We start from the raw sequence: 56,147 nt of genomic DNA on the forward strand, positions 1-56,147 counted from the left end.
CCGACCCCTCGCTGACGCCCTTGTTCGCCAGGTCACCGAGCTTGTCCATCCCGGCCATCTTGGCCGCGAGCATGCCGGCGCCGGCGCCGCCCGCCGTCGCGCCGACCATCGGCACGATGAACCGCATCAGCGCCGGCATCGCGAACAGTGCGAGCACCAACATCGTGAGTCCGGTGACCACGTTCATCACCATGTGGCCGATGTTGTCGGGGTTCAGGACCCCATCGCCTTCGGTGATGTACTTGAACGACAGATCGCCGTTGTTCGAGACCAACCGGATCGCCGTCGCGTAGATGATCGCCGCCACCGGCTTGTACAGGATGAAGGCGAGCAGCCACGAGACGATCCGTTTGAACCAGTTCCGGCCCATCTCGGTGTTCGTCGCGGCGGCGGCGATCGGCAGCACGCCGATCAGCAGGATCAGCATGGCGCTGCGGACGACCATCAGCACGATCTGGATCAGGCTCGCGATCACACACAGCAGGCCGATCGCGATCATGATGCCGATCAGCAGCGGTGAACCGGCGATGCCGGCGACCACGCCGAACCCGAGCACTGCCGACATCGTGGTGCCGAAGGCCGTCGCGTCACCGGATCCGATGTTCTGGCAGCCGTTGGCCCAGGAGCCGGTGGTGGATTTCGAATCCAGTGCGGTGCTGATGATGCAACTGGAGAACATGTCGCCGGCCGTGATCAGCGCCTGCGCGACGGCGATCGAGAACGCCGCGGCGACCGCGAGCGTGATCAGCGAGCGGAGGATGTCGCGGGCCGCCTCACCGCGTTGGCTCCAGGCCATCTGCAGGGCGCCGAAGATCAGCCCGATGGCGGCGATGAAGAGCGCGATGAACTCCGTGTGGCCCCAGATCCAGGCGACCGTGTCGTTGGACGGCTTGCCGCTGGTGTTCGGATCGCTGCCGTCGTTCCCGATCCCGATGGTCGGTACGTAGACCCAGAAGGTGGCGATCGTGCTCATGAGCGTGCCGACCGCCGAGGCGATCGCATCAAGGATTGGCTTGAACACGTGCGAGAGTATCCATTCCACGGCGGGGCCGAGGACAACCCCGAGAATGTCTTTCATGAGGTTGATCGCCCAGTCGAGGACGTTCAGCTGGATCATGTCAGGACGTCCTTGGCGAGACGAAGCGAAGGATGGCCGGCAGCGCGACGATGGCCACCAGCATCAGCGTGACGCCCATGATGATCTTGAGGATGTGTCCAGTGCCTTCCGAACCCATCAGACCGATCGCGGTGGCATAGATGATCGCCGCGACGGGTTTGTAGATGATGAACGACGCCAGCCAGGCGAGTGCGCGCTTGAACCACATCATCCCCATTTCGGTGTTCGTCGCGGCCGCGGTCAGCGGAAGCATCCCGACCAGCAGCACGAGCATGCCGTAACGGACGATCATGAGCGCCAGCTGGATGACAGCGGCGATCACCATCAGGATCCCGACGAGGATCACCAGTAACCAGCCGAACGGTTCGTCCAGCGTGTCGAGCAGGTTCTTCGCGTAGTTCTGGTCGTCCTTCTTCAGCGCCGCGTTGACGATCCAGGACGAGAAGCCGTCGGCAGCCGAGATCAGCGTGCTCGCGAAAACCGCCGCGGAACCCGTCACCACGACCAGGGTGATCAACGATTTGAGGATGTCGCGGGCCGGCTCACCCCGGTGCGAGATCGCCATCTGGACCGCACCGACGATGACCGCGAGCGCGGCGATGAACAGCGTGATGAATTGGATGTGTCCCTGGATCCACAGCGCCGGGGTGTTCTCCGCGATGTTCGGGGTCGGGATGTAGACCCAGAGCAGACCGATGGCCTTCATGACCGCGTCGACCGCGTCGATGACGACCTTGGCGATCGCGTCGAAGATGAAGTCGAAGACCTTGCCGAAGGCCCACTCGAGCGCGGTCTTCAGGCCTTCCTCGAAGCAGTCGTCCCAGTCCCAGGGCCACCCCGAACAGCCGAGAGCGATCATGCCGCACCACTGAACCGGACGTAGCCGCTGAGACTGGACAGGATGTCCGGCTCGAGCGAGCCGTTGAAGCTGCCGTCGTCCTGCAGTTCGACGTACCAGTCACCGCGGTACCACCGCATGGTGATCGGCATCGCGCCGTACGCCTTGCCGTTCAGGTCGGCGACGATCTGGATGATCGCCCGGGTCGCGTTCGTCGGGTAGTCGAGCACCTTGAAGGCGGCGAACTGGAGCCCGCCCGTCATGGCCGACGGCGTCGTGGTCGCCTTCCTGGCCTCGGCGATGGCGGCGTCCCGGCCCGGGCCGGGGTACACCCGGCTCCGTAGTGTGGCAACGCCGACCTCCGGGTTCTGGAGCTGGCCGAGCGCGACCATGGCGGCGAGCACCGCACCCGTCGGCGAGTGCGAGAAGCAGGAGCGCACACCGTTGGGGCTGGTGGTCGCGGGACCGTTCGCGGCCTGGATGGGAATCAGCATCTTTCCCTCGAACTGCCACGAGACCGCGACCGGGGCGGCGAGCCTGGGGATCGCCTGGTTCGGGTTCTTGTTGTGACAGCCGCCGTCGCGGCTGTTGGCCGGTGGCGGCGTGGGCACCGTGCCGGTCGGTAGCGCGGTCGGCGACGCGGGCGGCTGGTTCGTCTCTTCTTCGGTGGGCTGTCCGGTAGGAACGACCGTGCTCGGCGTCTGGCTGGGGTTGGCCGTCGGATTGTCCGAGCGGCTCCCCAGCATGAACCAGACGACCAGGCAGATCAGCACCGCTCCGACGACGATCGCCGACGCGATGAAGCCACGCTCCTCGAAGAACGTGCTCTTCTCGCCGTCGGAATCGTCGTCGGAGTCCGGGTCCTTGCTGAACAGTCCCACCTACGATCAGCCTCCGACCAGCTCTCCGCGCGCCCGGATCACTTCAGGGCGTCGACGAGGGCGGTCGCCGCACCGATGACGATGCAGGCCGCGAGGACCCAGCCGAGCCGGGCGGCGTGCTCGCCACCCTCGCCGCGACGCTGACCGATGGCCATCATGCCGCCGGCGATGATGATGCCGAGTGCACAGACCAGGTACGCGATCCACTTGACCCAGTCGAGAACCTTGTTCAGGCCCTTCGTCACCTCTACAGGCGGCGCCTCCAGGGGCAGCGAGTTCGGAAGCTCGGTAACCAGGTGGTGAAGCAACATCATTGTCTTGGTGCCTTTCAGTACGGGGCGGGGTAGTCCGCTGGGTTTGACGCGCGAAGTGCGTAAATGGATTCGAGTACTTCGAAAACCTCGTCTGGCGTGTTGTCAGGCGTCGGAGCCTCCCCTCTGCGCCACTCCTCGATCCACGGAATGTCCCAGACCCTCGGAACACCTCCGCCGACGATGTCGGCGAAGTCGTCGAGCACGCGGGGCAGCCGGCCAGGAGCGTCCGCGATCAGCACCAGGCCGAGCACGGCGACACCCTGGACGACACCCGAGGCCCACTCGATCGCGGCTCGCTGCGCGGCGCGCAGACCGGACCCGTGCGTCCGGGCAACCAGGATCACCGGCGTCGGCACCGGCGGCGGCGGGATCGGCCAACGGTGGTTGGACGCCCGGGTCCCCGGCAGCAGGACCGACATCGTGGTCTCGCCGGAGCCGCCGTGGACGCCGACCCACCACAGGGTGTCGGCGGCCGGAATCGCGAACTTGGGCAGGCGCTGATCCTCCGCGGGCGCCGGCACCCCGTGCTGGGGCGCCGACGGCCCCCGCGGAGTGATGTCCGGCTGAGGTCCGGGGCCCGGCGACGGCGGCTGCGGCCCCGGAGACTGCTCCCGTGTCCACGGGTTCTGCGTCATGGCCCCTCCTCTCGCGGTCCGTCACAGGCTGTTGCCCACCGTATTCTCTCGCTTTCCGGGTGTACTTGCGTGACCCATCCACAGGCGAGGATGTTTCTACCCCCTTGTCGGGGTCAGTCGAGCCGACAGGCCCGCGTGGTTTCTGCATGCCCGGAATCCCCGGTATGCCCTCATGCGGGGGACATGCTAGAACGAGGACGCCGGAAGCCGATGATCGAGGGAGACCTGTGGCGGGAATGAGAGGACATCGTGGCTGAGAAGATCCCTTCCTGGCCCAAGGTCACGATCCGGCTGTACGACGACCACAACGCCGAGGTGAAGATCGCCGGGCGTAGTCACCCGGTCAACCACCACGATCCGCGGCAGGCTGCGATCCAGCTCGTCAGCGAGCAGGCCGCGCAGCTGGGCCGTGCGGTGAAGGCGACCGCGGTCGAGGCCGACGGCGCTTCCTGGCCGTTGGTCATCCACCCGGACGGGCAGGTGGAGGCGATCGACACCGACCCCCGCAAGGGAAAGAAGCCGATCTGGCCGATCGTGCTCGCGATGGCCGTGGCCGTCGTCCTGATCGCCGGTACGACGCTGTACATCACCGTCTTCAGCAAGCTCGGCGAAAGCAAGCCGCAGGTGACCGAGTCGCCCAAGCTGCCCGAGCTCCCCGCCCCGAACGTGCGCCCTGACGAGTTCCCGCCCAGGACGCAGCCGAAGGGCTACTCGACGCACGCGGGCTGGACGGTCGACCTCGCCGAGGACAGCACGCCGGCGCTCAAGCCGGACGGCACCGAGGTCGCCATCCTGACGACCGACGGGAAGGTCGCCGTGTTCGATGCCAACGGCAAGGTGCTGTGGCAGGACAAGGTGCCCAAAGACGCCGAGAACCCGGTCTACACGACCATCGACGGGAAGCAGGTGCTGGCAATCGCGACGCCGAGCACCTTGTACTACTGGGCGGGCGGCGGCGCCGAGGCGAAGACGATCGAGTTGCCGGACAGCGCCAAGGTGCAGTTCTTCGGCAAGTCGCCGCTGGTCCTGCTCGGCGACGAGTCCGGGGCGATGGTGATCTCGGGCGGCGAACTCAAGACGGTCCCGGATCAGCCGCGCAGCTCCACGATCCTGCTCGCCGAAGGCGATCGCACGCTGATGGCGCAGTACCTCGGTCCGCTCTACTGGACGCAGCCGGGCAAGAAGATCGTCACCGTGAATCTGCAGCCGCCAGGTGGCGCGGGCCAGCTCATCCAGGTGGTCTCGGCGAGCCCGGACTACGTCCAGGCGCTGTGGACCAATGCCAAGAACCCGGCGGAGGAGTCGATCCCGGCGGTGCACTCGACCGCGAGCGGCAAGGTGGTCGCGAGCTGCGGAACGGTACGCAACGGCGACACCGACGGCTGGGACTGGGTCCCCGACCCGAACCGCAAGTTCGCTGCCTGGGGTGAGTGCCTCGTCAACCTCACGCTGACCAAGAACAACACCAGGCGGCTCCCGGGCTTCCAGCCCTTGTCGGTCAGCGGATCGATGCTCTACGGCACGATCAGCAGCAAGCCGTACGCCGTCTCGCCGAACTGGAACACCTACCCGATGAACGAGGGGACCACGCGGCCGTGGGGTGTCGTCGGCAAACGCGCGGTCATCGTGTACAACTCCGTTCTCTACGCATTGGATCCGGCGAAATGAACCGTCGAATGCGCCGCGCGGCGCGGGTCACGTCCGCACTGGTTGCCGTCGGCATCCTGCTGGCGCCTTCCCAGGCGCTCGCGGACACCATCGAGCCGGAGCCGGTCGACTGGCCCAAGGTCAAGCCGTCCAACGGACCGGTGGTCGAGCCCCAGCCCGTCGACTGGCCGACTCCCGCGAAGCCCTGACGCCGATACCGGCAACGACAAGGCCCGCGTCCCCCCGACCGGGGGAACGCGGGCCTTGAACGTCAGGCAGAGATCAGCCGGCCGCGACCTCGAGGCGGACCGTGGCGGCCACCTCCGGGTGCAGCTGGACGGCAACCTGGTGCTTGCCGGTGGTCTTGATCGGCGACGCGATCGCGATCGCGCGCTTCTCGACCAGCGGGCCGCCGGCTGACTTGATCGCCGTGGCGATGTCGGCCGGGGTGACCGAGCCGAACAGCCGGCCGGTGTCGCCGGCCTTGACGGCCAGGGTGACGGAGAGCTGCTCGAGCTGGTTCTTGACCTCGCTCGCGTGCTCCTTGCCCTGGATCGCCCGGGCGTCGCGCGCCCGCTTGATCGACTGGATCTGCTTCTCGGCGCCGCGGGTCCAGCCGATGGCCAGGCCGCGCGGGACCAGGTAGTTACGGCCGTAGCCGTCCTTCACCTCGACGATGTCGCCGGGAGCCCCGAGGCCCTCGACCTCCTGAGACAGGATGAGCTTCATGGTCCGCGCCTCCCTCAGCGAGCGGTGCTCGTGTACGGCAGCAGGGCCACCTCACGAGCGTTCTTGATAGCGGTCGCGACATCGCGCTGGTGCTGCACGCAGTTCCCGGTCACCCGGCGGGCGCGGATCTTGCCGCGGTCCGAGATGAACTTGCGCAGCAGCGCGGTGTCCTTGTAATCGACGTACGTCGCCTTGTCCTTGCAGAAGCCGCAGACCTTCTTCTTCGGCTTCCGAATGATCTTGGCCATTGTGGTGCTCTCTTCCTACTTCCAGAGCCCGGCACGGATGCCGGAATGGTCACTAACGGGATTGCGGGCCGATCAGAACGGGGGCTCCTCCATCGAGCCGCCGCCCTGGCTGGCCCAGGGGTCGTTCTGCGGGGCGGACTGGCCGCCACCGCCTTGTCCTGCACCTTGCGGGGTCGCCCAGGGGTCGTTCTGCGGGGCGCCGCCCTGGCCACCGCCCTGGCCACCTTGGTAGCCACCGCCCTGGTTGCCGCCACCTTGGTAGCCGCCGCCACCCTGGTTGCCGCCGCCACCGAAACCGCCACCGTCGGAACGTGACGTCTTCGAGATCTTCAGCGTCGCGTACCGCATGCTGGCGCCGATCTCTTCGACATCACACTCGAACACGGTGCGCTTGTTCCCGTCGCGATCGTCGTAGCTGCGCGCCTTCAGGCGCCCGTGCACGACGACCCGGGAACCGCGGGTCAGCGACTCGGCGACGTTCTCGGCGACCTGCCGCCACACGGCACACGAGATGAAGAGGGTCTCGCCGTCTTTCCACTCGTTGGTCTGCCGGTCCAGCGTCCGCGGAGTAGAGGCGATCGTGAAGTTCGCGACCGCGGCCCCGGACGGCGTGAACCGCAGCTCCGGATCACCTGTCAGGTTTCCGATCAGAGTGATGGGTGGTTCACCGGCCATGACAACTTCCTCCTGTACTGCAGACGATGGGTGGTGTGACGCCAGACCACCTGACGCCCGAGGTTCAGTGCTGGTCCGGCCGGATGACCTTGGTGCGCAGGATCGACTCGTTCAGCGTGAGCTGACGGTCGAGTTCCTTCACCACCGCCGGCTCGGCGGTCAGGTCGACGACGGCATAGATGCCTTCGGACTTCTTCTTCACGTCATAAGCGAGCTTGCGACGACCCCAGATGTCGAGCTTCTCGACCGTGCCACCTTCCTTGCGGACGATGTTCAGGTACTGGTCGATGGACGGCTCCACGGTGCGCTCATCGAGCTCCGGGTCGAGGATCACCATGACTTCATAACGACGCATGCGCGAACTCCACCTCCTTCGGACTTGGCGGCCACGGTCTCTCCGTGGCAGGAGGGCGATGCGGTCTGCTCCGCGCCGGCACTTGCCGCCGACGCCAAGCAACGAGCCCGGTCGATGGACCGGGCCACATCAGAGAGAATACCAGCGTTCGGACTGCCGACCGACCATATCCACAGGCCTGTTCCGGTGACTCTGCGTCACGACCGGGCGATCCGCGGAGCGGTACGCCGGAGCACGAGCAGCAGCAGCGGTACGGCGAGGACCACCGAGATCACCGTCAACAGCGGATATCCGCCGAGCGTGTAGAGCCAGGGTGAACTGGCGGCCGCCAGCGCCGAGATCGCCCAGATGGACGACTCGACCTTGCTCTCGAACGGCGTGCCGAGCAGCCGCGCACTGCCGCCCAGGTAGCACAGGTTCCACGCGTAGCCGAGCAGGAAGAGCGCCGGCGTGAAGGCCGCCCCGGACTGCGTGGTCAGGACGGCCGACCCGATCAGGAGCAGCAGACCGGCGACCATCACCGGTTGCGGACCGGTGCGGTCGATCCACCAGCCGGTCAGCGGCGACAGCGCGAACATTCCGAGCGTGTGCGCGGACAGCATCAGGCCCAGAAGTCCGAGTCCGTCGCCATGGTGATGAGTGTGCACCGGGACCGCCGACATGAGCGCGACCATCACCAGGTGCCCGGCGATCATCACGCCGGCGGCGAGGAGAACCGACGTACGGCGGGACTCTGCCGGACGGTCGAGCCGGGTCTGTGCCGGCTGCTCGGCGACGTGGACGGTCCGGATGTACGTCGAGGCGACCAGCGCGCCGAAGACAGCTGCCACCGCGAGCAGGAACGGCCCGGCGACCTGGGGCAGTCCGAACGCCGCCGCGAAGGACTGGGACGGCGCCAGCAGGAACGGCCCGCCCGCGGCGCCGGCCGTGCTCGCCCACACGACGGCGCTCATCGCAGACGCCCGCCGGGAGTCGGGCACTGCCTCGCCGGCGGCGTACCTGGACAAGAGGCTGGCGGCGTTCCCGGCGCCGAGCAGGAACATTCCGGCGAAGAGCAGTACGACCGGCGCGCCCACCGCGGCGACAACCGTCAACGCTCCCCCGGCGACGCCCACGCCGTACCCGAGCCGGAGGGCGTGCGCGCGTCCGAGCCGCGTGCTCCACCGGCCGACGGCGATAGCGCCTGCCGCGGTGCCCAGTACGCCGGCTGTGTTCGGGACGCCGGCCAGGCTGGAGCCGAGTTCGTCGGCGGTCAGGATGGTGCTGACCGCGCTCGCGGCGACCATCGCCGCGTTCATCAGCGCGGCAGCGAGAACCACAGGAACAAGCATGGCCAACACGTTAGAAAGGTGCCCGTTCTGGCTGAATACATGATGTAAAGCATTCGGTCTTGCGGACGACCGAGATGAAAGGTGTTCTGGCGACATGACCTTTCAGGAGCGGGAAATGGACTCCACCGACTGGCAGATCCTGACCGCGCTGCAGTCCGACGGCCGGCTGTCGTTCAACCAGCTCGGCAAGCGGGTCAACCTCTCGCCGCCCGCGGTGGCGGACCGGGTACGGCGCCTGGAGGAGGCCGGTGTGATCACCGGCTACCGCGCCGAGGTGGACCCGGCCAAGGCGGGCCAGCCGCTGTCCGCGTTCGTCCAGATGCGCTGCACGACGGGCCGCTGCCTGCTCAAGACAACCCGCGCCGAGGACTTCCCCGAGGTCCTGGAGATCCACAAGCTGAGCGGCAACTCCTGCTCGATGCTGCGCGTCCGCGTCACCTCGATGCGCCACCTCGAAGGCCTCTTCGAACGCCTCGGCGAACACGGCGAGATGAACACCCACATCGTCCTGTCCACAGAATTCGAGGGCCGCCCCGTCCAGCCGCCCACCCCCGAGGAACGCAAGGTCAGCCGCTCGGCCGGATGGGGCTCCGGAAGTGTCGGTGGACAGTTCTAGGGTGGTGGGTATGACTGTGAAGCTTGGTGCGCACGTGGACCAGGAGGACCCGTTGGCCGAGGCGGCCGATCGGGGGGCCGACCTGGTGCAGTTCTTCCTGGGGAATCCGCAGGACTACAAGGCGCCCAAGCTCGCGTACGCGGACGGCGAGGAGGCGCTGAAGGAGCGGGCCGCCGCCGCGGGCGTCGACCTCTACGTGCATGCGCCGTACCGGCTGAACGTGGCGAACACGAACAACCGGATCCGGATCCCGAGCCGCAAGCTGTTGCAGCAGACGCTGGACAAGGCGGCTGAGATCGACGTCAAGGGCGTGATCGTGCACGGTGGGCACGTCGGCGACGAGGACGATCCGGAGGCCGGGTTCGACAACTGGCGCAAGTGCATCGAGCGCGCCGAGCTGCCGGTGCCGCTGCTGATCGAGAACACGGCCGGCGGTGAGAACGCGATGGCCCGGCAGCTGGACCGGATCGCGCGGCTCTGGGAGGCGGTGCAGGCGTCGGGCAACGACCGGCTGGAGAACGTCGGGTTCTGCCTGGACACGTGCCACTTCCACGCGGCCGGCGAGGAGCTGCCGTCGATCGTCGAGCGGGTGCTGGCGATCACCGGGCGGATCGACCTGGTGCATGCGAACGGCTCCCGGGACGAGTTCGGCTCCGGAGCGGACCGGCACAGCAACTTCGAGGACGGGCACATCGACCCGGCCGACATCGTCGCGGTCGTGCAGGCCGCCGGCGCCCCGGTCGTCGTCGAGACCCCGAACGCCGACAACGGCCAGAAGGCCGACCTCGACTACCTGCGGGCGCACCTCACGTAGTCGAGCCCTTCGTCAGGCCGTGCAGCCAGTAGGTCACGGCCCACGGGAGCAGGATCGCGAGCGCGGCGGTGTTGTTGGACGGCACGAGCAGGCCGCAGATGACGACGATCGCGACGACGAGGGTGCTGGCCTGGAACAGGTCGGCGGAGCCGAGGACCTTGGTTCGCAGCGTGATGCGGTTCAGCGCGCAGGCGGCGTACGCGGCGATGAGGGCGAGCAGCCCCAGGATCGCCACTACCGCGCCGAGCCAGCCGAGAACGTTGTAACCGCCCTCGGCCTGGAGCATGCCGGACAGCAGGAACACACCGACCATGACGGTCAGCCAGGCGCTGGTCCACATCAGGCGGTCGACCGTGCTCCGGGCCTTCTCGGGATCCGGCTTCGGCTCGGCCTCCTCCTCGTCCACGGCCTGCTCGTCCACAGCCTTACCGTCCACAGCCTTCTCGTCCACAGCCTCCTCGGCGACCGGCTCGGAGTCGGCGGCCGCGGTGGGCTTGGGGTCAGGGTCTGGCTGCACCATGGCAGCGACGGTAGCGCAGAATGAGGTTATGCAGACCTGGGCGGAGCGGTTCCCCGACCTGTTCGCACCGGGCTACTGGGAATGGGGCGACCTCGACGTCCGGTACACCGTCGAGCAGCCGCCGGACGAGCTGATCAGCAACGTCCACGTCGTCGGCCGCACCACCGGCGGAATCGTTGTCTGCACCAACGATCTGGGCTGGCGCTTCCTGCCCGGCGGGACCCGCGAACCGGGCGAGACGATCGAGGAGCTCGTCCACCGCGAGCTGCTCGAGGAGGCCGGCGCACGGCTGACCGGTCCGCTCACCTGGCTGGGCGCCCATCGAGCTGATCACCGTCGCCCCGGACCGTACCGTCCGCACCTCCCGCACCCGGTCTCGTACTGGGCGAACTACGTCGCGGACGTCGTCATCGAGCAGGAGCCGACGAACCCCGAGGACGGCGAACAGGTCACCGACGTTCTGGTGCTGCCGCCGCACGAAGCGGCCGCGTACCTGGACGGGCAGCCCGAAGAGGTGGGCTCCATCGTCAGGCTGGCTCAGGCAATGCAGCTGGTTTAGGCGGTGCCTGACGGCTCCGCCCTGCGCGCCAAGGCAGCAGTACGGCGCTCAGCGTGCAGCAGATGCCCGCGACCCACAGGGCACCGCGCATCCCGACCACCGTCGCGAGCACGCCGCCGAGCGCCATGAACGCAGGCTGCACGCACCGCGAGCTGATCGACCACGACCCCACGACCCGGGCCATGAACCCGTCCTCGGTCACCTCCATGCGGTACGTCGCGAACGACGGGTTGAACGCGCCGGCTCCCACCAGCAGCGCCGTCTCCGCCACAGTGAGCAGCACGAACCCGCCCCACCCGTGCGGCGCCAGCGGGAAGAGGAGCAGCCACGGCGCCCGCAGTACGCCGAACACCAGCAGCATCCACTGCAGCCCGTATCGCCGGGTGAGCCGCGGCGCCATCCGCGCGCCGATGACCCCGCCGATGCAGGAGACACCGAGCATGACGCCGTAGCTCCACGCGGACAGCCCGAGGTCGCGCAACATGAAGACCGTCAGCAAGGGCGAGGTCATCATCACCGGTCCGCCGAACAACTGCGAGTTCCAGAACAGGATGCGCAGCCCGCGGTGGCGCAGGATGTACCGCCACCCTGCCGTGATGTCGCGCTTGCCCTCCCGCTTCATCGGCTCCGGCTCAGGCTGCTGGATCCGTCGGATACCGAGCGCCGAACCGAGGAACGAGACCGCATCGACCGCCAGCGTGACGGTCGCACCGACCAAACTGACCAGCACACCCCCGACCGCCGGACCGATGCTCAGCGAGACCCAGTTCGTCTGCTCGAACCGGCTGTTCGCCTCCGCCCGTCCCTCGGCCGGCACGAGCGCCTTCAGATGCGCGCCGCTCGCCGACTGGAACGCGATCGTCCCGGCCGCTTGAAGCACACCCGCGACACACAGGTGTGCATAAGTCAGTACGCCGAACGCCGCGGACACCGGCACCGAGACCAGGGCCGCGAACCGCACGAGATCGGACGCGATCATCACCGGTCGCTTTCGCCGCTGCTCGATGAAGTCGCCCATCGGCAACGCGAGTGCGGCGCCGGCCACCGCCGACAACGCGGCGAGCATCGAGACCTGGAAGGTGCTGGAGTCCAGGGCGAGTACGGCGACCAACGGCAGCGCGCCGAGCCCTACCGCCGATCCGAGGGCACTGACTGTGAACGCGACCCACAACCGACGGAAGTCCCGACCCAAAGACATCCCGCGATCGTAGAAGCCGTCACCGACACAAATTCATGCCGCCGTCGAACATGATCACTTCACCAGTCAGGTAAGCGTTGTGGACAACTGCCGAGATCAGGTCGGCGACATCCGCGGGCCGGGCGGCGCGACGCATCGGGCTCGAGGTTTTCCACAGCTCCTGGGCCTCGGTCCACGACTCGGTGAGCGGCGTGTCGACGAGTCCGGGTGCGACCGCGTTGACCCGTACGTCGGGTCCGAGCGCGGCAGCCAGCAGTTTCGTCACGTGATTGAGCGCGGCCTTCGAGGCGGCGTACGCGATCGAACTGCCCTTGGGGCGGACGCCCGCGTGGCTCGTCACGTTGACGATGCATCCGCCGTACTCGCGGAGCGTCGGGAGCGCCGCCGTACACAGCAGCCAGGGTGCGATCAGGTTGACGTCGAGCAGCTGTCGCCAGTCGGATGCGGTCAGCCCGTCGAGGTCCGCGTGCGGGACCGGCCAGCTGATGCCCGCGTTGTTCACGAGTACGTCGAGGCGCCCGTGCTCGGCCAGCACCTCAGGCACCAGCGCCTGAGCAGCAGCGTCGTCGGACAGATCTGCCTGGTGGTACGACCCGCCCAACTCCGCGGCCAAGGCTTCTCCGGTGGACCGGCTGGATCGCGAGTGCACCGCGACGGTCATCCCGTCCGCGGCCAACCGCCGTACGGTCGCGGCTCCGATGCCTGACGCGGATCCGGTCACCAAGGCAACCTTCATGCGCGGTACCGGAGGCCGTCCATCAGCAGGTCGAGCAAGCGGCCCGCTTGGTCACGGTCGTCGGCCGCGGCACCGCCGACGCCACCGATGCTGACCAGCAGGTCCCCGGCCGAGATGTCCGACCGGATCTGACCCGCCGCAGCGCCCGCGTCGAGTAGCGGCTGCACTGCACCGACGAGGAGCTCGAGACTCTGTGCGTACGGGTTCGCGCCGGAAGCGAAGACTGCTCGCAGCGCGTCGGCCATGCCGCGTTTGCGCGCCATGTAGTCGATGAATCGGTCCATCCACGCCCGCAGCGCTTGGTCCGGTGGCAGCTGCTTCAGCAGTTCCACGGATGCGTCGCAGACCGCGGCGAGCTCATTCCGGTACGCCGCCTCGATCAGCAGCTCGCGGGTCGGGAAGTGCCGGTAGAGGGTGCCGATGCCGACCCCGGCGTCCTTCGCGATCCCTTCCAGCGTCGCCTCCAGCCCGCACTTCGAGAACGCGCGCCCCGCAGCGGCGACGATCTGGTCCCGATTGCGCTGGGCGTCCGCACGCAACGGGCGCTCCCTGGTACCCATCTCCCCCTCCCTCCGTGGCCTCACAACCTAGCGGACTTGATAACCGGAGGCACCTCCGCTTAACTGGATTTACCGGAGGCTCCTCCGGTTAAAGCGTAGCTCGTAGAACAGGAATGACCTGATGAGCAGGATCACCACTCCTTTCACGCATGACTCCACCGCGGCCGAGGTCATCGCCGGCGTCGACCTGACAGGTCGCCGGGCCGTCGTCACCGGCGGCGCGTCCGGCATCGGCGTCGAGACCGCTCGTGCCCTGGCCACGGCCGGCGCCGAGGTCACCCTCGCCGTCCGGAACACCGCGGCCGGCGAACGCGTCGCCGCCCAGATCATCGAGAGCACCGGCAACAACCACGTCTTCGTCGCGCCGATCGAACTCGCCGACCGCGCCTCGGTGCGCGCCTTCGCCGCCACCTGGGCCGGCCCGTTGCACATCCTGGTGAACAACGCCGGCGTGATGGCCGAGCCGCTGAACCGGACGCCGGAAGGCTGGGAGCACCAGTTCGCGACCAACCACCTCGGCCACTTCGGCCTCGCGCTCGGCCTGCACAGCGCGCTCGCGGAGGCCGGCTCCGCGAGGATCGTGTCCGTCAGCTCCAGCGCGCATCACTCCTCGGACGTCGTGTTCGAGGACATCCACTTCGAGAACAGGCCGTACGACGAGTGGGCGTCGTACGGGCAGTCCAAGACGGCCAACATCCTGTTCGCCGTCGAGGCGGCCAAGCGCTGGGCGAGTGACGGCATCGTCGCCAACGCCTTGATGCCGGGCGGGATCCGGACCGCGTTGCAGCGGCACGTGTCTGAGGACGTGCAGAAGGAGTGGGACCGCTTCTTGTGGAAGACCGTCGAGCAGGGCGCGTCGACGTCGGTCCTGCTGGCCGCCTCGCCGCTCGTCGACGGCGTCACCGGCCGCTATTTCGAGGACAACAACGAGGCACTGCCGTTGACGGAAGGCGATCCGATGCACGGCGTCGCGGAGTACGCGCTCGATCCGGAGTCGGCCACTCGGTTGTGGGACCTGTCGGAGAAGCTGCTCGCACAGGTTTGATCAGAAACCGGCTCAGCTACGGATCACGTGGCTGGGCCGGTAACCTGACCCACCGTGAGTGACTTGAGCATTCGGACCATCTCCGCGGACGAGCACGCCGCCTACATCGCGGCGCAGCCGTCGGCGAGCTTCCTGCAGACCCCGGGCTGGGCTGCGGTGAAGAGCGAGTGGAAGGCGGAGTCACTCGGCTGGTACGAATCGGGAAACCCCGGCAACCTCGTCGGCGTCGGCCTGGTGCTGTACCGGCAGATGCCGAAGGTGAAGCGGTACCTGGCCTACCTGCCGGAAGGCCCGGTGATCGACTGGGACGCAATCGATCTCGGCAGCTACCTTCGCCCGCTGGCCGCGCATCTGCAGGAGCGCGGCGCGTTCGGCATCCGGATGGGTCCGCCGGTGGCGACCCGCCGCTGGACCGCGCAGACGATCAAGGACGCGATCGCGGGCGGTCAGCAGCCGCGCCTGGGTGACGTCCGCCCGGACGTGATCGAGCCGTCCGGCGCCACCGTCGCCGAGAAGCTCCGCAAGCTGGGGTGGAAGGCGCCTCGGATCGCGGAAGGGTTCGCGGCCGGGCAACCGCAGTACGTCTTCCAGGTGCCGCTGGCCGGCCGCACCCCGGACGACCTGCTCAAGGGCATGAACCAGCTCTGGCGGCGCAACATCAAGAAGGCCGACAAGGCCGGCGTCGAGGTGACGCAGGGCGGGACCGAGGACATCAAGGCGTTCCATCAGCTGTACGTCGAGACCGCCGAGCGCGACCACTTCACGCCGCGGCCGCTGCCGTACTTCGAGAAGATGTACGCCGCGATGGCCAACCAGCCGGCCGATTGCTGTGACTTCCGGATCTACAACGCCCATCACGAGGGCGACCTGGTCGCGTCGACGATCTGGGTCCGGGTCGGCGGTCATTCCTGGTACTCCTACGGTGCCAGCTCGACCGCCAAACGAGACGTGCGCGGATCGAACGCGATCCAGTGGCGCATGATGTCGGACGCGCTCGCGGCGGGTGCGTCCGTGTACGACCTACGGGGCATCACCGACACCTTGGACCCGAACGACCCGCATGTCGGGCTGATCCAGTTCAAGACCGGGACCGGCGGCGAGGCCGTCGAGTACGTCGGTGAGTGGGATCTGCCGTTGAACAAGGCGCTGTACACCGCATTCGACCTCTACATGAGACGGCGTTGACACCATGCCCCTAGTCCTGCACGTCGATTCCGATCGATGGCGTGATCACCTGCGTTCCACGTGGAACCCCGACATCGTCCCGGTCGCCAAGGGCAACGGGTACGGGTTCGGCAACCACCGGCTGTTCGCAGAAGCCCGCGCGCTCGGCGCCCGGACGGTCGCGGTCGGCACGTACTTCGAGGTTCCCGCGGATCCACGCGAGGACGTCATGGTCCTGTCGCCGTGGCGGCCGTTCCTCGAGGTGCCGCAGAGCAAGAACGTGATTCACACGGTCAGCCGGCTGGCCGACCTGGTCTCGATCCCGGCCGGCAGCCGGGTGCTGATCGAGGTGATGACCTCGATGCGCCGGCACGGCATCGGCGCCCGCGAGCTGCGGCACACGATGCTGCTGAACGCGCTCGACCGGATCCGGTTCGAGGGCTGGTCGCTGCACTTCCCGATGGGCGCCGGCGGTACGTCGGCCAACCTCCGCGAGGCTCAGCAACTGGCGAAGGCGGCGCTCGACGTCCGCAAGGGCCCGCTGTGGGTGTCGCACGTACCGGCGCAGAAGCTGGCCGACATCGGTCCGGACGTGAAGCTCCGGATGGGCACCGGGCTGTGGCTCGGCGACCGCGGCGCGCTGTCGGTCCGGGCGACCGTCCTCGACGTGCACTCGGTGCGCCGCGGCGAGCGCGTCGGTTACCGGCAGCGCCGGGTCAGCGGCGACGGGCACATCCTGATCGTCTCCGGCGGTACGGCGCACGGCGTCGGCCTGGAGGCACCGACCGCGGCGGCGAGCGTCCGGCAACGCGCGATCGCGATGGCCAAGGGCAGCCTCGACGCGGCCGGCATGGCGCTGTCACCGTTCACCATCGAAGGCAAGCAGCGCTGGTTCGCCGAGCCGCCGCACATGCAGGCCAGCATGCTGTTCCTTCCGTCGTCGGTGGCCCCGCCCGCGGTAGGCGACGAGGTCGACCTCGACGTCCGCTACACCACCACGACCTTCGACAAGGTGTCGATGGATTGACTTCAGGTCCACCTGAAGTTGCAGCGTGGACCGTATGAGTTTTCTGGAGCGGATCGAGGAGCGGCCCGGGGCGGCGGAGTTGCGTGCGGCGTCGTACCGGATGCTGGGGCTGAAACGTGGCGCGACCTGCGTCGATGTCGCGTGCGGGGCGGGTCATGCGGTGGCCGAGCTGGCGAAGAAGGGCCTGAAGGTGACCGGGGTCGACGCAGATCCCGACGCGATCGAGGCGGCCCGGGAGCGGGCGCCCGGGGCGATGTTTCACGTGGCACATTCCGACGAGCTGCCGCTCGAGGACGAGTCGATGGACGGCTACCGCGCGTTACGGCTGTTCCATCTGCTCGAGGATTCCGCTCCGACGGTGGCCGAGGCCTATCGGGTACTACGTCCCGGCGGGCGGATCGTGCTCGGCGGGCAGGACTACGGCTTCGTCCTGATCGACAGCTCCGACCAGGACCTGACCGACGTGATCCGCCTCGGCCTCGAGTCCCGCACGGTCTCCCCGCGCGCGACCCGCACCTTGCGAGACGTCCTCCTCGACACCGGCTTCACCGATGTCGAGGTCGCCGTACACACCGAAGTCGTCACCGACTACGAACAGATGGCTCCGCAGCTCAAGAGCGCCGCGGAAGCCGCCGTCGACAAGGCCTTGATCACTCGAGAAGATGCTGCCGGCTGGCTCAGGGAACAGGCCGGCCGCGGCCGCCGGGACCGCTTCCTCGCCGTGCTCCCGACGCTTCTTGTCGGCGGGCAGCGCTAACGTTCTGGAGATGAGCCATAAATACGCGTTGAAAGGCGTCGTACTGGACGCGCCCGACCCGCGAGCGCTCGGTGAGTTCTACAGCCGCGCGCTCGGCTGGGAGCTGAACGCTCACGACGACACGTGGGTCACGGCGACCGATCCCGACGGCACGACCGGCCTGTCGTTCCAGCTGGAGCCGAACTATCAGCCGCCCACGTGGCCGAGTCGGACCGGCGTCCAGCAGATGCAGCTACACCTGGACATCCAAGTGGACGACCTGGAGTCGGCGCACCAGCGGGCGATGGACGCCGGGGCGCGGCTGATGGAGTTCCAGCCACAGCCCGACGTCCGGGTGTACGCCGACCCCGTCGGTCACATCTTCTGCTTCTTCACCGATTGAGGTGACCCGTCCAGCGGACGGTCGGTAGCAGAGCGGCCGGGTCGACGCGGTCCTTGTTGGCGGACACGATGTCGAACATCGACTCGATCAGCGTGTCCGACAGCAGGTGCGGCTGCAGGCCCAGGCCGACCAGCCCGGTGTGCTTCACGTTGTAGTAGTGCTCGGCCTGCTCGACGCGCGGGTTCTCCAGGTGCTCGACCTGCACCGGCCCGGGGAAGCACTCCGCGACCAGGTCGGCGAGCTGCGACACCGAGTAGCTCTCGGTCATCTGGTTGAACACGCGGAACTCGCCCGCGTCCGCCGGATTCTCGACCGCGAGCCGGATGCACTCGACGGTGTCCCGGATGTCCAGGAACCCGCGGGTCTGCCCGCCGCTGCCGTAGACGGTCAGCGGCTCACCGAGTACTGCCTGGATGACGAACCGGTTGAGTACCGTGCCGAACACGGCGTCGTAGTCGAACCGCGTCGCCAGCCGCGCGTCCCGCACGGTCTGGTCGGTCTGCTGCCCGTACACCACGCCCTGGTTGAGGTCGGTGACACGCATCCCCCAGATCCGGCAGCCGAACTCGAGGTTGTGCGAGTCGTGCACTTTGCTGAGGTGGTAGAACGAGCCCGGCTTCTTCGGGTAGAGCATCCGGTCCTTACGGCCGTTGTGCTCGACCTCCAGCCAGCCTTCCTCGATGTCGATGTTCGGCGTCCCGTACTCACCCATCGTGCCGAGCTTCACCAGGTGGATGTCCGGGTTGGTCTCGGCGATGGCGTACATCAGGTTCAGCGTGCCGACCACGTTGTTGTGCTGGGTGTAGACAGCGTGTTCGCGGTCGATCATCGAGTACGGCGCGGCGCGCTGCTCGGCGAAGTGCACGATCGCGTCCGGCGCGAACTCCCGCACGACCCGGTAGACGAAGTCGGCGTCGAGCAGATCACCGACGTACGCCGGGATCCGTCGGCCGGAGACCTCTTCCCAGGCCGCGACCCGGCTTTCGAGATCCTCGATCGGGACCAGACTCTGGACGCCCAGCTCGCGGTCGTAACCACGCCGGGCCATGTTGTCGAGCACGGCCGTGTCATGGCCACGGTCGGACAGGTGCAGTGCAGTCGGCCACCCTAGGTAGCCGTCACCGCCCAGAACGAGTACGCGCACGGTTCGGCCGCCTTCCGTCGGGAAACGTCGTCACCACCCTTCCTATCCCGAGTACCCACTCCAGTAACGTGATCAGAGCCACCTATTCGCTGGTAATCGGCTGAGAATTTCCGGCGCACTGCCGCTGGCTGGTGCGGAGGTGCAGAATAGGCCGGGATGCGCGTACTCACCAAGGCCTATCTCTCCCGCAGCCGATTGTTGCTGTGGGCGAAGTACTCTGCGTCGTCCGTGATCGCCACCGTGGTCAGCCAGCTGGCGTTCGCTCTGTGCTACTGGTTCGGCACGGCAGCGATCGTCGCGAGCCTGGTCGCCTGGGTCTCCGGCGCGGTGCCGAACTACTTGCTCAACCGTCGGTGGACGTGGGGCCGCAGCGGGCAGAAGTTGCCGTACACAATCATCGTGGTCGGGTCGGCGGTCATGGCCGCGGTGGTCACGTCGGTGACCGATCACCTGGTCCAGCCGCTCGAGTCCCACGCGTGGCAGACGGTGCTGGTGACCGGGTCGTACCTCGCGACGTACGCGGTGCTGTTCATCGTGAAGTTCGTGCTTTTCGACCGGCTGGTGTTCGCCAAGACGGTTTCCGACCCCGTCGAAGTACGTACTCCCGTAGCCACGTAGTCGTCATCACCCGCCCGTAGTTCGCGCCGTACACGACCCCCGGGCCCTTCTTGCTGCTCCCGTCGCCACGGCGGCGCATCGTCATCGGCAGCTCGACCACGCGGGCGCCGAGCGCGAGCGCACCGAGCAGCAGCTCCGACGACTGGTACTGCGGTTCACGCAACGTCACCGCTGTCGCGAGTTCGGCCCGCATCGCGCGGAATCCGAACGACGTGTCGGTCAGCTTCTTGCGCGTCAGGATCGACGCGAGGACGGCGAACACCCGGACGCCGACCCAGCGCAGCCGGCTGTCCGCGTCCTCGGCCCCGAGGCGGCGCGACCCGGTGACGAAGTCGGCCCGGTCGAGCAGGATCGGCTCCAGGAGGGTCTCCAGCTCGTCGTTGTCGTACTGACCATCCGCGTCCGTGGTCACGACGTACCGCGCTCCGCCTTGTGCTGCCAGGTGATACCCGAGCCGGAGCGCCGCGCCCTGACCTCGGTTGCTCTGGGCAACACACACGTACGCCCCGTGTTCACGGGCGATTTCGGCGGTGTTGTCGGTCGCGCCGTCCACGACGACCAGGACGTCGACCTGGAGGCCGGCGCAGGTACGCGGCATGTCGGTGAGCACCTGGCCGATGCCGCCGGCCTCGTTGTACGCGGCGATGACCACTACGACCGGCGCGAAGTCCTTGTGCGTGAAGGCCTTTACGGCTTCGGAATCCACGGCGTCTGGGAAGTCCGCCATCGCAGGTCGTGCCTGGTCCTTGCCGAGCAGTGCCCGGAGACCTATGGCACCTGCGAGCGGGAAGAACACCAGTCCGGGCAGTTGGTAGCGCCAGGAGAACTCGAACGCAGCTGAGCCGAGCAGGAGGATCACACCGGCCGCTACGGGGAACAGTGTGGCCGACCGGAGCTCCTTAGCCCTTGCTACGGCAGCAAGAGCGATCAGCACGCACAGTGCGAGCAGTGTGCCGGAGGTATAGCCGCCGTGGAGCTGGTAGGCGCGCAGAATGACCGCAGGTGCGTGGGAGACGTGTGGCTCGGACCCTCCCCATTTCACTGCAGCCTCTGTGGTGTTGGGGTCTTTGAGGTTCGGGTAGGTCAGCTGGAACTGCCAGCGGTCCAGCGGTACGTCGTCAGGTGACGTGGTGCGTGTGGGCGCGAAACCTTTCGCGAAGTCCTTCAGCGCCGCCCACGTCACGTCCAGCGGCTGGTGCTTGATCACGAGGTGTGCGAACTCAGTCGCCAGTTGACGCTTCGTCGTACCGGGTGGAAGCGGACCGGGCCAGTTCGGGTCGCCGTAGTGGTTGTGGGCGTAGCTGTCCACGCCGAGGCGTTGGCCCAGCGGTTCCTTCGGGCAGAACAGCCGCGTGCCCTCGTCGAGTGGGAGCTTGTCGCAGTTGGCGACCGTAGCGGTCCGCCCGTACAGGACCTGGTTCTCGGCGCCGGTGAAACCCCAGCGGCCCGTTTCCGCATGGTAGTAGCCGGCGTACGCGGCGAAAACGACACCGAATCCTGCGACGGCGGCAGCGGTACGACGTACGCGCTGTTTGCCCACCACGATCAGGTAGAGCACGACTGCGATCAGCAGGACCAATCCGATCGCGCGCACCGTGAAGGCGGCGCCGACCAGTACGCCGACGACGGCCGCGCGCCGCCAGCCCGGCACACCCTTGCCGAGGAGGAGCCAGAGGATCGCCACCAGGATCACGTCGAACGTGGTCTCGGCCATGATGTTCTGCTCGATCTGCACCTGATACGCGTCGAGCAGGATCGGTGCGGCGGCGAACGCGGCCAACCAGCGGTAGACGGTGAGCCTGCGCGCCAGCGCGTAGATCGCGACACCGAGAAGCAGCCCGGCGAGGTGCTGCACGATCACGACGAAAGTCAGTCCGCCGATCGCCACCAGCGGGCCGAGCACGAAGTCGTACCCGATCGGGTTGAGCTGGTCAGGGCTCAGCTTGCCCATGTTGGTCAGGTACTGGACCGAGTCGGTGTAGATGATCGCGGGCCGGTACGCGACGGTCGCGAGAACACGCAGTACCAGACCTGCCAGCAGGAAGACGGCGAGCAGCCAGTGCGTCCGCACTGCTCTTTGAAGCTTGCTCACTGGGTTTTGAAGTACTGCCACGTCCGGGCCAGACCGTCTTCCAGCGAAACCGTCGGCTCGTAGCCGAGATCGTTGGTGATGTCCACGACCACGGCCGGCATCTCGCCCGCCGGCGCCTCGATGTGCTCGGCCGGCACCGGGCATCCGGTCACCGCACGCACCGCGTCGATCATCTCGAGCACCGACACCGACCGCCCGGATCCGATGATCGCGCGCCCGTCGTACTTGCTGTCGAGCGCGAGCAGTACGCCGTTCACCACGTCGTCGATGAAGACCAGATCCCGCCGCTGCTTCCCGTCGCCGTACACCCGCACGCCGCCACCGCTCAAGGCCGCCCGCATCATCCGCGGCACGAAGCTGTCCTTGTGCGACATCCCCGGCCCGTACACGTTGGTGAACCGCAGCGCCGCGGTCGCCATCCCGTAACTCCCCGAGTACGCCGACAGCAACATCTCACCCGCCGCCTTCGTCGCGCCGTACGGCGTCAACGGCCGCAGCGGAAGGTCCGCGGTAATGGTCGACGTACCGACATCCCCCACGACCGCATTGGTCGACGCCAGCACGAACCGGTCCACGCCACTACCGCGACTCAACTCCAGCAGCACCTGCGTGATCGTCACGTTCTGCGCAAAGGTCTGCATCGGCGCGTCCACCGACCGCAACACCGACGTCAACGCCGCCAGATGCACCACCGCGGTAGGCCGCGTCTCGAACGCCGCAATACACGTCTCCTGCTCCGCAAGATCCCCCGTCACCACATGCACCCCGCCATCCCACGAGGAATCCCCCGGCTCCCGATCCACCGCAGTAACCAACACCCCCCGCCCCCGCAAGGCCCTAACCAAACCCCGCCCCACAAACCCCGACGCCCCCGTGACCAACACACGCTCGTCCATACCCCTCAACCTACCCGCGCCCCCGCACTCCTCCCACCCCCTCACAACCCACGTCCCGGAACCCGCTCCCCGGGATACAACACTCCCCACAACCAAGCCAGAAACTCATCGTCGGTGCTCCAGTCGTCGTACGCCGTGGCATCACTGATGGCCCCAGCCCGCAGACCTTCGCGGTCACCGCGAACCAGTCTCTCCAGCTCGGCCTTGAAGGTTGCCAACTTCTCGCCACCACGACCGGTCCGCGCCATCTCGACCAGCTCATCGAAATTGTCATTGCGGACTTCTGGATGATAATACGTCTGAATTATTGTGAGAAATGTCGCGAACGGAACCGACGGATCCGTGAGCCAATATGATTTGGGCACAACCAGCAATCCTCTCAAGCATCACGATTCTGGTGGATCTGGGAAGAATGTACCAATCTCGAATTTCGATGCACCAAGGTTACGCTTGAACATCACCACGATGTCGCCGCCCTCGAATGTCTGAACCGGCTCCGCCTCAGGTTCGGGCACATCGCCCGAGTCGGCGCCGCTCGATCGAGCCAGCGCCCAGTCTTTGCGCTGGGCTTTGGCCTCCTCCCAGTCACCGCGGAGCCGGAACCCGATGCAGTACTTGTGACCGTCCACCCCGAGCAGATCTGAGATCGGTATTTCCAGGCGGGCCGGAACAGGTCCGCCCCAATCACTGCGAAGGGCTTCCTGAACGTCCGGATGCTCACTCAAGACTGCGGTTACTGCGGCGAAAACATAGGGATCCGCGACCGCTGTTGCATAGCGGCCACAGTAATGCATATTGCCGGAATCGAGCCCGTCAACTCCGTTCTCCCGCAGAGCCCGGTCCGGCTGGGCAGGGTCTTCGAATCGAGTGACTCTCGCCACCAGAGATTGCTGGTCCAGCGCTGGCCCGTGCCGACTATGTGCATGTCCGGTTCCTTGGTCCAGTGATGCGTAGACGCTTTGGACCGCAGGTTCGCAGTCGGCTGCTGGGGCGAGCCATGGGCTTGTTTCCTTGTTCACGGCTATGTAGGCGACTGCATTTTCCTCATCAACGCTCCGCTGGTCGGCGTGCTCCGTCTCGACGGTCGGTTCGGTAGTGGTCACGTCCGCCGGCGCCGGCCGGGGAAGGTTCAATCGAGCGGGCTCCCACCGCTCCAGCCGCCTGCCGACAGTCTCGCCATTTATCTCAGTCTCGAGAGTTACGGGCTTGAGCGGGGCCGGTACGTCGTCAGCCGGTGTCGGGTCGTCGCTTGTGGTGGTGCTGTCGCGATCCCTGTCGGGAGGAGTGGTCGCCTCCGCGGAATCCGATCCGTCGTCGGTTCGGTTCGCGCTGAGGTCAGCCGAGTCATCGGTTCTGTCCGCGGTGGAGTCGGCTGATCTGTCCGTCACCGGCTGGGCATCAAGGGCTGGCTCTTCAGTTGGTTCTTGCGCGGCCTCGTCCGCCTCGGCTTCCGTGATTTCGAGTTCGTCATCGGTTGAGGTGGGCTTCGCGTTGTCCGCTACATCTGGAGGCGTGTCAGCACTCGAAGGTTCTGGTTGCGTGGCTGCGGCGTTGGCCTTCACGACACCGTCGGTCTCGTCGTCGGGTCCCTCGCCCGGCTCACCATCGCTCGTACGGTCGGGTTCGGGCAGGGGGTTGCTGAGGTATTGCAGGCGGGACAGGGTGTCGTCGTGGTGCATGTGGGCGCGGAGTTCGGGAGGGTACGACGCGAACGGGTCCGGTTGAGCGTCGGTTGAGGGTGACTCGGCGGCTCGGTCCGGCGAGTGACGGTCGGTCTCCTGGCGCTCCTCGTGCTGGTCGGGCTCTCTGTGGTGGTCGGGCTCGCGGTGCTGGTCGGGCTCGCTGTGGTGGTCGGGCTCGCGGTGCTCATCATCGGGGCTGGGTGGTGGGCGGTCGTGCGGCTCGGCGTTGGGCTTGGGTGGGTCGGGTTGATCTGAGCGAAGATCGGGAGTGGGATCGAGGTCGTCTCGAGGCGCGGGGTTGTCGTGGTGTGGGGCGGTGCTGGCGGTGGGCTGGTCGGGGGTGGAGTTGTCGGCGCGGTGGCGGCGGCTATCCATGGTTGCCGGTGGCCTCGTCGAGAACTCGTACGGCGTGGGCGTACTTCTGGCGCAAGCGGTCTTGGGTAGCCGGATCTAGTTGGCTCTGGCGGGACGGGCTGCTGTTGTGTTCGATGTCGGCTCGCTTGACGAGGACGGCATCGGGGGTTCGGGTGAGGCGCGTCAGATACGTGTCGTGGGATTCGCCGGGCCGACGGGTGAGGGCGTCGACCATCTCCACGACGGGATCGGGCACGCCGAGGTCGCGGAGTTGGGCAAGCGTGCAGGCGGTGTCTTCCACGGTGTCGTGAAGGAGCGCCGCCATCTGCTGGTCTGTACGGGCGCCGTTCGCCCGCGCAATCGCCGCAGCGCCACGGACATGGTCGACGTACGGTTGCCCGCTCTTGTCGACCTGCTCCCGGTGAAGGGCCGCCGCGAGTTTGTCGGCAGTCTCGATGCTGTCGACCGGACCCGCGAGGTACGAGTATGCGTCCGCCCAACGCTTGAACAGCTGATCCAGCCGGTCATCCACAGACGCCAACGGAACGAATCGCTCGACGGTCTCCGCATAGTACGAGCGCTGCTTCGCGACCCGCGGATGCGTATGTAGGCGCTGCACGTTGCTGTACCGATCCGACAGCTTCAACAGCAACACCTTCCGAGGCGCCCGCGCGAGCTTCGCCAGGTATGCCGTCCGCACCTCGTCCTTCGACTCCCCCGCCCGGACCTCCGGAATCGTGACCGCGTCCACCAACCCCGCCGTACGCACCCCGAACCGCGCCACCAGATCGGCTCCCGTGCCCGCCGTGTCTTCCACAACGTCGTGCAGCAGCCCCGCCCTGAGCAGATCGACGTCCTTGACGTCGAGTCCGCTTGCCAGCACGTGCAGCACTTGAAGCAGATGCTGCCAGTAGGGTTCGCCGGCCGGTCTGGTCTGGCCTTCGTGCCAGCCGACCGCAGCATCGAACGCTACGGCTAATTCGTCAGCGGTCTGATCGGAGAGGAGCGCTCGCAGGTCGATCCCCGCAGCGCTCCAGTCGTCCCAACCCGGGAACATGCGCAGGTCAGCCATGGAGCACACGGTCTCGGTATCCGTCCCACCCGGGAAGATCGAGCGGAACTGGCTCATCGGCCGTGTCCGCGTCAGTCATGCCATCTGCTCCTTGTCTCGTCCTGGTCGAGGGCCGCTCCGCCGGGCCGCGGCGTAGTTCACGCATCCGGGGCGGCGGCGCTGAAGGGGGTGTCTGCGGTGGTGGCCAGGTCAAAGATGTAGTGGTGCCACGCGTCGGGGATGTGAAGACGGCCGGCAGCGGCGATAAGGCGGGACGTGCGATCTGACGCACCGGAGAGTTGGTCGATCGCGGTGGCCAGATGGCCATCGCCCCAGAGGAGCTCGGCGGCGGGCAGTCGGCTGCCGGCTCGAACGGCGTACCTCAACAGCTGCTCGTCGATGGTGGCGCCGTCCAGATCCAGACCGCGGGCGCGCCAGGAGGAGGTCATCGGATGCGGCCGGTCTCGACGACCCTGCCAGTGGTGCAGGGCCAGCGGTACGTCGGTGAAACGGTAGCGGCCGGCCTGCCAGTGGGTTTCCGCGGAGACTGGACATGCGGGCGCGCCCCCGGACAATGCGCGCGTGACTGTGCCCGCCAGGTGCTCTGCCAACGTGTCCGACGCGTAGTCCGCGCGGATCAGGTGCGATCGAGCCGTGACCGCCCGGGTGACCGCTTCGGCGACAACACATTCCCGGAGGCGAGCGGACGTGTTGTCCGGAATCGGCGGGCCAGCCAGCAGCACCGGCCTGGGTAGGCCCGCGACGTGCGCGACTGTTAGGAGCTCGACCCACACGGTCAGGTGCGGAGAGTCGGCAAGTAGCGCGGTGGCGTCGCCGATTGCGCGGATGCTGCAGGGAGCGTCTCGGCAGACGGCTCCACAGGTAGCGCTCCGACAGGCCGTGGTGGCAACGGTCGGTGGTAAAGCCAATCGTCTTTCGCGGGGTTCGCCGTGGGGGATTTGGAGGAGGATGGGGCGGTCCATGCCGTCGGTGAAGGTGGCGGCTTGGCCGGGTGGGAGGGAGACCACGGCTCGGGATTGGGGGGTGTCGAGGTTCATGGTGGCGCCGACGGTTTCGCGGTCGTCGGCGGCGGGGAGGCGGTGCAGGATCTTGAGGGCGGAGTTCTTGACGACGTCGGGGATGACCTTGCCGGGGATCTGCTCGGCGACGACGATGCCTTCGCCGTACGCCCGGATCTCGGCGAGCAGGCCGGCGAACATCTCGACCGCGTGACCGGCCGTTCCGCCAGAGTCGCCAGTGCTTGCCTTGAGCAACCGGTGGGCCTCTTCGACGACCGTGACGTGTCGCAGGCCGGAGGCCGGTCCGCGGCGGACGCGGAGGTGTTCGATCAGGCGGATCAGGACGACGCCCATGCAGAACGCCTTGTCCTGGTCGTCGCCGACGTCCTCGAGTTCGAGTACGACGTTCCGGCTGAGCAGGTCCGCGACGTCGAGCGGGTGGCCGCCGCCGAGGAACCGGCCGGGGGTCCCGAGCAGCAACGAGCTGAGGCGGACGTCGACGAAGCCGCGGACATCGGCGGCGAGTTCGGCGCCGTACCCGATGTCGTCGACCACCTGGCGTGCGCTGAGCTGCAGATCCGCGAGCGTCGGGTACTGCGGACCGCCGCGACTCAGTGTGAGGTCCCAGCCGTACGAGGTGTAGCACCGGGTCAGCGCCTGACTGAGGACCTGTGGAAATGGCTCGTTCGCCTCGAAGGCGGCCAGGAAAAGCGCGCGGACGAGGTCGAGGTGCGTCTGCAGCGGGAACCCGGCCTCCGGTTCCAGCGGATTCAGGCTCAGCGGTACGGCGTCCGGATCGCCGAGGCGGACGACCGCGACACTGGAGTCCGAACCCAGGCGTCCGGCCATCCCGGCGTACTCCGCCTTCGCGGGCTCGATCACCAGCCACGGTACGGCGGCCGCTGTCAGGCCCTCGAGCAGGTGGCGGATCGTTTGCGACTTGCCCGAACCGGTGGCGCCGGCAACGAACGCGTGCCGGTTCAACGTGTCCCGCGAAACCGTCATTGTCCCGACCGCGCGCCCCGACGCATCGATGACGTCGCCCAGCGGGATCCCGTCCGCCGGGGTCTCAGGCGTCAGGTCGAAACGCACCTGTTCGACCACGCGAACACCGGCGATCTCCCGCACCGGCGGCCGCGCGACGGCTGCAAGCAGCTCCCCTGTCGCCTCGAAAGCGCGACCCTCGGACTGAGTCGTCAAGCTGTACGGCGTGGCGTGCAGGTCAGCCGCCCCGGACAAGGTCTGCGCCACGAGCCTCGCACTGGCTTCATCCACTCCACCAGCGAGAATCTCCACCGACCACAAGCCACCCTGCGCCGCGGAGAAGTCCCGGTAGCGAGCGCGACTCCGCTCGAGCTCGAGCGCGTCCCGACCCGAGATCTTCTCCCGGTCCAGCCCGATCGTCATCCGCAGATGGAGGTCGTCGAGCAACTCGCCGCGCTCCTGCACACCAAGGGGCGAGGCCCGCACCAACCAGGCGAACGCCGGCAACGCCTCCGCTAGATCCTCTAGCGTCCCGGCCGGCTCGACCTCGGCCTCCGGAAGCGCAGTCAGTACGTCGTGCACGCCGTCCACACCCACCCAGCAAGGGAAATCGACCGCGTCCGCAGCGACTGCCCGCGCACCCACCGGGTAGGAAACGGCGCCGTCCACAGGCTCGATACCGACCCGAACCTCGATCGGCCCACCGGCCACCGCGCGAGTCCAGCAGCAGCTGAAGGAACGCCCCGCCGACGCCTGCAGCATCAGCGCAGGCAGCAACCCACGCCGAAGCGCCGTGAACCGTTGCGCCAGGTCCGTGTCCGGCCCCCCGGCCAACGGAACCGAGGTGACGCGCCACCGCGGAACACCTGCACCTGACGCAATCACGAAGCACCCAACCGCGGATCGCAATCGCCCAGCCGCGGACTCGCCGGATCGAGCGGGTCGACCATCACAAAAGCGGTCGGCGACAACCCCTGCAGCACCGTCGGCTCCACCGAGTACTCGTACGTGCGCTGATACCCGACCGACGTACTCTCCGTGGTCCCGCTCGACGCCGAGGTCGACGTCGACTCCGACCACGACGTACCGCCGGTCGTCGATGACGAGGACTGCTCGCCCGAGGTCTTGGACCCGGACCGATGCCGCCTGCTGAACAGCAGCCCGAACGTCGCCTGCCGGCTGTCCGACGTCTGTACGCCGACCGAATCGCTCGTCGACGAACTGTTGCCGCGCGTCGTGCTGTCCGACGTCGACGTGGACGTGTTCGTCCCGTGTGAATAGGTGAACTGACTCGCCACCAACCGGTGCTGCCGACCGATGAAGGTCGCGGCCTGCTCGGCCTCCTTCGCGTTCCCGAGGCGCATGAACAGTACGGCGTCCCCGCCGCCGAGGAGCTCCACCGCGCTGTCCCGCAGATGCGCGAACAGCAGCACGAGACGGATCCCGTTGCGTCGGCAGATGCTGTCGAACCGCTCGAGCTCCGGGCGGGCCACCGCATCAGCTCCGGCGATCACCACGATCCGCTCGCCCCGCCCCGACAGCTGGCCACGCTGGATCCGGACCATCGTGATCTGGAACAGCAGATGCCTGAGCAACGAGGCGGTCAGCTCCGGCTCGCGATGCGACAACTCGAACACCCGCAGCGAGACGTCGTCGTCCTCCCACCCGTCCATCGGCGCATCACCCGTGACCGCAGCCAGCCGCTGCACGCCCGCAGCCAGCCGGAACAGCCGAGCTTCCGCCGTACGCCGGGCAGCCTCGCTCAAGAGATCGGACAGCCTCGTGTACTCAGCCCGCGTCAACGAACCCCGCTGATCCGGCGTCAGCTGCCGCAGCAACACCTGGAACGCCAGGTGCAGTCTCGTGAAAGTGACCGGGGCGTCCGTCAGGCACTCGACGACCTGCTGCACCAGGGTCGCGTCGACACCCCGCGACTCGCTCTGCTCAGGCTCGGCCGCGCGCAAACCTTCTGCGACCACGACACCGATCTCATCAGCGCTCAAGCCGGTGAGGGGGTTCAGCGAGCGCGCCTCGTCCGGTACGACGGCCGACCGGATCGGCGCACCGTGATCCGAGGCCATGCGGTGCAGCGGCTCGATCACAGAGTCCTGCGTGAGGTCGAGAACCACGAGTCGCCCGCCGGCGCTCATCAGCGAGCTACCCATCGCGAGCAACGCCGCACGCCAGCCCGCGGCAGTCCCGCCGTACAGGTCGACGCGCTCCTTCGTCACCGGGCCGACCGGCACCCACGGGCGTACGGCGCTGACCTGCAGGGACTTGGTCTGCTCCCGGTCGCTCAGATCCTGTTGCCAGGCCTGTACGTCGCGCTCGAACCGGGCCATCGTGCTGACGCAGTGGGCCAACCACAGCTGATGCTCCTTGGCGGTAGCCCGTCGGAGCAGCTCCGGTCGTCCCCAGCACAACCAGCCGAGGCCGATCGCCACTACGGCAGGCACCAGCGCGATCAACGGGTCCACAACGACGCCGACCACACCGGTGGCTATAACGGCCGCGACCATCGTCCAGGTCAGGACGGGGCGCATCCGTACGGCGGCAGCACGCTTGGTCTCGAGCGCCGCAAGCTCCGTCGGCGGCGGTACGGCGGGAACGGGCGGGTCTTGCTGCTCGACGACCACGACCTCGCGCCCGCGGTACTCCCAGCCCCACTGCTCGGCCTCACGAGTCGCGACCATCGGCTCAGCCATGCGCCGCACCGTTCAGGCGGTCCAGGACCACACCACGCGCCAGATCCGCCAGGATCGCCTCGGCCTCCTGGACCGTTGCCGCTGCACGGCTGACCGTAGCGTCCCGTTCCGCATCGTCAGCTGTGGTGAACCGCCGACGACATCCGGCGCAGTGCGTCGCCGACAGGTCGGACCACGCTCCGCAGGACGAGCACCGTCGTGCCCGCAAGAGGCGCTCGGCTGTGGATAACCGTCGACGTTCCAGCAGTGCACGCTGCCAGCGCTCCTGCGCCTGCGGCAGGTACTCGACCAGTTGCCGGTCCGTGAAGCTCTTCCCGCCGCCGGCCAGCACCGCCGAGGTCAGCCTCGCTGCGGCATCCCGATGAACGCCGGTCGCCTTCCCCATCGGACCCACGGTCACCAGCAGCGGGAACCAGCCGAGCGTCTGCAGTCGCAGCGCGGCGTCGCCACGGTTCCAGCGCAGGGACATGGTGGACGTGTTGTCCGGATCCGCGGTCCAGCCGGCCGGGCGCAGCGCCACCTCGAACAGGGCTCGCTGCGGGGCGTCCAGCGCGGCATGGGGCAGGAGCAGGTGAGTGTGGTGCCGACGGACCAGCCCGGCACGTTCGACAGCCACTACGTCCTCCCGAGACCGTGCGGCCTCCCCAGCGGACCGCGCAAGGTAACTGTAGTTACCGCCTGTGCCTGTCGCAGCCCGATCGCGTTGCCACTTGTGGAAAACTCCGGCCCGATGCGGACCGAACGCGACGAGGTCTTGACCGCGCGTGATCGGCGGGAGACGATTCCGGCCGGGCGCGGGCTGACAACCTTGTCATCGGGGCCGCGTACCTACACCGGTGGACGGGGGCGTCCCGTCGCGCCGGCCGGATGTGCAAGGAGCGTCGATGAATCTCCGCCGCCCACTGGGGCTCGTCACGTCTCTCACGCTGGTTGTGACACTGTCTGTTGCCATGACGCCAGCGCATGCCGCGTCATCTGCTGCCTCGGAGCAGCCGGTGATCAGCGGTTCGTCGTACTTCACCTCGTTCGAGCCAGGCCAGCCACAGCCGGGGTACACCGACGCCGTCGAGACCGGCCCGGACGGGAAGCCACGCACCGACGGGGTGCGCGGCCCGACGCCGACCGGGATCGGCGGCAGCGAGATGGACAAGGTCACCAAGGTGACCGCGAACGGCGAGAACACCGGTGGCGGCGAGATCGCCACGAACGCCGCCGACGGTGACAAGTTCACCAAGTGGCTGGTGTTCCAGCCGACCGGCTGGCTGGTCTACCAGACCTCGGCCCCGGTGGTGATCAAGAAGTACGCGCTGACCTCGGCGAACGACGCGGACGGCCGCGACCCGCAGAACTGGACCGTCTCGGGTTCGAACGACGGCACCACGTGGACCACGCTGGACACCCAGACCGGTCAGAGCTTCGAGAACCGGTTCCAGACCAAGGAGTACAGCTTCGCCAACGACACGGCGTACATGTACTTCAAGCTGGACATCACGCTGAACCACGGTGAGAACATCGTCCAACTCGCCGACTGGTACCTGTCGAACGGCGCCCCGCTGCCGCCACCCGGCCCGGTCGCCGAGTCGCGCCTCGACTCCGGCCCGACCAGCGCCTACAACGCCCGCGCCCGCGTCGGCTTCACCGGCGTCAAGTCTTTCCGGTACGCCGGGCACCAGGACGCGGAGGGCCGTGGATACACGTGGAACAAGGTGTCCGACGTCGACCTGAAGGTGGGCAAGGACACCCGCCTCTCGTACAAGATCTTCCCCGAGCACGTCGAGGGCGATCTCAGCTACCCGAGCACGTACGCCGCGCTCGACCTGGCGTTCTCCGACGGCACCTATCTGAGCGACCTGAAGGCCAAGGACCACCACGGCTTCGAACTCAGCCCGCGCGGCCAGGGCGACTCCAAGGCGCTCTACACGAACCAGTGGAACAACATCGAGGCCGATCTCGGCAAGGTTGCCGCCGGCAAGACGATCACACGGATCCTGGTCGGGTACGACAAGCCGTCCGGACCGGCCGAGTTCCGCGGCTGGATCGACGACGTCCGGATCGCCGCGGCGATCAACCCGGACCGCGCGGCGCAGAAGACCGCGGCCAAGCACCCGTCGGACCTCGCACTGACCACCCGCGGCACGAACGCGACCGGCGGCTTCTCGCGGGGCAACAACTTCCCGGCCACCGCCGTACCGCACGGCTTCAACTTCTGGACGCCGGTGACGAACGCCGGGTCCACATCCTGGCTGTACGACTACGCCAAGGGCAACAACGAGGCGAACAAGCCGACCATGCAGGCCCTGTCGATCAGCCACGAGCCCAGCCCGTGGATGGGTGACCGGCAGACCTTCCAGGTGATGCCGTCGACCGCGGCGACCCCGACCGCGGATCGCAAGGCCCGCGCCTGGTCGTTCAGCCACGACAACGAGATCGCCCGTCCGTACTACTACGGCGTCACGTTCGACAACGGCAACGCGGCCGAGATCGCGCCGACCGACCACGCCGCGCTGCTGCGGTTCAGCTTCCCGGCCGGCAAGGCGTCGCTGATCTTCGACAACGTCAACAACAGCGGCGGCCTCACTCTCGACCCGGCGACCGGCGTGGTCACTGGGTACTCCGATATCAAGAGCGGACTGTCCACCGGCGCCGGCCGGTTGTTCGTGTACGGCGTCGTGGACCAGAAGGTTGTTGCTTCGGGCACACTGTCGAACGGGGGCGGGGCGAACGTCGGTGGATACTTCGGCTTCGATCCCACTGTCACCCAGGTGCAGCTGCGGATCGCGACCTCGCTGATCAGCACCGCACAGGCTCAGAAGAACCTCGGGCTGGAGCTCCCGGTGGGCTCGAAGTTCAGCAAGGTCAAGGACGCCGCGCAGGCCGCGTGGGACAAGAAGCTCAGCACGATCGAGGTCGAGGGCGCGACGGCCGACCAGCTGACCACGCTGTACTCGAACCTCTACCGGCTGTTCCTCTACCCGAACAACGGGTCCGAGAACACGGGATCCAAGGACAAGCCGGTCATCATGTACGCGTCGCCGACCTCGCCGAAGGTGGGCACCGACACCCCGACCACGACCGGCTCGAAAATCGTCGCCGGGCAGACGTACGTGAACAACGGATTCTGGGACACGTACCGCACGGTGTGGCCGGCGTACTCGCTGTTCGCGCAGGACGAGGCCGCGGATCTGGTCAACGGATTCGTGCAGCAGTACAAGGACGGCGGCTGGATCTCCCGCTGGTCCTCCCCCGGCTACGCGAACCTGATGGTCGGTACGTCGTCCGACGTCGCCTTCGCGGACGCGTACCTCAAGGGCATCAAGGGGATCGACGTCCAGCCGATGTACGACGCGGCGGTCAAGAACGCGTCCGTCGTACCGCCGTCGCAGAACGTCGGCCGCAAGGGCATGGACCTGTCCACGTTCAACGGCTACACGGCCAACACCACCGGTGAGGGCTTCAGCTGGTCGATGGACGGCTACATCAACGACTTCGGGATCGCGAACCTGTCGAAGGCGTTGTACGACAAGGCGAAGAAGAACGATCCGCGCAAGCAGGAGTACCTGGACAACTACAAGTACTTCCTGAACCGGGCCCGCAACTACGTCACGCTCTACGACCCGACGGTCGGCTTCTTCCAGGGCAAGGGCCCCGACGGTGTCTGGGGCAACTCCCCGAGCACCTTCGACCCGCGGGACTGGGGTCACGACTACACCGAGACGAACGCGTGGAACATGGCGTTCTCCACTCCGCAGGACGGGGCCGGCCTGGCCGCGATCTACGGCGGCAGGGACGGTCTGGCGAAGAAGCTCGACGAGTTCTTCAGTACGCCGGAAGACGCGCTGCACACCGGCGGGTACGGCGGCACGATCCACGAGATGCTCGAGGCGCGTGACGTCCGCATGGGGCAGTACGGCCACAGCAACCAGCCGTCGCACCACATCACCTACATGTACGACGTGGCGGGGCAGCCGTGGAAGACGCAGGCTCTCGTGCGTGAGGCGTTGTCGCGGTTGTACACCGGCTCGGAGATCGGGCAGGGGTACCCAGGTGACGAGGACAACGGCGAGATGTCGTCGTGGTACCTGTTCAGCTCTCTCGGCTTCTACCCGTTGCAGGTCGGTTCACCGTCGTACGCGATCGGCTCGCCGCTGTTCACCAAGGCGACGGTCCGACTGGCCGGCGGCAAGAAGCTGGTGATCAGCGCACCGCAGAACTCGTCGAAGAACGTCTACGTGAAGAGCGTTCGCGTCAACGGCAAGAACTGGACGTCGACAGCGTTGCCGCACGACCTGATCGCAGGAGGCGGCAAGATCGAGTTCGAGATGACCGACCAGCCGACCAAGTGGGGCAGCGGCCGCAACGACGCCCCGCCGTCGATCACCAAGCCGGGTGAGGACCCGACGACCTGGCGGGACTCGACCTCCGACACCGGCGCGGTGATCGGTGCGGGTGGCGCGGATGTCTCCGCTTTGATCGACAACGACTCGAAGACACAGGTCACGCTGACCGGCGCCCAGCCGACGGTCACGGTCGCCCTGCCACAGGGGCGTCCGGTCGGCATGTACACGCTGACAAGCGGTGCGACCGGCACAGCTCCGTCGGCGTGGACACTGGAGGGCTCGAACGACGGTACGACGTGGACGACAGTCGACCGCCGTACCGGGCAGAGCTGGGCGTGGACGTCGTACACGAGGTCCTTCAGCATCAGCTCGCCCAAGGCGTACACGCAGTACCGGCTGGTGCTCACGCCGGCGGCGGGGGCCGACGGCGTCACCCTGTCCGAGATCGAGCTGCTCGGCACGCTGAAGGGCGTCGAGACCGGTACCCACCCGAGCGACAAGCGCGTGGCCGAGACGAAGCCGAGCCCGACCCCGTCCCAGTCGATCGACCGCAACTACGGCTAGCACCTGAGCATGACGCGAGGGCGACGGCACCGGCCGTCGCCCTCGTGTGGTCCAGCCGGCGGAGCCTGCCCCTGAGAGGTTCCGCCGGCAGTACTTACTGCAAGTAAGGAGGGGTGGCGGTCCCCGCCCGGACTGCCACCCCTTCACCCCTATCGACGCTCGAACCCTCCCGAGGGTTGCCTCACCCCAGAACTGTCCACATGCCGGACAATGACAGGAACCAGACCAGGTTCACGACCAGCACTCCGGCTGTCGCTGCGACCGCGAAGACCCACCCGAGCCCGGCCCGCAGAGCCAGCACGGGCAGCGCCAGCGTCGTCGCCACGCCCCCGAGTTGAACGGCGAACAGCGCGCCACCGCTCTCCACGGCGCAACTCACCCCGGTCGGCGGGCACAGCGGCGCACCGACCTGACGCATCAGCGCGTACGCGACACCTGCCACCACGCCGACGAAGACCGCCTGCAGGGCGACCCTGCCGATTGTCCGGGCTTCCATGGGACCACGGTAGGTACGGGACGGGTCCAGCGCCTGAGCAGAACTACTCAGCCCGACCAGCGGCCGGTGAAGAAGGCGGCGGCCCAGATGGCGGCCAGGGGTATCGCCACAGCCAGGTAGAGGCGGCCGATCCACGGTCTGCGTCTGGCGAGGACCGCGAGGCCGATCCACAGCGGCCACATCAGCAGGGTGGCCCGGGTGAGTGAGTAGATCCAGAACGACGTACAGAACGCACCGATCGTGGCGGCGACCCAGGCCGCCTCGCCCCAGGACCGGCGCCAGAACAGCCAGGCGAGCAGGATCAGCCCGACGAACAGCGTGACCAGCTCGGCCCGGAACATCCAGGTCCAGTCGCTGCGGTCAGCCGGGAAGTGGCCCTTGCTCGCGGCCTCGAAAGTGTGCACGAGCGAGATCCAGGGCCAGGTGAACTCCCGCGCCCAGCCCTTCTCCTGCGCGTCCTGCCAGGCGAACCAGGAGCCGTGAATCTGCTTCAGGTACGCCATGAAACCGAGCACCGGTACGGCGGGCAGCGCCAGCCACGGCAGCGACAACCAGTCACGCTTCTTCGAGGTGACGAACTCGACGAGCAGCGCGAAGATCAGGAAGATCCCGGACACCCGCACCGTGGACGCCAGCGCGACGAAGACGGCGGCGCGGGCCCAGCGTCCCTGCCGCGCGGCCAGCCAGGCGGGGAACGCGAAGGCGCAGAACAGCGCCTCGGTGTACCCGGCGGCGAGGAACACTCCGACCGGGGCGCCGTACCAGATCATGGCGGCGTTCGGGCCGATGCCCTTCAGCTCCGGGAACTCGTACTGCGCCAGGCGCGCGAGGTACACGCCCGCCACGGCGCTGGCGACTGCCGACACCACGATGCCGGCGGCAACGTAGCCGATGCCGGTGTAGCTGACCAACCGGACCAGCAACGGGAAGCCCGGGAAGAAGGCAGCCAGCGGCGCACCGGACGGCTCACCGTGGTTGTAGCCGAACTCGGCGACCGCCTTCAGGTGCCAGACGTCCCACTGCAGCCAGGCCTTCCACACGTTCGGGTAGTCGCCGCCCCGGTTGAACAGGAGCGGCGCGGAGACCGACAGTACGAACAGCGCCACCCGGGTGACGAGCCACCACCCGAGCACCTCCCGAGTCAGCGGCGTCGGCATCCACCGCTGCCAGCCAACCCTGTCGACCCGGGCTCGCCGGGCACGCCCCGGCTTGGGCTCGCCGGCAACCGAGCGCTCAAACACGCCCCCACCGCCAGCCACCACAGTCCACCCGAGTCACGCCCCCATCGTCCCTCATCCAGGTTCCAGCGCGATCCGGCCGGTCGATCACCGCGAGCAGCCGGCCATCGAGTTGAGCCAGGACAGCTCCGTTACCCGGGCGTCTGCGGTGTGTCGGTGGGTTTGGGTTTCGTTGTTCCGCCCGTCGGCAGGGACGGGATGACCGGGGTCGTCGTCGTCCGCGTGGGTTTGGTCTTGGTCGGGGTGTTCGTCGGCTTGTCCGGCGTCGACGGGGGCGGGGTGCTCGGCGGCGGCGTACTCGGCGGCGGGGTGCTGGGCGGCGGCGTACTCGGCGGCGGAGTGTTCGGGGGCGGGGTGAACGTCGGGGTCGACGTGTCCTTGATCTGGTCCTTGTCCGGGTCCGCGAACTCGGCCTCGGGGACGCCGTCGAGGGCCGACTTCATGAACGCCAGCCAGGTCTTCAGCGGCCAGTTGCCACCGAAGAAGGCCGGGTCGTCGCTGTACGGGTCGAGGTCCGATTCACCGGTCGCACCGGCCCGGTACAGCACGGAGGTGGATTCCTGTGGCGTGTAGCCCGTCCACCACGAGGTCAGCGTCGCCGAGCCGTCCTTACAGCCGTCGCACGCCGCGTTCTCCTTGCGGTCCTCGACCGCGACACCACCGGCGGTGCCGGTCTTGCCGGCCACCGCGCGGTCCAGATCCTTGGCGCCGGTACCGGTGCCCTTCTTGACCACGTTCTGCAGGGCGTAGTTCACCAGGTTGGCGATCTCCGGCGTGAAGGCCTGCTTCTGCTGCTTCAGCACGCTCGCGTCCGACCACAGCACCTTGCCGTCCGGGCCGCGGACTTCCTTGATCACGTGCAGCGGCGTGTACTTGCCCTCGGCAGCGAACGTCGCGTAGGCGTTCGCCATGTCGACCGGCGAGGCGTACGCATCCGGGCCGAGCACCGTGGCCGGCGCCCCCCGGTCCTTCTCCAGCGTCTTCGACGCCGGGATGCCGGCCGCCTCGGCAGCGTCGACGACCTTGGCCGGGCCGTTCTCCATGGCGTTGTCGACCAGATCGTAGAAGGCGGTGTTGATCGACTGCTCGGTCGCCTTCATCAGCGTGACGTCGCCGTAGTCGGTACTGAGCTCGTTGCCGAACTTCTGGCCCTGGATCGTGATCGGGCTGTCGCCTTGGTAGACGTCCCAGAGAGACTTGCCGTCCTTCAGCGCCGCGGCCAGCGCGAACGGCTTGAACGACGAACCGGGTCGCGCCTTGGTCGTTGCCCAGTTCAACTGGCTCTTGAGGAAGTCCGGCCCGCCGTACATCGCCAGCAACTGGCCGGTGCCCGGCTGTACCGCAGCCATCCCGACATGCAGGCCGTTCTTCTTCTCAGGCAGCTCGTTCTGTGCGGCAGCCAGCATCTTCTTCTGCTGGTTGTAGTTGAAGGTGGTGGTCACCTTCAGGCCGCCGCCGGTGATCTCGTCCTCGTCGAACCCGCGCTGCGCCAGCTCCTTACGAGCCATGTCGAGCAGAAAGCCTTTCGGCCCCTTGTAGCGGTCGCTCTTCTTCTTCATCTGCGACAAGTCCGGCAGCCGGTTGGCGTACTGCTTCTCCTGGGCCTCGGTGATCGTGCCCATCTGCTGCATGCCGTCGAGAACGTAGTGGTACCGATCGATGATCCGCTTCTTGGTCCGCGGATCCGAGTCGGTGACGTCGAAGAGCGAAGGGTTGTTCAGCACGGTCGCGAGGAGCGCGGCCTGCTGGACGCTCAGCAGCTTCGGGTTCGGCTGCTTGAAGTAGACATCGCCGGCGGCGGCGATGCCGTAGGCGCCCTGGCCGAAGTAGATCGTGTTCAGGTAGCCCTCGAGCGTCTTGCTCTTGTCCTGCTGACGGCCGAGCTTGGTCGCGATGAACAGTTCCTTGAGCTTGCGGGAGACCGTCCGCTCCTGCGTCAGGTACATGATCTTCACGTACTGCTGCGTGATCGTCGAACCACCCTGCAACTGCTCACCGCGGGCGATGTTCACCGCCGCCCGGACCATGCCGCTCGGCGAGATCCCCGGGTTGGTCCAGAACGTCCGGTCCTCTGCCGCGATCACCGAGTCCTGGACGTGCTTCGGGATCTGCGCCAGCGGCACCGTGTGCCGGTTCTGCTCGAAGAACGAGCCGAGTGGCTGGTTGCCGTCGGAGTAGGTCACCGTCGTGGTGTTGGTGGCGAACTCCTTGTTCGGGTCCGGGATCTTGGTCGTCTGGTAGACGACGAAGAAGGCCGCGACCGAACCGATGATGCCGAGGAAGAGGAGTGCGGCGAGCCAGCCGAGCACCCGGAGCGCCCAGTGCTTCTTGCGCCGGGGCGGCGGGGCGGCCTTCCTACGAGCTTCACTCACTGTGCAATCCTCGACGATCTCGCTGAAGTCATTGCCCCACAGACTACGGTGGGTGTGGTAACGGGCCCGAATCCGCATCGGATGCTAGCAAGCAGATCCTGCCGGACCCAAAGTCGCTGCAATCGGTTACCCCGTGACGTGCGGTGCGAGCAATGTCACGGCGATCAACGCGGCCGGGAAGCAGGCCAGGAACATCGTGAAGGTATAGCCCATGATGTCGCGAGCCTTGAGGCCGAGGATGGCGAGCGTCGGCAGCATCCAGAACGGTTGCAGCAGGTTGGCGCTCGCCTCGCCGAGGTCGTACACGACGACCATCCAGCCCGCGTCGACCTTCAGTTCGTTGGCGGCCTGCAGCACGTACGGCGCCTCGATCACCCACTTGCTGCCGCCGCTCGGGACGAAGATGCCGAGGATGCACGAGTAGATCGCGACCAGCGGCGGGAACAGGAACTGGTTGCTCGCCTGCACCAGCCACCCGGCGAGTCGCGCGGAGATCCCGGTGTAGGCGATCATCCCGAAAATCCCGCCGTACAAGGGGAACTGGAGCAGTACGCCGGCCGCCGCGGGCGCACCGTCGCGCACCGCACGCGCCATCCGCCACGGCCGCCAGTGCAGCAGCATCGCGAGCAGGAACAGGATCAGGTTGACCGTGTTGAGGTCCAGCGCGTTGAAGAAGTTCTTCCCACTGAAGTAGCGGACCAGGTAGACCGCGCCGAGCAGGACGATCAGCAGACTGAACAGTGGCGAATGCTCGAGCCAATCGCCCGGCCTGCGGGCTTCTCCCCGTTGACCGTTGTACGCCGACCCGCGGCCGATGAGCGGTTTGAGTTCGATCCCGATCTGCTCCGCGGTCCGCGCATTGCCCTCGCCCGGCGCGATGAACCACGCCATCCCGACGCCGACGGCGTACACGATCAACGTCGCCACGATCGCCTGCCAGGTGAAGATCGTGTCGCTGAGCGGGATCAGACCGCTGGCGTGACCGCCGGCCTTGATCACCTCCTGCACCGGCGCCGGGCTGCTGCTCGCACTCGCCACCTGCAATGCCGCAGAGCCGGACAGCCCCTGTGCCCACACGGTCCCGAGCCCGAGGAACGCCATCGCACCGAGCGCGCGGTAGTCCGCCTTCGGCACGTTGCGCGCCACCTCGCGCGCCAGGATCGCCGCGAAGATCAGGCTGAAGGCCCAGTTCAGGTACGACGCCAGCATCGCGACCGCGGCGACGAACGCGACCGCGGTCCGCGAGCTCTTCGGGATCCGGGCCAGCCGCGTGATCAACCGCGCGACCGGTCCGCTGGTGGCGACGGCGTACCCGCCGATGATGATCATCGCCATCTGCAGGGTGAAGGTGATCAGCGACCAGAACCCGATGCCCCAGGCATCGATCATCCCGAAGCCCTTGGTCGCGGCCGGGTCGTCGGGACGCTTCAGCAGCGGCTCACCGGTGACGAGCCCGAACAGCAGCACCACGAACGTGCCGACCAGTACGAACGGGAACGCGTCCGGCAGCCACTTCTCGGTGAACGCGGTGAACCGCAGCGCCAGCCGGGCGAGCGCACCCTCGGCTTCCACATCGGACTTGGCGTGCTTCCCATGACTGTCGGTCATTGGGCCTCCCGGCCTGGACTGAGGAGTGGAGGGAGCGAAGCGACCGGAGCGACGAGGGAAGGCCGGGAGTTACAGCCCAATGACCCGCCGCGCCGGAGGCGCGGCATTGGTGCCGTCATTACCGTCCGCTCCCGGGCTACGACGCTGGGTGTCATTCGATTAACGCAGATCGGCGTCTGACGTAACAGGTTTCCTGGGCGTGCCGCTCGGCGAGGGTGACAAAGGCAGGGTTTGTCAAGAGTTGTCCACAGCCACTACCTCTGCTTACAGTGGCGGCACGATGTATCGAACCGATACATCAGGTCATGACAAACTAGACCGAGGGAGGTGGCTCATGGGAAACCGCAGTGGGGTCCTGGAGCTCGCCGTACTCGGTCTGCTGCACGAAGCGCCGATGCACGGTTACGAGCTCCGCAAGCGCGTCAACGCCCAGTTCGGCTGGGGACGCGTGCTGTCGTTCGGTTCGCTGTACCCGTGTCTGAAGGCGATGCTCCGCAACGGGCTGATCACGGCCGACCCCGGGACGCCGGAGTCGGGTCGCAGGCCCAAGATCGTGTACACGATCACCGCCGACGGCAAGGACTACTTCGCGCACGCGATGCACGAAGCCGGCCCGTCGGCCTGGGAGGACGACACGTTCGGCGTCCGCTTCTCGTTCTTCGGCCGGACCGATCCGGCCACCCGGTTGCGCATCCTCGAGGGCCGCAGGGCTCGGATGGAGGAGCGGCTGGCCAACTTCCGGGCGGCGATGAGCCGGACGGCGGAGCGGGTCGACGCCTACACCCTCGAGCTGCAACGGCACGGCCTGGAGTCGGCCGAGCGCGAGGTCCGCTGGCTGAACGAGCTGATCGACGGCGAGCGGCGGCAACAGCGGCCCCCTGACCAGCACTACCCGCCTACCCAAGGAGATTCCAGATGACCTCGATTCGCGTAGCGATCGTCGGCGTCGGCAACTGCGCAAGCTCGCTCGTCCAGGGCGTGCACTACTACCGTGACGCGAAGCCCGAGGAGCGCGTCCCGGGTCTGATGCACGTCGTGTTCGGTGACTACCACGTCCGGGACGTGGAGTTCGTGGCCGCGTTCGACGTCGACGGCAAGAAGGTCGGCCTGGACCTCGCCGACGCGATCGGCGCCAGCGAGAACAACACGATCAAGATCTGCGACGTGCCGCCGACCGGTGTCACCGTCCAGCGCGGTCACACCCTCGACGGTCTCGGCAAGTACTACCGCGAGACGATCACCGAGTCCGACGCGGCGCCGGTCGATGTCGTTCAGGCGTTGAAGGACGCGCAGGTCGACGTCCTGGTCTGCTACCTTCCGGTCGGCTCCGAGCAGGCGGCGAAGTTCTACGCCCAGTGCGCGATCGACGCGAAGGTCGCGTTCGTGAACGCGCTGCCGGTCTTCATCGCGGGCACCAAGGAATGGGCCGACAAGTTCACCGCGGCCGGCGTACCGATCGTCGGCGACGACATCAAGTCGCAGATCGGTGCCACCATCACGCACCGCGTGCTGGCCAAGCTGTTCGAGGACCGTGGCGTCACCGTCGACCGGACGTACCAGCTGAACGTCGGCGGCAACATGGACTTCAAGAACATGCTGGAGCGCGACCGGCTGGAGTCCAAGAAGATCAGCAAGACCCAGTCCGTCACCTCGCAGCTGGTCAACGACATCGACCCGCGCAACGTGCACATCGGCCCGTCGGACTACGTGGCCTGGCTGGACGACCGCAAGTGGGCGTTCATCCGGCTCGAGGGCCGCAACTTCGGCGACGTACCGCTGTCGCTGGAGTACAAGCTCGAGGTCTGGGACTCGCCGAACTCGGCCGGCATCATCATCGACGCCATCCGCGCCGTGAAGATCGCGAAGGACCGCGGCATCGGCGGCCCGATCCTGTCCGCGTCGTCGTACTTCATGAAGTCGCCGCCGGAGCAGTACGCCGACGACGTCTGCCGCGACCTGGTGGAGAAGTTCATCCGCGGCGAGGTCGAGCGCTGACCTAGGCAGCAAGACCCGCCCCGACACTCGTCCCTGGTGTCGGGGCGGCGTGCCATCATGACGCCGGATGACCGAGATCCGTGAGTACCGCGACACCGATGCCGCCAGCTGGCTGCACTGCCGCCTGCTGAGCTTCTTCGGCACCGAGTACTACGACGACGTCGTGACGCACCGCCCGGTCTTCGACAACCCGGCGCATCGACTCGTGGCCGTCGACGACGACACGGTGGTCGGGCTGATGGACGTCGAGATCTTCACGGACCGCGCCACCATCGACGTCCTCGCCGTACATCCCGATCACCAACGCCACGGCCTGGCCACGCAGTTGCTCGGGGCGGTTCTTCCTCGGCTTCAGGTCGACGTACTGGACGCGTGGACGCGCGGGGATGCGTCAGCCAACGGCTGGTACCAGCGGTCCGGGTTCACGGAGAACTTCCGTTATCTCCATGTCTACAAGTCCTCGCAGGACGACGCCGAGGGCTTCGAGGCGCCAGGCAAGCTGGTGACTGCTTTCATGCATGCACCGATCTCGGCTGAGGCGTCGATGCGTGCGCGGTTCTCCCGCGTGCACGTCTGCAGGCAGTACGTTCGATCGCTGTGAACATGCAGTTGTACGTCGGTTGCGCGCAGTGGACTCATGCCGCGTGGCCGCAGCCTTCCCGGGACAAGCTGCGTTCGTACGCCTCGTGGTGCAACGCGGTCGAGAGCAACACGACCTTCTACGCGACGCCGTCCGCATCGACGGTGGCTTCCTGGGCCGCGCAGACGCCGCCCGACTTCCGCTTCGTGGTGAAGTTGCCGCAGGTCATCACGCATGAGCGCCGGCTCAACAACGTCGACGCCGAACTCCGCGCGTTCCTCGCCGCGATCGAGCCGCTCGGCCCGCGCAACCACGCGGTCTGGATCCAGCTCCCGGCCGCATTCGCGCCGACCGACCTCGGCGCGCTTGCCGCGTTCCTCCACCAGGCACCCCGCGAACACCGGTACGCCGTGGAAGTCCGGCACCGCGACTTCTTCGACGATCCCCGCGCTGCCGGCAACCTGGAACGCGTGCTGGCGCGGGCGAACGCGGAGTGGATCCCGTTCGACACCGGCACACTCTTCGCCCGCCGCCCGACCAGCCTCGCCGAGCGCGACGCCTGGATGAAGAAGCCACGAGTCGCCCGCCGCACCCGCGCCCTGACCGGCCACCCGATCGTCCGCTACATCGGCCGTGACTCCGTGGACGAAACCGTCGCCGGCTGGACGTACCTCGTCGAACTGGTCATCAACTGGCTCTCCGAAGGCCGCTCCCCGACGATCTTCCTGCACACCCCGGACAACGTCGAAGCCCTCAACCTCGCCCGCCGCTTCCACGCAACCGTCACCGCGGCCGTCCCCACACTCGCATCCCTCCCCGACCCCCTCGACCCCGAACCACCAACACTCTTCTAACCTCCCGCCCAACCGCGACCCGGGCGTACTGCGGCAGGCAGGCGTTCCACGCGACAGCCGCACCGACCCGCCCGTCGCCGGCGTTCTGCAAACACGAGGGGATAACCCGTCGTCTGCGCGACTCCGAGCGGGCTGATGACTACCCACACATCGGATGGGGGTGCCGGTTATCCACAGTTTCAAAGTGGCCTGCAGATCTGGGGGGTGATCTCCGTATGTTCTCCGCCGACTTCACGACTCGGGAGGACATCTCATGGAGCATTCGACCGGTACGCCGACCAACGCAACCCCGCACCCACCACTCGACCCGCGACCGGCCACGCCACCGACCCAAGCCGCGGCGCAGGCCCAAGCTGCCGCGCAGGCGCGCGCTGAGCGGCGGGCTCGCGCCGATTGGCTGATCACCGAACTCGGCCGGCTTGCGGCGCAGGCCGAGGATCCGAACGATCGCGTGCGAATTCGCCGCACCGCCGACTCCCTCACCCGGCTCGCGACCGCGTTCCGCCCGTGACGACGACCGCGCTGGCCGCCCACCCGACCTCGATCACCGAGCTGTTCGCGCTGAGCGCAGAGACAGCTCGCGCGCTCGCCGGCGCCGAGCAATCCGCGTGGAACGGTCACATCATCGAGTCCTCCAGCGCCATGCTCGGCCTCGCCCACTGGGACGGCACCCTCTATCTCGACCGCGAGTCGATCGTCGACCCACTCCGACACCTCTACGAACACGCGGGCGCGACTCGTCCGACTCCGACACTCATCGCCTACCGCGAATCCTTGGCCACCTTGCTCCACGAGCACGCGCACTTCCTCGGCCCGACCGATGCCACCCAGGAAGCAGCCCGCGAAGCCTTCACGAAACTCGGCAGCCGCCAACTGGAAGAGGGTGTCACCGAAGCCTGGGCCCAGGACCATCTCGACGACTTCATCCACCAACTGGGTATCGATAAGGTTGCCCCAGGCATCGATTCCGTCCGCTCCAATGGCTATTACGCGGCCTTCGTCCCCGCCATCCGCGAGCTCACCAGCGAACTGGACACCCGCAACGGCTTCCCACCCGGCGAAACCCTGTCCCTTCTCAACCGCCAAACCGCCGCCGGCCAGTTCCCGCTCCTGGTCGACACCGTCTACAACTCGACTCGTCTTCCCGACCTGGAGCCACCCAGCGCCGATACCCGATCGCGCCTGGAGTCGATCCTCCGCTCCGGCCTCGCCCACCTAGAAACCTACGAACTCTCTCCCCCGGACCTGGCCACCACCAACTCCCTCGCCACTGCCAACCAAGTCCTTTCCCACCTCGACCACGAGAGCCACACCGCAGAAGCCACCTACAGCCAGTCCAACCCCTGCGTCCTTCCACCTCCTACACGCCGCATCCCGTCCCCTCACGAGTCAGCCCTCTCCGGAGTAACTCCCCCAAGCCCCGCCCGACCCTCATCCCCATTGTCATCAACTTCGCACCCTGCATCCAGAACCCACCCCCACCCCACCCACACCCGCAGATCACCACAGTCCGCGCAATCACTGGAAAGACACGGATAGCCGGCACACGGCACCACCCACCGCGGTCACACCACACACGACACCACCCAGCACAGCCACACCACACACGGCACCAGCCGGCGCGGCCACAGCACACATGGCACCAGCCGGCGCAGCACAGCACATGCGGCACCTGCCAGTGCGGTCACAAGTGCACGCGGCACCAACCGGTGCTGTCACGCGCACGCGGCGCCAACCGGTGCTGTCACGCGCACGCGGCGCCAACCGGTGCTGTCACGCGGACGCGGTGCCGGGCGCGGTGACCGGGGTGCCGGGCGCGGTGAGCGGGGTGACGCGTTTCGGGGATTCTGTTTCACTGGCATTCATGGGGTTGGACAGTCGCATCGTCTGTGGACCGGCGGGGCCGCTGACACAGATCTGGTCGGCGGAGTGCGACAGTCCGACTGCCTTCAGTTCGCTGGCATCGGTGACCGCAGGGATCGGCTTCGCGCGGATCAGAGGGACCTGGGCCGTACACCTCCGCGGTCCGGCGACGAAGGCAACGACCATGATGTGCTCGGCGGACTCGGAGTACTTCGGCGCCGACTTCCGGGTCGGCGCGTATCTGCCGATGTTCCCACCGGGGCGGTTGACGAACCTGCGTGACTCGGTGCTGCCGACGCTGCCGAACGGTCGCATCCTGCTGGACGGCCGGGCGTGGGAGATGCCGACGCCGCAGAACCTCGACGTGTTCATCGATCGGCTCCGGAAGGAGGGACTGCTGCAGGTCGACCCGATGATCGAAGAGCTGCGGTACGGCGGCCTACGGACGATGCCGGCGCGGACGGCGCAGAGCCGGTTCGTGCGAGCGGTCGGCCTACCGCTTCGCACGCTGGAACTCATCGAACGCGCCAGGCGCGCAGTCCGGATGCTGCGCGCGGGCCGGACGATCGCGGAAGTGGCGTTGGAGGCGGGCTACTACGACCAGCCCCACCTGACCCGATCGCTCCGGCGGTTCATCGGCCACACTCCCGCGGAGGTGGCGCGAGGCAATGTAATCCTGGGCCTGTGAGGCGCGGCTGCCAACAATGTGGGACGCTGTGGTGGTCGGCTCCCACAACACCAGGAGCTGCCGCAGTCCTCGGCTCCCACAACACCAGGAAGTGCTGCAGCCGTCGGCTCCCACAACACCGGGAGGTGCTGTAGTCGTCGGCTCCGGCGACGCGCGGGGGGTCGCACTGTAGTGGTCGGCTGCGACGCGGGCTTGCGCTGTAGTGGTCGGCTCCTGCGACGTGGGGGTTGCGCTTCGGTACAAGACGGGTGCTGGGGCGGGCCGGTAGCTTGCGTCGCCATGAGACTCATCGAATCGACGTACATCTCACTGGACGGCATGGTGACCGGCGATGCGTTCTGGGGCGCTCAGCAAGGTTTCCAGGGCGACGCTCACAACCAGCACGCCGCAACGTTGCTGAAGTCCGCCGATGCGTTGCTGCTCGGTCGGCAGACCTACGACGTCTTCTCCGCGTCGTGGCCCGAGCGGTCCGGCGAACTCGCCGACCTGATCAACCCACTCCCGAAGTACGTGGCGTCGAGCACACTGACCGAGGCGACCTGGAACACCGAGGTTCTGCACGGCGACGCCGTCGAGGCGGTCGGCGAACTCAAGAAGTCCCGCGAGGGGACGCTTCTGAAGTACGGCACAGGTACCTTCAGCCGCGCCCTGGTTGACGCAGGCCTGCTCGACGAACTCCGGCTCTGGGTCCATCCCTTCGTCGCCGGCTCCGGAGAACGCCTCCTCCCGGAAATCTCGCCAACCCAACTGGCCCTCGCCGGCGTGACGGATGTCGGCAACGGCGTCGTCATCCTGACCTACACCCCGAAGCACTAACGGGCGACATCAGGACGATCGCGCCGACTTGCCGGCCTCCGGGAGTACTGCATCGACCGCGGCATCGACCCGGCCTGGTGCGACCCGGCCAACTCGGAGCGAAAGGTGGAGGGCGCCCCGGCCGCCCCGTTCCGGCCGTGCGCGACCGGAAGGCAGGCTCCGCTGTTCGAACGCCCCCGGTCGTCAACCGCAGCTGGTGGCCGCCGGGTCGGCGCGTTGAGCGCGGGGCGCCGGTCGGCTCGTCCGCGAAGAACACCGACGGTCGGGTGATTCCGCACCTCGGGGCGCTCGGCGACCGGGATCGGCTCGTCCTCACCGGCGATCACGAGGTCGAAAGACGGCCTTCGCCAAGGCGGCCTTGGTGCCGAAGCCCTTGTAGATGCTCTCTCCGGTGAGACACCACCGCCGACGAGGTCGTGGGCGAAGTCGACCCGCGTGCGCGCCCACTGCGCGTTTCCGGCTCCGGACAGTTAGTTCTTCGACGCCCCACGGAGGATCGCTTGCCAGTTGCAGGCGCTGTGGCAGGCTGACTTGCGGGTTCTGACCCAACGTCGGCCAATGGGCATTCGAAGGAGCGAACTGATGAGTCTCGTCGAGGAAGCCACCGCGATCGCGCCCGGGCTGATCGAGCTGCGGCGGGCGCTGCACCAGGTTCCCGAGGTCGGCCTCGATCTGCCGAAGACTCAGGCCCTGGTGCTCGACGCATTGGCCGGGTTGCCGTTGGAGATCACCACCGGCAAGGAGCTGACTTCCGTGGTCGGCGTCCTGCGTGGCGGCCGGCCCGGGCCGACAGTGCTGCTGCGGGGCGACATGGATGCGTTGCCGGTGGTCGAGGAGACCGGGCTCGCGTACGCGTCCCAGAACGGGAACATGCACGCCTGCGGCCACGACCTGCACACCACCGGGCTGGTCGGAGCGGCGCAGTTGCTGAGTGCGCATCGCGACGAGCTGAGCGGGAACGTGATCTTCATGTTCCAGCCGGGCGAGGAAGGCCTCGGCGGCGCCGGGTACATGCTGCGGGAGGGATTACTGAACGCCACCGGCGACAAGCCGATCGCGGCGTACGCGTTGCACGTCTGGTCGCAGGCGGCGAAGGGGACGTTCCAGCTCCGTCCGGGCACGATCATGGCCAGTTCGAACCAGTTGCACATCACGGTGCACGGCAAGGGCGGCCACGGGTCGACGCCGGACCGGACGATCGACCCGGTGCCGGTGGTCGCGGAGCTGGTGCTCGCGTTGCAGACCTACGCGACGCGGCGGGTGAACGTGTTCGATCCGGTGGTGATCACGGTGACGCAACTCGAGGCGGGCGTCGCGATCAACGTCATCCCGAACACGGCCCGGCTCGGTGCGACCGTGCGGACGCTGTCGGACGCGATGCTGGAGCAACTGACCCGCGAGCTACCGGCCCTGGCGGAGCGGATCGCGGCGGCCCACGGATGCACGGTCGACGCGCGGCTCGACCCGCAGTACCCGGTGACGGTGAACGACGCCGGCCGTACGGCGGAGACGGCGGACCTCCTCACCGACCTTTTCGGCGCGGAGCGGGTGCAGCAGCTGGACAACCCGTTGATGGGCGCCGAGGACTTCTCGATGGTGCTGCGGGAGGTGCCGGGCACGTTCGTGATGGTCGGCGCCCGGCCGGACGACGTCTCGGAAGAGGAGGCGCCCTCGAATCATTCCAGCGTCGTCCGGTTCGACGACGCAGTCCTCGGCGACCAGGCCGCCGCCCTGGCCCAGTTGGCCGCTAGGCACCTGATTCCGGCCTGAAACGAGGGCCCGCCAGGTGGGTGTTGACTCGGTTGAGGAGTGCGAACAACTGGTCACGCTCCTCGCGGGTCAGCGGCGCCGTGATGTGCGCGTTCACGCCGGCGAGCACCTGATCCAGCTCGGCAAGCCGCCGTACGCCGCTGTCCGTGATCGTGATGACATTGCGCCGTTTGTCGGCGGGGTCCGGCGTACGGCGGATCCAGCCGCCGTCGGCGAGCTCGTTCAGAACTGCGACGAGATCGCTCTTGTACACGCGAGCCCGGCCGGCGAGCGCGGACTGACTCGCGGGACCGAACTCGGCGAGCGCGGCGAGCACCACGAAGTGGTCCTTGTGCGCCCCGACAGCCCGCAGAGCGTCGCTGGAGGCGCGGGCGGTCTGGGCCGCCGTCAGCCCGACCAGCCGTGACAGCTGCGCCTTGATGCGCTCCGGCGTCTCCGCGCCACGGTCGAAACGCAGTTCGTCGCCCTCCTCCATGGCGCCCAGCATACGCCTTGCGTTAGTCGGACTAACGATCTATGTTCATTGGTATCGCCAACGTTAGTCCAACTAACTATTCAAGGAGCCCAGCTATGACCGCCACCGAAACACTGATCCGCGAGCTCGCCGACCGCAGCGAACTGGCCGACCTGGTCTCGCGCCACAGCCTGTGGATCGACGAGCACCGGTACGACGAGAGCGACCGCCTCTTCACCGAGGACGTTGTCGTCAAGTCCCGCGGTGGCCAGGCCGTCGGCATCGAGGCGATCGTCGACATGGTGCGGGCGCGTCACGACGACTACGCCCGCACGCTGCACAACAAGTCGAATCTCGTGATCGAGGTCAGCGGCGAGACCGCGACCGTGCGGGCGCACGACATCGCGGTGTACGTCCTCGACGACAAGACGGAGGCGATCGCGGCCGCCGTACATCACTACGGCGCGCGCCGGACCGAGAACGGCTGGCGCTTCGACCGGCTCGAGGTCAGCCCGGTCGCACTGACCGCGGCACTCGACCGCGAACTCTAGAACGGGCCTGTGGCTGGTCGGTCCGCCAGAGGCCGACCAGCCACAGGGTTCAGGAGGGCGAAACTCCGAGGGTGTAGGCGCCGCGACTGCCGTACGTCGAGTAGCCCGTGTTCAGCGGGTCGCCGCAGCCCACGTTGTCGATCCGCAGGTAATACCTACCCGGCTGCATGCTGCCGCTAACACACGGCTCGCGGGAGAAGAGTTTGCTGTTGGCATCGAGCTACGCGGTCTTGTCGGTGGCAGGGATCTGGCGCAACTGGTCCGTCGGCAGGCCGTTGTGCGCGGCAACCTCGGCACCAAAAGACCCCGGGGCCGTCGGTCTCGGTGGGATCGGCGGCCCCGGGGTGGTCGAGAGAGATGTCAGCCGGCGGTCACGCGGACGGTGTAGGCGCCGCGGCTGCCGTACGTCGAGTAGCCGGTGTTCAGTGGGCTGCCGTACCCGGTGTTCTCGATCCGGAGGTAGTAGCGGCCGGCCGCGACCTGGCGGCTGAGGCTCGCGCTCAGCCCGGTCGGGGTGGCCGAGTTGGACTGCCCGGCGGCCGGGTCCGCGGTGGCGATGACGCCACCCGACGAGTTCAGCAACTGGAGCTTGATGTCCAGGTCCGCGCCGGACGCGGCGGCGGAGGCCGCGAAGTTGAAGGTGCCGGCCGCGAGGTCGATCCGGAAGGTGTCGACGTCGGAGTCGTTGGCGTACACACCCTTCACGCTCGTCCCGAGCGTCAACGCGGTCGCATCCGAGGTGCCGTTGCCGTGGTCGTCGCCCCGCAGCGCCAGCCCGTTCTGGCCGATCACCGCGAAGTCGTCTTCCTTGTTGTTCGCCCCGGTGTACTCGCCCTTGCTCCACTGACTGATCGCCTTCGAGTACCCGACGCCCATGATCGGCGCCCAGGCCCCGTGGCCCGCGTAGTACCCGACGGACGCAGTGCCGTCGTGCGAGAGGCCGACGTTGTGGCCCGCCTCGTGCGACGCGGCTTCGGCGATGTTCTTCGCACCGGTCCCCACACCCTTGGTGAAGACCAGCGCGGGCTGGTAATACGAGTGGTTGCTGGTGTTGTCGTACACCCCGACGTACGCGACCCCGCCGCAACCGCAGCCGGACTGGTACCAGGTGGTCGGGTCGATCAGCACACGCGTCCCGTACTGCTGGTCAGACGCACCTGACCGCGTGATCGCATCCGCGGTCGGCTGCTGCGTCGTCACGTCCACGTCGAACGGCGCGTAGTCCTCCGCGACGCGAGCCCAGACATCGCGTACGACGTCCTGCTCCGCCGTACTCCAGTTACTGGTGTTCCCGTCGGTGTCGTACGGCGTGACGTTCACGGTGGACGGCTTCCCGTTGGTGTTCCACGCCGTACCGGTGATCGTGTGGCCGTCGAAGTCGAGGTAGATGACGCGGTTCGACCCGGGCTTGCTGTGCAACTCGAAGGCCGGACCGGTCGCGGTGGCGACCGCCTGCGTGGCCCAGCGGGGTGACGCCGCGGCTCCGGACTTCCGCTCGGCGGCGGTGGCGACCGGCTCGCGGTAGAACAGCTTGCCGCCGCGGTCGAGCCAGGCGGTGCGGTCAGTCGCCAGGATCTGCCGCAGCTGGTCTGTGGACAACTTGTTCTGGTCGGCGATCTCGGCGAGCCGGGACTGGACTCGGCCGAGTGCGGCCTTGCCCTGCAGTTCCTGGCCGAGCAGTTGGTCGATGGGGAGCGGAGCGGGCTGCTGGGCGTCGGCCTGATTACCGACGACAACGGCCAGGGCTCCGAAGATGACGGCGCCGGTACAGGCAAGGCCTGCGATCCGGCGGAACTGGGGGCGGGGGCGGTTTGGCATGGGGGCGGGGAACTCCTCAGGTACTCCGGCGTGCCTCACTTGACATATTCACGAGCGGTGTACGCGAACGCACTGTGCGTAGCCTGCCCGAAAGCACGCATCGCTGTATAGATTCGTCTCGGGAATTAACGTCGACTTGGGAGGGTCCCGATGCGCTTCATGATGATTTTCAAGGCCAGCGAAGAGTCCGAGGCCGGACAGCCGCCGAGCGAGGAGGGCCTGACCGCGATGGGCCTGGTGATGGCCGAGATGGCGGAGAAGGGCGTCCTGCTCGCAGGCGACGGACTACTGCCGAGCTCGCACGGTTTCCGGCTGCAGCTGGACGACGGGAAGCGCCGGGTGGTCGACGGTCCGTTCACCGAGACCAAGGAGCTGATCGCCGGGTTCTGCCTGATCGAGGTCGCGTCCCGCGAGGAGGCGGCCGAGTGGGGCTGGCGCTGTATCGCGGCGGACGCCCGCGGCTCCGGCGACCCCCAGAACTCCGGACTGCTGGAGATCCGCCCGGTCCCCACCGCCGACTTCTTCGGTGACAACTACACGGACGAGGCCCGGGACCGCAACGAACACACGTTCCAGAAGGCCGCCGAGAACCTTCAGAAGAGCAACACCTGACGGATCGACGCGCCGGCGGCCAGGTCGTCGAAGGCCTGATTGAGGTCGTCGAGCCCGATCGTCGCGGTCAGCAGCCGGTCGACGGGTAGGCGGCCGGCTCGGTACAGGGCGACGTACCGCGGGATGTCGCGGGAGGGCACGGACGAGCCGAGGTACGAGCCCTTCACCGTGCGCTCCTCCGCGACCAGGCTGACCGCGGGCACGCTGAACGCCTGCGACGGATGCGGCAGTCCGACGGTCACCGTGGTCCCGCCGCGGCGCGTGGCGGCGTACGCCTGCTCGAGCACCTTCGCGCTCCCGACCGTCTCGAACGCGTAATCGGCGCCGCCGGCCGTCGCTTCACGTACCTGTTCGACCGCGTCAGGGGAACGCGCGTCGACAACCGCGGTGGCACCCAACTCCTGGGCGAGAGCGAGCTTCGACGGTACGACGTCCACGACGACGATCGGATGCGCTCCGACGAGAACGGCACCGAGCAGCGCGGACAGGCCGACACCGCCGAGGCCGAAGACCACCGCGCTGCGTCCGGCCCTGACCTGTGCCGTGTTCACGACCGCGCCGACGCCGGTCATCACGGCGCAACCGAAGAGCGCCGCGATCTCTGGTGGGAGCGACGGATCGATCTTCACGGCCGAATGTGCGGAGATCACGGCATGATCCGCAAACCCGGAAACGCCCAAATGGTGATGCAGACCGGTCAGGCGGCGGGCGCCGTTGAGCAGGGTGCCGGCGGAGTTCGCGGCGGCGCCAGGCTCACACAGCGCGGCGCGACCCTCGGAGCAGGGGGCGCAGGTGCCGCAGGACGGTACGAAGGCGCACACCACCACGTCGCCAGGCGCGAATCCCGGGGCCTCGGACAGCACGACCTCGCCGGTGGCCTCGTGGCCGAGGAGCATCGGCATGACGCGCGGCCGCGACCCGTCGATCACCGAGAGGTCCGAGTGGCACAACCCGGCCGCGCGGATCCGGACCAGCAACTCCCCCGGACCCGGTGGCGCGAGCTCCAGCTCTTCCACCTGCAGCGGCCGAGACTCGGCGTACGGCGCCGGCAGGCCCATCTCCCGCAGTACGGCACCGCGCACGATCATCGCGTGATCCCTTCGAGTGCCGCGCGGATCTCGTCCGGCACCGGGACCGGGACGCGGTCCTTCCGCCCGACGAAGACGTGCACGAAGCGGCCGGTCGCGGCCGGTTCGTCCGAGCCCTCACGGAACAAGGCGATCTCGTAGCGCACGCTGGAGTTGCCCAGCTGCCCGCACCGCAACCCGGCGTCGACGACACCCGGGAACTCGAGCGGTTGCTTGAACGTGCACTGCGAGTCCACGCACAACCCGATCACGTCGCCGCGATGGATGTCGAGCCCACCGACGCGGATCAGGAAGTCGTTGATCACCGTGTCGAAGAAGCTGTAGTACTCGACGTTGTTGACGTGCCCGTACACGTCGTTGTCCTTCCACCGCAGCGTGATCGCCAGGTGGTGCGGATACGCGCTGCGGATCACGGCTTGCGGCCGACACCCACCCACAGACTGCACATGATGTCGGTGAACTCGCCCTTGTCGACGAGACGCTGGGTCTCCTCGTCGGGGTACCAGCGGAACGGCGACACGACGCCGGGCTCGACCAGCTCGGTGCCCTCGAAGAACTGGGTGACTTCTTCCTTGCTGCGAACCTGCGCCTCGCCACCGTCGGCCTGGTACACCACCATCGCCCGCTCCCACAGCTCCGGCGCGAAGTCGGGCGTGCAGTGCGAGAAGATCAGCAGCGATCCGGACGCGAGCGGCTCGACCAGCTGACGGACCAGGTCGTACGGCTTCAGGTGGTCCGGCAGGTAGTGGAAGACGCCGACGATGCTGAGCGCGACCGGCTTGCTGAAGTCGATCAGCTCCTTGACCTCGTCGGACTGCAGGATCGCCTGCGGGTCGGTGACGTCGGCCTCGAGGTACGCCGTCCTGCCTTCCGGCTTGCTCACCAGCAGCGCGCGGGAGTGCGCCAGCACGATCGGGTCGTTGTCGGCGTACACGACGTGGGCCGACGGGACGATCTCCTGGACGATCTCGTGCAGGTTCGGGCTGGTCGGGATGCCGGTGCCGATGTCGAGGAACTGAGTGATGCCCTGCTCGGCGGCGTACTTCGCCGCGCGGTGCATCCACATCCGGTTCGACAGGGCGGCGGTGCGGAAGCCCGGGAACGCCTGCAGCAGGTGCTCGGCGGCCTGCCGGTCGATCGCGAAGTTGTCCTTCCCGCCGAGGAAGTAGTCGTACACCCGGGCGCCGTGCGGCCGGTCGAGCTTCAACTGCTCGTACATCCGCGGGTCGACGTCGGCATCCTGCGATTCAGTCATGAAATTCCCATCCGCGCTGCGGCCCAGAACTGAGGAGACATCGTAACGGGTCCACAACGGACTGTGACACCCGGCAGAACGACACTACCGCTCCTGACCGTCCATGCCATCAGCTCGGGCGCGTCCTCCGACCGGCCTTTACAGAGGATTGAATTCCTCCCTCCGTCCTGCCGTGGTGGACTGTTTGCATGGGCGAGGTGATTGCGGGGCGGCAGACGGCGGCGTACGACGGGGAGGTGGTCGTGTTCCTGATCGGGATGCGGGTCAACTCGCTGATCAAGGTGCGCGAGTGGATGCCGGTATTCCGCGCGATGGGGCCGATGCTGCGGGAGTTGATGAAGGACAAGGAGGGCGGGCTGCTCGAATTCCGGACGCTGCCGACGTGGCGTGGGGTCACGCTGATCCAGTACTGGGAGTCGGTGGAGAAACTCCAGGCCTTCGCGAACGACACCGGTCGGACACACCGACCCGCCTGGGTCGAGTACTTCCGCAACT

At 67.6% G+C, this 56,147-nt stretch carries 57 protein-coding genes (2 of these 57 running past the window's edge); 25 read left to right on the forward strand and 32 right to left on the reverse strand.

Annotated elements, in window-relative coordinates; genetic code table 11:
* The 5 genes in view from EV137_RS16620 to EV137_RS16640 are tightly spaced (at most 38 nt apart) and all read right to left on the reverse strand, a layout consistent with a single transcriptional unit that may run on beyond the window.
* On the reverse strand, positions 1-1,117 hold the 5' portion of the coding sequence (locus tag EV137_RS16620; RefSeq protein WP_202871019.1) for a TrbL/VirB6 family protein. Its footprint begins 533 nt before the window's first position; 1,117 of the gene's 1,650 nt are visible here — the first part of the coding sequence; its start codon is at positions 1,115-1,117; its stop codon lies off the left edge, out of view.
* A 1-nt stretch (position 1,118) separates the two neighbouring features.
* The gene (locus EV137_RS16625; protein ID WP_133784009.1) at positions 1,119-1,976 is read right to left on the reverse strand and encodes a TrbL/VirB6 family protein; all 858 of its coding nucleotides are present in this window, start codon (positions 1,974-1,976) and stop codon (positions 1,119-1,121) included.
* Positions 1,973-2,836, reverse strand: coding sequence for a PT domain-containing protein (locus tag EV137_RS16630; protein ID WP_134011600.1), 864 nt, complete (start codon positions 2,834-2,836; stop codon positions 1,973-1,975). The genes EV137_RS16625 and EV137_RS16630 overlap by 4 nt, the downstream gene beginning before the upstream one ends.
* Before the next feature lie 38 nt (positions 2,837-2,874).
* Positions 2,875-3,150 (reverse strand): TrbC/VirB2 family protein, encoded by a 276-nt coding sequence (locus EV137_RS16635; protein ID WP_133784005.1) that lies wholly within the window; start codon positions 3,148-3,150, stop codon positions 2,875-2,877.
* A 14-nt stretch (positions 3,151-3,164) separates the two neighbouring features.
* Positions 3,165-3,785 (reverse strand): DUF6668 family protein, encoded by a 621-nt coding sequence (locus tag EV137_RS16640; RefSeq protein WP_134011598.1) that lies wholly within the window; start codon positions 3,783-3,785, stop codon positions 3,165-3,167.
* A 249-nt stretch (positions 3,786-4,034) separates the two neighbouring features.
* Here EV137_RS16640 and EV137_RS16645 point away from each other — a divergent pair, with 249 nt between their 5' ends.
* Entirely contained in the window at positions 4,035-5,453 is a 1,419-nt protein-coding gene (locus EV137_RS16645; protein WP_134129907.1) for a hypothetical protein, read from the forward strand.
* Positions 5,450-5,641 carry a hypothetical protein gene (locus tag EV137_RS16650; protein WP_134011594.1) on the forward strand — a complete coding sequence of 64 codons (192 nt, stop codon included), beginning with the start codon at positions 5,450-5,452 and terminating at the stop codon, positions 5,639-5,641. The genes EV137_RS16645 and EV137_RS16650 overlap by 4 nt, the downstream gene beginning before the upstream one ends.
* 73 nt (positions 5,642-5,714) lie before the next feature.
* Here EV137_RS16650 and rplI read toward each other — a convergent pair whose 3' ends face one another.
* The 5 genes from rplI to EV137_RS16675 all read right to left on the reverse strand — a co-directional run bounded on the left by rplI (position 5,715) and on the right by EV137_RS16675 (position 8,770).
* A complete protein-coding gene (gene rplI, locus EV137_RS16655; RefSeq protein ID WP_133784000.1) occupies positions 5,715-6,161 on the reverse strand; it encodes a 50S ribosomal protein L9 in 447 nt (148 codons plus the stop codon).
* Positions 6,162-6,175: 14 nt separating this feature from the next.
* Entirely contained in the window at positions 6,176-6,409 is a 234-nt protein-coding gene (rpsR, locus tag EV137_RS16660; protein WP_012924539.1) for a 30S ribosomal protein S18, read from the reverse strand.
* A gap of 72 nt (positions 6,410-6,481) precedes the next feature.
* Positions 6,482-7,084: a single-stranded DNA-binding protein gene (locus tag EV137_RS16665; RefSeq protein ID WP_134011592.1), complete on the reverse strand. Its 603-nt coding sequence runs from the start codon at positions 7,082-7,084 to the stop codon at positions 6,482-6,484.
* 64 nt (positions 7,085-7,148) lie between these two features.
* Complete coding sequence (gene rpsF / locus EV137_RS16670; RefSeq protein WP_130386399.1) at positions 7,149-7,439, reverse strand: 30S ribosomal protein S6; 291 nt, start codon at positions 7,437-7,439, stop codon at positions 7,149-7,151.
* 197 nt (positions 7,440-7,636) lie between these two features.
* Entirely contained in the window at positions 7,637-8,770 is a 1,134-nt protein-coding gene (locus EV137_RS16675; protein WP_134129908.1) for an MFS transporter, read from the reverse strand.
* A 94-nt stretch (positions 8,771-8,864) separates the two neighbouring features.
* Between EV137_RS16675 and EV137_RS16680 the strand changes: the two genes are divergently transcribed.
* Both EV137_RS16680 and EV137_RS16685 read left to right on the forward strand, forming a co-directional pair.
* Positions 8,865-9,386, forward strand: coding sequence for an Lrp/AsnC family transcriptional regulator (locus EV137_RS16680; RefSeq protein WP_134011588.1), 522 nt, complete (start codon positions 8,865-8,867; stop codon positions 9,384-9,386).
* Positions 9,387-9,396: 10 nt separating this feature from the next.
* A complete protein-coding gene (locus EV137_RS16685; RefSeq protein ID WP_133783994.1) occupies positions 9,397-10,200 on the forward strand; it encodes a deoxyribonuclease IV in 804 nt (267 codons plus the stop codon).
* On the opposite strand, the gene EV137_RS16690 is transcribed toward EV137_RS16685, so the two are convergent.
* A complete protein-coding gene (locus EV137_RS16690; RefSeq protein WP_134129909.1) occupies positions 10,193-10,720 on the reverse strand; it encodes a hypothetical protein in 528 nt (175 codons plus the stop codon). The two genes, EV137_RS16685 and EV137_RS16690, sit on opposite strands and share 8 nt — an antisense overlap.
* Positions 10,721-10,748: 28 nt before the next feature.
* On the opposite strand from EV137_RS16690, the gene EV137_RS16695 reads away from it, so the two are divergent.
* The gene (locus tag EV137_RS16695) at positions 10,749-11,279 is read left to right on the forward strand and encodes an NUDIX hydrolase (protein WP_134011584.1); all 531 of its coding nucleotides are present in this window, start codon (positions 10,749-10,751) and stop codon (positions 11,277-11,279) included.
* Here the strand turns inward: EV137_RS16695 and EV137_RS16700 are convergent.
* From EV137_RS16700 to EV137_RS16710, 3 genes are read right to left on the reverse strand one after another with little or no spacing between them, the layout of a single operon-like run.
* Positions 11,248-12,477 carry an MFS transporter gene (locus EV137_RS16700; protein WP_134129910.1) on the reverse strand — a complete coding sequence of 410 codons (1,230 nt, stop codon included), beginning with the start codon at positions 12,475-12,477 and terminating at the stop codon, positions 11,248-11,250. The two genes, EV137_RS16695 and EV137_RS16700, sit on opposite strands and share 32 nt — an antisense overlap.
* A gap of 19 nt (positions 12,478-12,496) precedes the next feature.
* Complete coding sequence (locus tag EV137_RS16705; protein WP_134129911.1) at positions 12,497-13,213, reverse strand: SDR family NAD(P)-dependent oxidoreductase; 717 nt, start codon at positions 13,211-13,213, stop codon at positions 12,497-12,499.
* The gene (locus tag EV137_RS16710; RefSeq protein WP_134129912.1) at positions 13,210-13,773 is read right to left on the reverse strand and encodes a TetR/AcrR family transcriptional regulator; all 564 of its coding nucleotides are present in this window, start codon (positions 13,771-13,773) and stop codon (positions 13,210-13,212) included. The genes EV137_RS16705 and EV137_RS16710 overlap by 4 nt, the downstream gene beginning before the upstream one ends.
* 121 nt (positions 13,774-13,894) lie before the next feature.
* Between EV137_RS16710 and EV137_RS16715 the strand changes: the two genes are divergently transcribed.
* Genes EV137_RS16715 through EV137_RS16735 form a run of 5 tightly spaced genes read left to right on the forward strand, consistent with a single transcriptional unit; the run spans position 13,895 to position 18,148 of the window.
* Positions 13,895-14,818: an SDR family NAD(P)-dependent oxidoreductase gene (locus tag EV137_RS16715; protein ID WP_202871020.1), complete on the forward strand. Its 924-nt coding sequence runs from the start codon at positions 13,895-13,897 to the stop codon at positions 14,816-14,818.
* 54 nt (positions 14,819-14,872) lie between these two features.
* Positions 14,873-16,003, forward strand: coding sequence for a lipid II:glycine glycyltransferase FemX (locus EV137_RS16720; RefSeq protein ID WP_133783982.1), 1,131 nt, complete (start codon positions 14,873-14,875; stop codon positions 16,001-16,003).
* A 4-nt stretch (positions 16,004-16,007) separates the two neighbouring features.
* Positions 16,008-17,009 carry an alanine racemase gene (locus EV137_RS16725; protein ID WP_134129913.1) on the forward strand — a complete coding sequence of 334 codons (1,002 nt, stop codon included), beginning with the start codon at positions 16,008-16,010 and terminating at the stop codon, positions 17,007-17,009.
* Between the two features lie 34 nt (positions 17,010-17,043).
* Positions 17,044-17,766, forward strand: coding sequence for a methyltransferase domain-containing protein (locus tag EV137_RS16730; protein WP_238175371.1), 723 nt, complete (start codon positions 17,044-17,046; stop codon positions 17,764-17,766).
* 10 nt (positions 17,767-17,776) lie between these two features.
* Positions 17,777-18,148, forward strand: coding sequence for a VOC family protein (locus EV137_RS16735; protein WP_134129915.1), 372 nt, complete (start codon positions 17,777-17,779; stop codon positions 18,146-18,148).
* Here EV137_RS16735 and EV137_RS16740 read toward each other — a convergent pair.
* Entirely contained in the window at positions 18,138-19,292 is a 1,155-nt protein-coding gene (locus EV137_RS16740) for an NAD-dependent epimerase/dehydratase family protein (RefSeq protein WP_134129916.1), read from the reverse strand. The genes EV137_RS16735 and EV137_RS16740 overlap by 11 nt on opposite strands.
* A gap of 156 nt (positions 19,293-19,448) precedes the next feature.
* Here EV137_RS16740 and EV137_RS16745 point away from each other — a divergent pair, with 156 nt between their 5' ends.
* Entirely contained in the window at positions 19,449-19,910 is a 462-nt protein-coding gene (locus EV137_RS16745) for a GtrA family protein (RefSeq protein WP_134129917.1), read from the forward strand.
* On the opposite strand, the gene EV137_RS16750 is transcribed toward EV137_RS16745, so the two are convergent.
* From EV137_RS16750 to EV137_RS16765, 4 genes are read right to left on the reverse strand one after another with little or no spacing between them, the layout of a single operon-like run.
* Positions 19,822-21,981, reverse strand: a complete 2,160-nt coding sequence (locus EV137_RS16750; protein ID WP_238175372.1) for a glycosyltransferase — start codon at positions 21,979-21,981, stop codon at positions 19,822-19,824. The two genes, EV137_RS16745 and EV137_RS16750, sit on opposite strands and share 89 nt — an antisense overlap.
* A 17-nt stretch (positions 21,982-21,998) precedes the next feature.
* The gene (locus EV137_RS16755; protein ID WP_166679908.1) at positions 21,999-22,898 is read right to left on the reverse strand and encodes an NAD-dependent epimerase/dehydratase family protein; all 900 of its coding nucleotides are present in this window, start codon (positions 22,896-22,898) and stop codon (positions 21,999-22,001) included.
* Between the two features lie 41 nt (positions 22,899-22,939).
* Complete coding sequence (locus EV137_RS16760) at positions 22,940-23,281, reverse strand: hypothetical protein (RefSeq protein ID WP_134129919.1); 342 nt, start codon at positions 23,279-23,281, stop codon at positions 22,940-22,942.
* Positions 23,282-23,284: 3 nt separating this feature from the next.
* Complete coding sequence (locus EV137_RS16765) at positions 23,285-24,577, reverse strand: hypothetical protein (RefSeq protein WP_134129920.1); 1,293 nt, start codon at positions 24,575-24,577, stop codon at positions 23,285-23,287.
* Between the two features lie 84 nt (positions 24,578-24,661).
* On the opposite strand from EV137_RS16765, the gene EV137_RS40570 reads away from it, so the two are divergent.
* Positions 24,662-24,835 carry a hypothetical protein gene (locus tag EV137_RS40570; protein ID WP_166679909.1) on the forward strand — a complete coding sequence of 58 codons (174 nt, stop codon included), beginning with the start codon at positions 24,662-24,664 and terminating at the stop codon, positions 24,833-24,835.
* Positions 24,836-24,947: 112 nt separating this feature from the next.
* On the opposite strand, the gene EV137_RS41045 is transcribed toward EV137_RS40570, so the two are convergent.
* The 4 genes from EV137_RS41045 to EV137_RS16785 all read right to left on the reverse strand — a co-directional run bounded on the left by EV137_RS41045 (position 24,948) and on the right by EV137_RS16785 (position 31,309).
* Positions 24,948-26,006: an HD domain-containing protein gene (locus tag EV137_RS41045; protein ID WP_202871021.1), complete on the reverse strand. Its 1,059-nt coding sequence runs from the start codon at positions 26,004-26,006 to the stop codon at positions 24,948-24,950.
* A gap of 137 nt (positions 26,007-26,143) precedes the next feature.
* Positions 26,144-28,699 (reverse strand): ATP-binding protein, encoded by a 2,556-nt coding sequence (locus EV137_RS16775; protein ID WP_238175373.1) that lies wholly within the window; start codon positions 28,697-28,699, stop codon positions 26,144-26,146.
* Positions 28,700-28,869: 170 nt separating this feature from the next.
* Entirely contained in the window at positions 28,870-30,693 is a 1,824-nt protein-coding gene (locus EV137_RS16780) for a hypothetical protein (RefSeq protein ID WP_134129923.1), read from the reverse strand.
* On the reverse strand, positions 30,686-31,309 hold the full coding sequence (locus EV137_RS16785; protein ID WP_134129924.1) for a hypothetical protein: 624 nt from the start codon (positions 31,307-31,309) through the stop codon (positions 30,686-30,688). Before EV137_RS16785 ends, EV137_RS16780 begins: the two co-directional genes overlap by 8 nt.
* A gap of 334 nt (positions 31,310-31,643) precedes the next feature.
* Between EV137_RS16785 and EV137_RS16790 the strand changes: the two genes are divergently transcribed.
* A complete protein-coding gene (locus tag EV137_RS16790) occupies positions 31,644-35,594 on the forward strand; it encodes a GH92 family glycosyl hydrolase (RefSeq protein ID WP_238175374.1) in 3,951 nt (1,316 codons plus the stop codon).
* Between the two features lie 181 nt (positions 35,595-35,775).
* Here EV137_RS16790 and EV137_RS16795 read toward each other — a convergent pair whose 3' ends face one another.
* The 4 genes from EV137_RS16795 to EV137_RS16810 all read right to left on the reverse strand — a co-directional run bounded on the left by EV137_RS16795 (position 35,776) and on the right by EV137_RS16810 (position 41,308).
* The gene (locus EV137_RS16795; RefSeq protein ID WP_134129926.1) at positions 35,776-36,090 is read right to left on the reverse strand and encodes a hypothetical protein; all 315 of its coding nucleotides are present in this window, start codon (positions 36,088-36,090) and stop codon (positions 35,776-35,778) included.
* 47 nt (positions 36,091-36,137) lie between these two features.
* Entirely contained in the window at positions 36,138-37,331 is a 1,194-nt protein-coding gene (locus tag EV137_RS16800) for a mannosyltransferase family protein (RefSeq protein WP_238175375.1), read from the reverse strand.
* Positions 37,332-37,459: 128 nt separating this feature from the next.
* Positions 37,460-39,700, reverse strand: a complete 2,241-nt coding sequence (locus EV137_RS16805; RefSeq protein WP_238175376.1) for a transglycosylase domain-containing protein — start codon at positions 39,698-39,700, stop codon at positions 37,460-37,462.
* A gap of 126 nt (positions 39,701-39,826) precedes the next feature.
* Complete coding sequence (locus EV137_RS16810) at positions 39,827-41,308, reverse strand: short-chain fatty acid transporter (RefSeq protein ID WP_134129927.1); 1,482 nt, start codon at positions 41,306-41,308, stop codon at positions 39,827-39,829.
* Between the two features lie 334 nt (positions 41,309-41,642).
* On the opposite strand from EV137_RS16810, the gene EV137_RS16815 reads away from it, so the two are divergent.
* The 9 genes from EV137_RS16815 (at position 41,643) to EV137_RS16855 (ending at position 49,874) form a co-directional block, all read left to right on the forward strand.
* On the forward strand, positions 41,643-42,227 hold the full coding sequence (locus tag EV137_RS16815; RefSeq protein WP_130386421.1) for a PadR family transcriptional regulator: 585 nt from the start codon (positions 41,643-41,645) through the stop codon (positions 42,225-42,227).
* Positions 42,224-43,303, forward strand: a complete 1,080-nt coding sequence (locus EV137_RS16820; RefSeq protein ID WP_133783942.1) for an inositol-3-phosphate synthase — start codon at positions 42,224-42,226, stop codon at positions 43,301-43,303. The genes EV137_RS16815 and EV137_RS16820 overlap by 4 nt, the downstream gene beginning before the upstream one ends.
* 67 nt (positions 43,304-43,370) lie before the next feature.
* Positions 43,371-43,904, forward strand: a complete 534-nt coding sequence (locus tag EV137_RS16825) for a GNAT family N-acetyltransferase (RefSeq protein ID WP_134129928.1) — start codon at positions 43,371-43,373, stop codon at positions 43,902-43,904.
* 2 nt (positions 43,905-43,906) lie between these two features.
* Positions 43,907-44,737 carry a DUF72 domain-containing protein gene (locus EV137_RS16830; protein WP_134130823.1) on the forward strand — a complete coding sequence of 277 codons (831 nt, stop codon included), beginning with the start codon at positions 43,907-43,909 and terminating at the stop codon, positions 44,735-44,737.
* Between the two features lie 253 nt (positions 44,738-44,990).
* Positions 44,991-45,248, forward strand: coding sequence for a hypothetical protein (locus EV137_RS16835; protein ID WP_134129929.1), 258 nt, complete (start codon positions 44,991-44,993; stop codon positions 45,246-45,248).
* Complete coding sequence (locus EV137_RS16840) at positions 45,245-46,276, forward strand: hypothetical protein (RefSeq protein WP_134129930.1); 1,032 nt, start codon at positions 45,245-45,247, stop codon at positions 46,274-46,276. Before EV137_RS16835 ends, EV137_RS16840 begins: the two co-directional genes overlap by 4 nt.
* A 325-nt stretch (positions 46,277-46,601) precedes the next feature.
* On the forward strand, positions 46,602-47,288 hold the full coding sequence (locus tag EV137_RS16845; protein WP_166679910.1) for a helix-turn-helix domain-containing protein: 687 nt from the start codon (positions 46,602-46,604) through the stop codon (positions 47,286-47,288).
* Between the two features lie 279 nt (positions 47,289-47,567).
* Positions 47,568-48,104: a dihydrofolate reductase family protein gene (locus EV137_RS16850; RefSeq protein ID WP_134129932.1), complete on the forward strand. Its 537-nt coding sequence runs from the start codon at positions 47,568-47,570 to the stop codon at positions 48,102-48,104.
* Positions 48,105-48,686: 582 nt separating this feature from the next.
* On the forward strand, positions 48,687-49,874 hold the full coding sequence (locus EV137_RS16855) for a M20 metallopeptidase family protein (protein ID WP_133996380.1): 1,188 nt from the start codon (positions 48,687-48,689) through the stop codon (positions 49,872-49,874).
* Here the strand turns inward: EV137_RS16855 and EV137_RS16860 are convergent.
* Entirely contained in the window at positions 49,852-50,349 is a 498-nt protein-coding gene (locus EV137_RS16860; protein ID WP_134129933.1) for a MarR family winged helix-turn-helix transcriptional regulator, read from the reverse strand. The two genes, EV137_RS16855 and EV137_RS16860, sit on opposite strands and share 23 nt — an antisense overlap.
* Positions 50,350-50,444: 95 nt before the next feature.
* Between EV137_RS16860 and EV137_RS16865 the strand changes: the two genes are divergently transcribed.
* Positions 50,445-50,879 carry a nuclear transport factor 2 family protein gene (locus tag EV137_RS16865; RefSeq protein WP_134129934.1) on the forward strand — a complete coding sequence of 145 codons (435 nt, stop codon included), beginning with the start codon at positions 50,445-50,447 and terminating at the stop codon, positions 50,877-50,879.
* 360 nt (positions 50,880-51,239) lie between these two features.
* On the opposite strand, the gene EV137_RS16870 is transcribed toward EV137_RS16865, so the two are convergent.
* Entirely contained in the window at positions 51,240-52,697 is a 1,458-nt protein-coding gene (locus EV137_RS16870) for a pre-peptidase C-terminal domain-containing protein (RefSeq protein WP_134129935.1), read from the reverse strand.
* 150 nt (positions 52,698-52,847) lie between these two features.
* On the opposite strand from EV137_RS16870, the gene EV137_RS16875 reads away from it, so the two are divergent.
* Positions 52,848-53,309: a YciI family protein gene (locus EV137_RS16875; RefSeq protein ID WP_133996392.1), complete on the forward strand. Its 462-nt coding sequence runs from the start codon at positions 52,848-52,850 to the stop codon at positions 53,307-53,309.
* On the opposite strand, the gene EV137_RS16880 is transcribed toward EV137_RS16875, so the two are convergent.
* The 3 genes from EV137_RS16880 to EV137_RS16890 are packed head-to-tail and all read right to left on the reverse strand — an operon-like array spanning position 53,291 to position 55,652.
* Entirely contained in the window at positions 53,291-54,397 is a 1,107-nt protein-coding gene (locus EV137_RS16880; RefSeq protein ID WP_134129936.1) for a zinc-dependent alcohol dehydrogenase family protein, read from the reverse strand. The genes EV137_RS16875 and EV137_RS16880 overlap by 19 nt on opposite strands.
* Positions 54,394-54,810 (reverse strand): acyl-CoA thioesterase, encoded by a 417-nt coding sequence (locus EV137_RS16885; RefSeq protein WP_134129937.1) that lies wholly within the window; start codon positions 54,808-54,810, stop codon positions 54,394-54,396. Before EV137_RS16885 ends, EV137_RS16880 begins: the two co-directional genes overlap by 4 nt.
* Positions 54,807-55,652: an SAM-dependent methyltransferase gene (locus tag EV137_RS16890; RefSeq protein ID WP_238175377.1), complete on the reverse strand. Its 846-nt coding sequence runs from the start codon at positions 55,650-55,652 to the stop codon at positions 54,807-54,809. The genes EV137_RS16885 and EV137_RS16890 overlap by 4 nt, the downstream gene beginning before the upstream one ends.
* A gap of 188 nt (positions 55,653-55,840) precedes the next feature.
* On the opposite strand from EV137_RS16890, the gene EV137_RS16895 reads away from it, so the two are divergent.
* A protein-coding gene (locus tag EV137_RS16895) for a DUF4188 domain-containing protein (RefSeq protein ID WP_134129938.1) crosses the window boundary here: on the forward strand, positions 55,841-56,147 show its 5' portion. It continues 176 nt past the right edge of the window; only the first 307 of its 483 coding nucleotides appear in the window; its start codon is at positions 55,841-55,843; its stop codon lies off the right edge, out of view.

This window comes from Kribbella pratensis (assembly GCF_004366075.1).
GTDB lineage: Bacteria > Actinomycetota > Actinomycetes > Propionibacteriales > Kribbellaceae > Kribbella > Kribbella pratensis.

Bases quoted from the DNA above. Each gene is read 5' to 3' on its own strand.
- EV137_RS16625 (WP_133784009.1), bottom strand. From the start codon at position 1,976: ATGATCGCTCTCGGCTGTTCGGGGTGGCCCTGGGACTGGGACGACTGC.
- EV137_RS16635 (WP_133784005.1), bottom strand. From the start codon at position 3,150: ATGATGTTGCTTCACCACCTGGTTACCGAGCTTCCGAACTCGCTGCCC.
- EV137_RS16640 (WP_134011598.1), bottom strand. From the start codon at position 3,785: ATGACGCAGAACCCGTGGACACGGGAGCAGTCTCCGGGGCCGCAGCCG.
- EV137_RS16650 (WP_134011594.1), top strand. From the start codon at position 5,450: ATGAACCGTCGAATGCGCCGCGCGGCGCGGGTCACGTCCGCACTGGTT.
- rplI (WP_133784000.1), bottom strand. From the start codon at position 6,161: ATGAAGCTCATCCTGTCTCAGGAGGTCGAGGGCCTCGGGGCTCCCGGC.
- rpsR (WP_012924539.1), bottom strand. From the start codon at position 6,409: ATGGCCAAGATCATTCGGAAGCCGAAGAAGAAGGTCTGCGGCTTCTGC.
- EV137_RS16665 (WP_134011592.1), bottom strand. From the start codon at position 7,084: ATGGCCGGTGAACCACCCATCACTCTGATCGGAAACCTGACAGGTGAT.
- rpsF (WP_130386399.1), bottom strand. From the start codon at position 7,439: ATGCGTCGTTATGAAGTCATGGTGATCCTCGACCCGGAGCTCGATGAG.
- EV137_RS16675 (WP_134129908.1), bottom strand. From the start codon at position 8,770: ATGCTTGTTCCTGTGGTTCTCGCTGCCGCGCTGATGAACGCGGCGATG.
- EV137_RS16680 (WP_134011588.1), top strand. From the start codon at position 8,865: ATGACCTTTCAGGAGCGGGAAATGGACTCCACCGACTGGCAGATCCTG.
- EV137_RS16685 (WP_133783994.1), top strand. From the start codon at position 9,397: ATGACTGTGAAGCTTGGTGCGCACGTGGACCAGGAGGACCCGTTGGCC.
- EV137_RS16690 (WP_134129909.1), bottom strand. From the start codon at position 10,720: ATGGTGCAGCCAGACCCTGACCCCAAGCCCACCGCGGCCGCCGACTCC.
- EV137_RS16695 (WP_134011584.1), top strand. From the start codon at position 10,749: ATGCAGACCTGGGCGGAGCGGTTCCCCGACCTGTTCGCACCGGGCTAC.
- EV137_RS16700 (WP_134129910.1), bottom strand. From the start codon at position 12,477: ATGTCTTTGGGTCGGGACTTCCGTCGGTTGTGGGTCGCGTTCACAGTC.
- EV137_RS16705 (WP_134129911.1), bottom strand. From the start codon at position 13,213: ATGAAGGTTGCCTTGGTGACCGGATCCGCGTCAGGCATCGGAGCCGCG.
- EV137_RS16710 (WP_134129912.1), bottom strand. From the start codon at position 13,773: ATGGGTACCAGGGAGCGCCCGTTGCGTGCGGACGCCCAGCGCAATCGG.
- EV137_RS16715 (WP_202871020.1), top strand. From the start codon at position 13,895: ATGAGCAGGATCACCACTCCTTTCACGCATGACTCCACCGCGGCCGAG.
- EV137_RS16725 (WP_134129913.1), top strand. From the start codon at position 16,008: ATGCCCCTAGTCCTGCACGTCGATTCCGATCGATGGCGTGATCACCTG.
- EV137_RS16730 (WP_238175371.1), top strand. From the start codon at position 17,044: ATGAGTTTTCTGGAGCGGATCGAGGAGCGGCCCGGGGCGGCGGAGTTG.
- EV137_RS16735 (WP_134129915.1), top strand. From the start codon at position 17,777: ATGAGCCATAAATACGCGTTGAAAGGCGTCGTACTGGACGCGCCCGAC.
- EV137_RS16745 (WP_134129917.1), top strand. From the start codon at position 19,449: ATGCGCGTACTCACCAAGGCCTATCTCTCCCGCAGCCGATTGTTGCTG.
- EV137_RS16755 (WP_166679908.1), bottom strand. From the start codon at position 22,898: ATGGACGAGCGTGTGTTGGTCACGGGGGCGTCGGGGTTTGTGGGGCGG.
- EV137_RS16765 (WP_134129920.1), bottom strand. From the start codon at position 24,577: ATGCACCACGACGACACCCTGTCCCGCCTGCAATACCTCAGCAACCCC.
- EV137_RS41045 (WP_202871021.1), bottom strand. From the start codon at position 26,006: ATGGCTGACCTGCGCATGTTCCCGGGTTGGGACGACTGGAGCGCTGCG.
- EV137_RS16780 (WP_134129923.1), bottom strand. From the start codon at position 30,693: ATGGCTGAGCCGATGGTCGCGACTCGTGAGGCCGAGCAGTGGGGCTGG.
- EV137_RS16790 (WP_238175374.1), top strand. From the start codon at position 31,644: ATGACGCCAGCGCATGCCGCGTCATCTGCTGCCTCGGAGCAGCCGGTG.
- EV137_RS16795 (WP_134129926.1), bottom strand. From the start codon at position 36,090: ATGGAAGCCCGGACAATCGGCAGGGTCGCCCTGCAGGCGGTCTTCGTC.
- EV137_RS16810 (WP_134129927.1), bottom strand. From the start codon at position 41,308: ATGACCGACAGTCATGGGAAGCACGCCAAGTCCGATGTGGAAGCCGAG.
- EV137_RS16815 (WP_130386421.1), top strand. From the start codon at position 41,643: ATGGGAAACCGCAGTGGGGTCCTGGAGCTCGCCGTACTCGGTCTGCTG.
- EV137_RS16820 (WP_133783942.1), top strand. From the start codon at position 42,224: ATGACCTCGATTCGCGTAGCGATCGTCGGCGTCGGCAACTGCGCAAGC.
- EV137_RS16825 (WP_134129928.1), top strand. From the start codon at position 43,371: ATGACCGAGATCCGTGAGTACCGCGACACCGATGCCGCCAGCTGGCTG.
- EV137_RS16830 (WP_134130823.1), top strand. From the start codon at position 43,907: ATGCAGTTGTACGTCGGTTGCGCGCAGTGGACTCATGCCGCGTGGCCG.
- EV137_RS16835 (WP_134129929.1), top strand. From the start codon at position 44,991: ATGGAGCATTCGACCGGTACGCCGACCAACGCAACCCCGCACCCACCA.
- EV137_RS16845 (WP_166679910.1), top strand. From the start codon at position 46,602: ATGGGGTTGGACAGTCGCATCGTCTGTGGACCGGCGGGGCCGCTGACA.
- EV137_RS16850 (WP_134129932.1), top strand. From the start codon at position 47,568: ATGAGACTCATCGAATCGACGTACATCTCACTGGACGGCATGGTGACC.
- EV137_RS16855 (WP_133996380.1), top strand. From the start codon at position 48,687: ATGAGTCTCGTCGAGGAAGCCACCGCGATCGCGCCCGGGCTGATCGAG.
- EV137_RS16860 (WP_134129933.1), bottom strand. From the start codon at position 50,349: ATGGAGGAGGGCGACGAACTGCGTTTCGACCGTGGCGCGGAGACGCCG.
- EV137_RS16865 (WP_134129934.1), top strand. From the start codon at position 50,445: ATGACCGCCACCGAAACACTGATCCGCGAGCTCGCCGACCGCAGCGAA.
- EV137_RS16870 (WP_134129935.1), bottom strand. From the start codon at position 52,697: ATGCCAAACCGCCCCCGCCCCCAGTTCCGCCGGATCGCAGGCCTTGCC.
- EV137_RS16875 (WP_133996392.1), top strand. From the start codon at position 52,848: ATGCGCTTCATGATGATTTTCAAGGCCAGCGAAGAGTCCGAGGCCGGA.
- EV137_RS16880 (WP_134129936.1), bottom strand. From the start codon at position 54,397: ATGATCGTGCGCGGTGCCGTACTGCGGGAGATGGGCCTGCCGGCGCCG.
- EV137_RS16890 (WP_238175377.1), bottom strand. From the start codon at position 55,652: ATGACTGAATCGCAGGATGCCGACGTCGACCCGCGGATGTACGAGCAG.